The 57,671-nt window shown below is 56.0% G+C and carries 56 protein-coding genes and 2 pseudogenes; 56 read left to right on the plus strand and 2 right to left on the minus strand.

From position 1 onward, the window contains the following. Window positions 1-27: 27 nt before the first annotated feature. The 17 genes and pseudogenes from T260_RS129545 to T260_RS129470 all read left to right on the plus strand — a co-directional run. A pseudogene (locus tag T260_RS129545) lies at window positions 28-1,239 on the plus strand (class I tRNA ligase family protein); the annotation flags it as partial. Between the two features lie 85 nt (window positions 1,240-1,324). Further along, on the plus strand, window positions 1,325-1,816 hold the full coding sequence (lspA, locus tag T260_RS129540; protein WP_081712604.1) for a signal peptidase II: 492 nt from the start codon (window positions 1,325-1,327) through the stop codon (window positions 1,814-1,816). After that, complete coding sequence (locus tag T260_RS129535) at window positions 1,817-2,731, plus strand: RluA family pseudouridine synthase (protein ID WP_011230646.1); 915 nt, start codon at window positions 1,817-1,819, stop codon at window positions 2,729-2,731. Window positions 2,732-2,915: 184 nt separating this feature from the next. Then, complete coding sequence (gene pyrR / locus T260_RS129530) at window positions 2,916-3,455, plus strand: bifunctional pyr operon transcriptional regulator/uracil phosphoribosyltransferase PyrR (protein WP_011230647.1); 540 nt, start codon at window positions 2,916-2,918, stop codon at window positions 3,453-3,455. A gap of 158 nt (window positions 3,456-3,613) precedes the next feature. Beyond that, window positions 3,614-4,912, plus strand: a complete 1,299-nt coding sequence (locus T260_RS129525) for a solute carrier family 23 protein (protein WP_011230648.1) — start codon at window positions 3,614-3,616, stop codon at window positions 4,910-4,912. Between the two features lie 169 nt (window positions 4,913-5,081). Beyond that, window positions 5,082-6,008, plus strand: coding sequence for an aspartate carbamoyltransferase catalytic subunit (locus T260_RS129520; protein WP_011230649.1), 927 nt, complete (start codon window positions 5,082-5,084; stop codon window positions 6,006-6,008). Next, window positions 5,971-7,257 (plus strand): dihydroorotase, encoded by a 1,287-nt coding sequence (gene pyrC / locus T260_RS129515; RefSeq protein ID WP_011230650.1) that lies wholly within the window; start codon window positions 5,971-5,973, stop codon window positions 7,255-7,257. The genes T260_RS129520 and pyrC overlap by 38 nt, the downstream gene beginning before the upstream one ends. A gap of 2 nt (window positions 7,258-7,259) precedes the next feature. Then, on the plus strand, window positions 7,260-8,354 hold the full coding sequence (locus T260_RS129510; RefSeq protein WP_023633995.1) for a carbamoyl phosphate synthase small subunit: 1,095 nt from the start codon (window positions 7,260-7,262) through the stop codon (window positions 8,352-8,354). Then, window positions 8,347-11,544 (plus strand): carbamoyl-phosphate synthase large subunit, encoded by a 3,198-nt coding sequence (gene carB / locus T260_RS129505; protein ID WP_023633996.1) that lies wholly within the window; start codon window positions 8,347-8,349, stop codon window positions 11,542-11,544. The genes T260_RS129510 and carB overlap by 8 nt, the downstream gene beginning before the upstream one ends. Beyond that, on the plus strand, window positions 11,541-12,314 hold the full coding sequence (locus tag T260_RS129500; RefSeq protein ID WP_014195402.1) for a dihydroorotate dehydrogenase electron transfer subunit: 774 nt from the start codon (window positions 11,541-11,543) through the stop codon (window positions 12,312-12,314). Before carB ends, T260_RS129500 begins: the two co-directional genes overlap by 4 nt. Continuing rightward, a complete protein-coding gene (locus tag T260_RS129495) occupies window positions 12,311-13,252 on the plus strand; it encodes a dihydroorotate dehydrogenase (protein ID WP_023633997.1) in 942 nt (313 codons plus the stop codon). Before T260_RS129500 ends, T260_RS129495 begins: the two co-directional genes overlap by 4 nt. Continuing rightward, window positions 13,224-13,943, plus strand: a complete 720-nt coding sequence (gene pyrF, locus T260_RS129490; RefSeq protein ID WP_023633998.1) for an orotidine-5'-phosphate decarboxylase — start codon at window positions 13,224-13,226, stop codon at window positions 13,941-13,943. The genes T260_RS129495 and pyrF overlap by 29 nt, the downstream gene beginning before the upstream one ends. Further along, window positions 13,940-14,563, plus strand: coding sequence for an orotate phosphoribosyltransferase (gene pyrE / locus T260_RS129485; protein WP_020278157.1), 624 nt, complete (start codon window positions 13,940-13,942; stop codon window positions 14,561-14,563). The genes pyrF and pyrE overlap by 4 nt, the downstream gene beginning before the upstream one ends. A gap of 671 nt (window positions 14,564-15,234) precedes the next feature. Further along, window positions 15,235-15,387 (plus strand): RHS repeat domain-containing protein, encoded by a 153-nt coding sequence (locus T260_RS1000000140275; RefSeq protein ID WP_023634000.1) that lies wholly within the window; start codon window positions 15,235-15,237, stop codon window positions 15,385-15,387. Window positions 15,388-15,621: 234 nt separating this feature from the next. Further along, window positions 15,622-15,864 (plus strand): hypothetical protein, encoded by a 243-nt coding sequence (locus T260_RS0120240; RefSeq protein WP_011230660.1) that lies wholly within the window; start codon window positions 15,622-15,624, stop codon window positions 15,862-15,864. After that, entirely contained in the window at window positions 15,851-16,219 is a 369-nt protein-coding gene (locus tag T260_RS129475) for a type II toxin-antitoxin system VapC family toxin (RefSeq protein WP_033012322.1), read from the plus strand. The genes T260_RS0120240 and T260_RS129475 overlap by 14 nt, the downstream gene beginning before the upstream one ends. Before the next feature lie 65 nt (window positions 16,220-16,284). Next, complete coding sequence (locus tag T260_RS129470) at window positions 16,285-16,848, plus strand: Uma2 family endonuclease (RefSeq protein ID WP_014195408.1); 564 nt, start codon at window positions 16,285-16,287, stop codon at window positions 16,846-16,848. Window positions 16,849-17,053: 205 nt separating this feature from the next. Here T260_RS129470 and T260_RS129465 read toward each other — a convergent pair whose 3' ends face one another. Beyond that, window positions 17,054-18,793 carry an Rqc2 family fibronectin-binding protein gene (locus tag T260_RS129465; RefSeq protein ID WP_011230663.1) on the minus strand — a complete coding sequence of 580 codons (1,740 nt, stop codon included), beginning with the start codon at window positions 18,791-18,793 and terminating at the stop codon, window positions 17,054-17,056. A gap of 315 nt (window positions 18,794-19,108) precedes the next feature. On the opposite strand from T260_RS129465, the gene T260_RS129460 reads away from it, so the two are divergent. The 17 genes from T260_RS129460 to spoVM all read left to right on the plus strand — a co-directional run bounded on the left by T260_RS129460 (window position 19,109) and on the right by spoVM (window position 36,631). Continuing rightward, complete coding sequence (locus tag T260_RS129460; RefSeq protein ID WP_023634002.1) at window positions 19,109-21,781, plus strand: cation-translocating P-type ATPase; 2,673 nt, start codon at window positions 19,109-19,111, stop codon at window positions 21,779-21,781. Between the two features lie 88 nt (window positions 21,782-21,869). Beyond that, on the plus strand, window positions 21,870-22,745 hold the full coding sequence (locus T260_RS129455) for a YicC/YloC family endoribonuclease (RefSeq protein ID WP_020278162.1): 876 nt from the start codon (window positions 21,870-21,872) through the stop codon (window positions 22,743-22,745). Between the two features lie 56 nt (window positions 22,746-22,801). Further along, window positions 22,802-23,065 carry an extracellular matrix/biofilm regulator RemA gene (remA, locus tag T260_RS129450; RefSeq protein WP_011230666.1) on the plus strand — a complete coding sequence of 88 codons (264 nt, stop codon included), beginning with the start codon at window positions 22,802-22,804 and terminating at the stop codon, window positions 23,063-23,065. Between the two features lie 11 nt (window positions 23,066-23,076). Beyond that, a complete protein-coding gene (gmk, locus tag T260_RS129445) occupies window positions 23,077-23,694 on the plus strand; it encodes a guanylate kinase (RefSeq protein WP_011230667.1) in 618 nt (205 codons plus the stop codon). Between the two features lie 2 nt (window positions 23,695-23,696). Next, complete coding sequence (rpoZ, locus tag T260_RS129440; protein ID WP_011230668.1) at window positions 23,697-23,897, plus strand: DNA-directed RNA polymerase subunit omega; 201 nt, start codon at window positions 23,697-23,699, stop codon at window positions 23,895-23,897. Between the two features lie 49 nt (window positions 23,898-23,946). Further along, window positions 23,947-25,152 (plus strand): bifunctional phosphopantothenoylcysteine decarboxylase/phosphopantothenate--cysteine ligase CoaBC, encoded by a 1,206-nt coding sequence (gene coaBC / locus T260_RS129435; RefSeq protein WP_023634003.1) that lies wholly within the window; start codon window positions 23,947-23,949, stop codon window positions 25,150-25,152. Then, window positions 25,149-27,554: a primosomal protein N' gene (priA, locus tag T260_RS129430; protein WP_011230670.1), complete on the plus strand. Its 2,406-nt coding sequence runs from the start codon at window positions 25,149-25,151 to the stop codon at window positions 27,552-27,554. Before coaBC ends, priA begins: the two co-directional genes overlap by 4 nt. A 16-nt stretch (window positions 27,555-27,570) precedes the next feature. Continuing rightward, window positions 27,571-28,044: a peptide deformylase gene (def, locus tag T260_RS129425; protein WP_011230671.1), complete on the plus strand. Its 474-nt coding sequence runs from the start codon at window positions 27,571-27,573 to the stop codon at window positions 28,042-28,044. Between the two features lie 6 nt (window positions 28,045-28,050). After that, window positions 28,051-29,010, plus strand: coding sequence for a methionyl-tRNA formyltransferase (gene fmt, locus T260_RS129420; RefSeq protein ID WP_014195414.1), 960 nt, complete (start codon window positions 28,051-28,053; stop codon window positions 29,008-29,010). Then, window positions 28,997-30,331 (plus strand): 16S rRNA (cytosine(967)-C(5))-methyltransferase RsmB, encoded by a 1,335-nt coding sequence (gene rsmB, locus T260_RS129415; protein ID WP_011230673.1) that lies wholly within the window; start codon window positions 28,997-28,999, stop codon window positions 30,329-30,331. Before fmt ends, rsmB begins: the two co-directional genes overlap by 14 nt. 4 nt (window positions 30,332-30,335) lie before the next feature. After that, window positions 30,336-31,433: a dual-specificity RNA methyltransferase RlmN gene (gene rlmN, locus T260_RS129410; protein ID WP_020278167.1), complete on the plus strand. Its 1,098-nt coding sequence runs from the start codon at window positions 30,336-30,338 to the stop codon at window positions 31,431-31,433. Window positions 31,434-31,438: 5 nt separating this feature from the next. Next, window positions 31,439-32,188 carry a Stp1/IreP family PP2C-type Ser/Thr phosphatase gene (locus T260_RS129405; protein ID WP_011230675.1) on the plus strand — a complete coding sequence of 250 codons (750 nt, stop codon included), beginning with the start codon at window positions 31,439-31,441 and terminating at the stop codon, window positions 32,186-32,188. Window positions 32,189-32,193: 5 nt separating this feature from the next. Then, window positions 32,194-34,164, plus strand: coding sequence for a Stk1 family PASTA domain-containing Ser/Thr kinase (pknB, locus tag T260_RS129400; RefSeq protein ID WP_011230676.1), 1,971 nt, complete (start codon window positions 32,194-32,196; stop codon window positions 34,162-34,164). 4 nt (window positions 34,165-34,168) lie between these two features. Then, a complete protein-coding gene (gene rsgA, locus T260_RS129395; protein WP_014195416.1) occupies window positions 34,169-35,050 on the plus strand; it encodes a ribosome small subunit-dependent GTPase A in 882 nt (293 codons plus the stop codon). 2 nt (window positions 35,051-35,052) lie between these two features. Further along, window positions 35,053-35,709, plus strand: a complete 657-nt coding sequence (gene rpe, locus T260_RS129390) for a ribulose-phosphate 3-epimerase (protein WP_014195417.1) — start codon at window positions 35,053-35,055, stop codon at window positions 35,707-35,709. A gap of 109 nt (window positions 35,710-35,818) precedes the next feature. After that, window positions 35,819-36,469, plus strand: coding sequence for a thiamine diphosphokinase (locus tag T260_RS129385; RefSeq protein ID WP_011230679.1), 651 nt, complete (start codon window positions 35,819-35,821; stop codon window positions 36,467-36,469). Window positions 36,470-36,550: 81 nt separating this feature from the next. After that, window positions 36,551-36,631: a stage V sporulation protein SpoVM gene (gene spoVM, locus T260_RS08115; protein WP_011230680.1), complete on the plus strand. Its 81-nt coding sequence runs from the start codon at window positions 36,551-36,553 to the stop codon at window positions 36,629-36,631. A gap of 88 nt (window positions 36,632-36,719) precedes the next feature. Here spoVM and rpmB read toward each other — a convergent pair whose 3' ends face one another. Continuing rightward, entirely contained in the window at window positions 36,720-36,905 is a 186-nt protein-coding gene (gene rpmB, locus T260_RS129380) for a 50S ribosomal protein L28 (RefSeq protein ID WP_011230681.1), read from the minus strand. Between the two features lie 228 nt (window positions 36,906-37,133). Here rpmB and T260_RS129375 point away from each other — a divergent pair, with 228 nt between their 5' ends. From T260_RS129375 to rplS, 22 genes and pseudogenes are all read left to right on the plus strand, one after another. Then, window positions 37,134-37,496, plus strand: coding sequence for an Asp23/Gls24 family envelope stress response protein (locus tag T260_RS129375; RefSeq protein ID WP_011230682.1), 363 nt, complete (start codon window positions 37,134-37,136; stop codon window positions 37,494-37,496). Between the two features lie 17 nt (window positions 37,497-37,513). Beyond that, on the plus strand, window positions 37,514-39,412 hold the full coding sequence (locus tag T260_RS0120245; protein WP_023634004.1) for a DAK2 domain-containing protein: 1,899 nt from the start codon (window positions 37,514-37,516) through the stop codon (window positions 39,410-39,412). A gap of 73 nt (window positions 39,413-39,485) precedes the next feature. Beyond that, window positions 39,486-40,148, plus strand: coding sequence for an L-serine ammonia-lyase, iron-sulfur-dependent subunit beta (sdaAB, locus tag T260_RS129370; RefSeq protein ID WP_023634005.1), 663 nt, complete (start codon window positions 39,486-39,488; stop codon window positions 40,146-40,148). A gap of 73 nt (window positions 40,149-40,221) precedes the next feature. Further along, window positions 40,222-41,106, plus strand: a complete 885-nt coding sequence (gene sdaAA / locus T260_RS129365; protein WP_011230685.1) for an L-serine ammonia-lyase, iron-sulfur-dependent, subunit alpha — start codon at window positions 40,222-40,224, stop codon at window positions 41,104-41,106. Then, window positions 41,103-43,151, plus strand: coding sequence for an ATP-dependent DNA helicase RecG (gene recG, locus T260_RS129360; RefSeq protein ID WP_023634006.1), 2,049 nt, complete (start codon window positions 41,103-41,105; stop codon window positions 43,149-43,151). Before sdaAA ends, recG begins: the two co-directional genes overlap by 4 nt. A 299-nt stretch (window positions 43,152-43,450) precedes the next feature. Beyond that, window positions 43,451-44,047 (plus strand): transcription factor FapR, encoded by a 597-nt coding sequence (gene fapR / locus T260_RS129355; RefSeq protein ID WP_011230687.1) that lies wholly within the window; start codon window positions 43,451-43,453, stop codon window positions 44,045-44,047. Further along, complete coding sequence (gene plsX / locus T260_RS129350; protein WP_023634007.1) at window positions 44,031-45,014, plus strand: phosphate acyltransferase PlsX; 984 nt, start codon at window positions 44,031-44,033, stop codon at window positions 45,012-45,014. Before fapR ends, plsX begins: the two co-directional genes overlap by 17 nt. Before the next feature lie 21 nt (window positions 45,015-45,035). Beyond that, complete coding sequence (fabD, locus tag T260_RS129345) at window positions 45,036-45,977, plus strand: ACP S-malonyltransferase (RefSeq protein WP_011230689.1); 942 nt, start codon at window positions 45,036-45,038, stop codon at window positions 45,975-45,977. Between the two features lie 4 nt (window positions 45,978-45,981). Further along, entirely contained in the window at window positions 45,982-46,725 is a 744-nt protein-coding gene (gene fabG, locus T260_RS129340) for a 3-oxoacyl-[acyl-carrier-protein] reductase (RefSeq protein ID WP_011230690.1), read from the plus strand. Between the two features lie 61 nt (window positions 46,726-46,786). Further along, entirely contained in the window at window positions 46,787-47,020 is a 234-nt protein-coding gene (locus T260_RS129335) for an acyl carrier protein (RefSeq protein WP_011230691.1), read from the plus strand. Window positions 47,021-47,199: 179 nt separating this feature from the next. Further along, the gene (gene rnc / locus T260_RS129330; protein WP_011230692.1) at window positions 47,200-47,940 is read left to right on the plus strand and encodes a ribonuclease III; all 741 of its coding nucleotides are present in this window, start codon (window positions 47,200-47,202) and stop codon (window positions 47,938-47,940) included. A 228-nt stretch (window positions 47,941-48,168) separates the two neighbouring features. Continuing rightward, the gene (smc, locus tag T260_RS129325) at window positions 48,169-51,732 is read left to right on the plus strand and encodes a chromosome segregation protein SMC (RefSeq protein WP_023634009.1); all 3,564 of its coding nucleotides are present in this window, start codon (window positions 48,169-48,171) and stop codon (window positions 51,730-51,732) included. A gap of 19 nt (window positions 51,733-51,751) precedes the next feature. After that, window positions 51,752-52,609 carry a signal recognition particle-docking protein FtsY gene (ftsY, locus tag T260_RS0120255; protein WP_370736690.1) on the plus strand — a complete coding sequence of 286 codons (858 nt, stop codon included), beginning with the start codon at window positions 51,752-51,754 and terminating at the stop codon, window positions 52,607-52,609. Continuing rightward, window positions 52,509-52,868, plus strand: a pseudogene (locus tag T260_RS1000000139550) (P-loop NTPase family protein); the annotation flags it as partial. The gene ftsY and the pseudogene T260_RS1000000139550, both read left to right, overlap by 101 nt. A 172-nt stretch (window positions 52,869-53,040) precedes the next feature. After that, window positions 53,041-53,373 (plus strand): putative DNA-binding protein, encoded by a 333-nt coding sequence (locus tag T260_RS129320; RefSeq protein WP_013523384.1) that lies wholly within the window; start codon window positions 53,041-53,043, stop codon window positions 53,371-53,373. A gap of 17 nt (window positions 53,374-53,390) precedes the next feature. Beyond that, complete coding sequence (gene ffh, locus T260_RS129315) at window positions 53,391-54,731, plus strand: signal recognition particle protein (protein WP_011230696.1); 1,341 nt, start codon at window positions 53,391-53,393, stop codon at window positions 54,729-54,731. A gap of 94 nt (window positions 54,732-54,825) precedes the next feature. Beyond that, on the plus strand, window positions 54,826-55,098 hold the full coding sequence (gene rpsP / locus T260_RS129310) for a 30S ribosomal protein S16 (RefSeq protein WP_011230697.1): 273 nt from the start codon (window positions 54,826-54,828) through the stop codon (window positions 55,096-55,098). Between the two features lie 11 nt (window positions 55,099-55,109). Further along, the gene (locus T260_RS129305; RefSeq protein WP_011230698.1) at window positions 55,110-55,346 is read left to right on the plus strand and encodes a KH domain-containing protein; all 237 of its coding nucleotides are present in this window, start codon (window positions 55,110-55,112) and stop codon (window positions 55,344-55,346) included. 88 nt (window positions 55,347-55,434) lie between these two features. Then, on the plus strand, window positions 55,435-55,821 hold the full coding sequence (locus T260_RS129300; RefSeq protein WP_011230699.1) for a YlqD family protein: 387 nt from the start codon (window positions 55,435-55,437) through the stop codon (window positions 55,819-55,821). 15 nt (window positions 55,822-55,836) lie between these two features. Then, entirely contained in the window at window positions 55,837-56,355 is a 519-nt protein-coding gene (gene rimM, locus T260_RS129295; RefSeq protein WP_015374399.1) for a ribosome maturation factor RimM, read from the plus strand. Continuing rightward, a complete protein-coding gene (gene trmD / locus T260_RS129290) occupies window positions 56,355-57,089 on the plus strand; it encodes a tRNA (guanosine(37)-N1)-methyltransferase TrmD (protein ID WP_011230701.1) in 735 nt (244 codons plus the stop codon). The genes rimM and trmD overlap by 1 nt, the downstream gene beginning before the upstream one ends. A 136-nt stretch (window positions 57,090-57,225) precedes the next feature. Continuing rightward, on the plus strand, window positions 57,226-57,582 hold the full coding sequence (rplS, locus tag T260_RS129285; protein WP_013145772.1) for a 50S ribosomal protein L19: 357 nt from the start codon (window positions 57,226-57,228) through the stop codon (window positions 57,580-57,582). Window positions 57,583-57,671 lie beyond the last annotated feature (89 nt).

The raw sequence follows: 57,671 nt of genomic DNA on the forward strand, positions 1-57,671 counted from the left end.
AATATTTGCCCAAAATGAAGCCGAAAAATTATGGATGTCTGGTTTGACTCCGGTTCGTCGCACCAAGCCGTGTTGGTCGAACGCGACGATCTCGTGCGTCCGGCTGATTTGTACTTGGAAGGCTCCGACCAATACCGCGGCTGGTTCAACTCATCGCTGTCCACCGCCGTTGCCGTCACCGGCAAAGCGCCGTATAAAGGCGTGTTGAGCCATGGCTTTGTCTTGGACGGCGAAGGGCGGAAAATGAGCAAGTCGCTCGGCAACGTCGTCGTGCCGGCGAAAGTGATGGAACAGTTTGGCGCCGACATTTTGCGCCTTTGGGTCGCTTCGGTCGACTACCAAGCGGACGTGCGCATCTCCGACCATATTTTAAAACAAGTGTCGGAAGTGTACCGGAAAATCCGCAACACGTTCCGGTTTATGCTCGGCAACTTGTTCGATTTTGACCCGAACCAAAACGCCGTGCCGATTGGGGAGCTTGGCGAAGTCGACCGCTATATGCTGGCGAAGTTGAACAAGCTGATCGCCAAAGTGAAAAAGGCCTATGACAGCTACGATTTCGCCGCGGTTTACCATGAGATGAACCATTTCTGCACCGTCGAGCTGAGCGCGTTTTACTTGGATATGGCGAAAGACATTTTGTACATCGAAGCGGCCGACTCGCGCGCCCGCCGCGCCGTGCAGACGGTGCTGTATGAAACGGTCGTCGCGTTGGCGAAGCTCATCGCGCCGATTTTGCCGCATACAGCGGATGAAGTATGGGAGCACATTCCGAATCGGAGAGAAGACGTGGAAAGCGTCCAGCTCACCGATATGCCGGAGCCGATCGCGATCGACGGCGAAGAAGCGCTGCTGGCGAAATGGGATGCGTTTATGGACGTGCGCGATGATATTTTCAAAGCGCTCGAGAACGCACGCAATGAAAAAGTGATCGGCAAATCGCTGACGGCCAGCGTCATCGTCTACCCGAAAGACGAGGCGCGGAAGCTATTGGCGTCGCTTGATGCCGACTTGCGCCAGCTTCTCATCGTTTCCGCCTTTTCGATCGCCGATGAGCCGTATGACGCCGCGCCGGCCGAAGCCGAGCGGCTCGACCACGTGGCCGTCCTCGTCCGCCCGGCGGAAGGCGAGACGTGCGAGCGGTGCTGGACGGTGACTCCAGCTGTCGGACAAGATCCGTCCCACCCGACGCTTTGCCCGCGCTGCGCGCACATTGTGAACGAACATTATTCCGCATAACGAAAAGCGGCAAGGCTGCCCCAAGGTAGCCTTGCCGCTTCATTTGTTTGCCATGGCGAATTATGCTACAATGCAAAAAGGATGAATGAGAAGGACAGGGGGACTTGGCACGGTGGCATACTATTGGATTGCGGCGGCGGTCGTCATCCTCGATCAATGGACGAAATGGCTTGTCGTCCGCTATATGCGGCTTGGGGAAAGCATCCCGGTCATTGACAATGTACTCTATATTACGTCGCACCGCAATCGCGGCGCGGCGTGGGGCATGCTGGAAGGGCAGTTTTGGCTCTTTTATTTGATTACGGTTATTGTCGTGGCGGCGATCGTGATCTACATCCGCCGCCTGAAGCCTTCTGAACGCCTGGCGGGCGTAGGGCTTGGGCTGATGCTCGGCGGGGCGATTGGCAATTTTCTCGACCGCGTCTTTCGCAAGGAAGTGGTCGATTTCATCCACGCGTACATCGGCACGTACAGTTTTCCGGTGTTCAACGTGGCTGACTCGGCGCTGACGGTCGGCGTCATCTTGCTGTTTGTCCATATGTTTTTTTTCGCGACACCAGAGAAAGGGAATGAGTAGATGGACACGATCACATTTCACATTGAAGACGAATATGACGGCGAACGAATTGATAAAGTGATCGCGGCGTTAAATGAGGAATGGTCGCGTTCACAAGTGCAGCAATGGATCAAAAACGGGCTTGTGACCGTGAACGGCCAAACGGTGAAGGCGAACTACAAATGCGAGGCGGGCGACTCGGTCGCCGTCTCACCGCCGGAGCCGGAGCCGCTTCATGTCGAGCCGGAGCCGATTCCGCTGGACATTTATTATGAGGATGAGGATGTCCTTGTCGTCAACAAACCGCGCGGCATGGTCGTCCATCCGGCGCCCGGGCATATGCGCGGCACGCTTGTCAACGCGCTTCTCGCCCATTGCCGCGACCTGTCTGGGATCAACGGCGTGCTTCGCCCCGGCATCGTCCATCGGATTGACAAAGACACATCAGGACTATTGATGGTGGCGAAAAACGACGCCGCCCACCGCTCGCTCGTCGAGCAGCTTGTGAACAAAACGGTGACGCGCCGCTACAAGGCGATCGTCCACGGCGTCATTCCACACGATTACGGGACGATCGACGCGCCGATCGGCCGCGACAAGCGCGATCGAAAGAAAATGGCCGTCACCGAGGAAAACGGCAAGGAAGCCGTCACCCATTTCCGCGTGCTCGAGCGGTTTCGCCATTATACGTATGTGGAGTGCCAGCTGGAAACGGGGCGGACGCACCAAATTCGCGTCCATATGAAATACATCGGCTATCCGCTCGCTGGCGACCCGCAATACGGGCCGAAAAAAACGCTCGCCATCGACGGCCAGGCGCTTCACGCCGGGGTGCTCGGCTTCCGTCATCCGAGAAGCGGCGAGTATTTGGAATTCGAAGCGCCGTTGCCGCCGGAGTTTGCCGAGCTGCTTGACTGGCTGCGAAAAAACGATTGACAAACGAACACGCCCCCTTTACAATGAAAACAGGTGAACAGGAACCTTTAAGTTCAGTCCTGTGAGGCTGAAAAGGGGTCGGAATGACAAAGAAGGGCGATGTATGCCCATCTTGTTTGGTGATAAGCGCGCCATCCCCCGCTTCACAGGCGGGGGGTTTTTTGTGCAAACGGAGGTGGCTTGGATGCAAAAGGCGGTCGTGATGGACGAACAGGCGATTCGCCGCGCTTTGACGCGCATCGCCCACGAAATCATCGAACGAAACAAAGGCATTGACGGCTGCGTGCTTGTCGGAATTAAAACGCGCGGCATTTACTTGGCGCGCCGCTTGGCGGAGCGGATCGAGCAAATTGAAGGGGCGTCCGTTCCCGTCGGTGAGCTTGACATCACCTTGTACCGCGACGATTTGACCGTGAAGACGGACGACCATGAACCGCTTGTGAAAGGAACGAATGTGCCGTTTCCGGTGACCGAGCGGAATGTCATTTTAGTTGATGACGTGCTCTTCACCGGCCGGACGGTGCGGGCGGCGATGGATGCGGTCATGGATTTGGGCCGCCCGGCGCGCATCCAGCTCGCCGTGCTTGTTGACCGCGGCCACAGGGAACTCCCGATCCGCGCTGATTTCGTCGGCAAAAACGTGCCGACCTCTCGTTCGGAACTGATCGTCGTGGAGCTTTCGGAAGTGGACGGCATCGATCAAGTCTCCATTCATGAAAAATAGCGAAGCACCCTTTTAAGCGCAGTCCCGTGAGGCTGCAAAAGGGGCGGAATCGTTTCGGCTGTTTCTGCACCCTCTTTGCGTCTTCGCGGGCAAAGAGGGATTTTTTTGTGCACACTAGAAAGCAAGCCTCGCTCATTTGATCAAAGGAGTGACGAAAGATGAACAAACCGGTGTTGGACATTCAAGACCGCCCGACTGTTGGGCAATGGATCACCTTAAGCCTTCAGCATTTATTCGCCATGTTCGGGGCGACGATTTTAGTGCCGTACTTAGTCGGCTTAGATCCGTCGATCGCCTTGCTGACAAGCGGGCTTGGAACATTGGCGTTTTTGCTCATTACGAAATGGCAAGTGCCGGCGTATCTTGGCTCGTCGTTCGCCTACATTGCGCCGATCATCGCGGCGAAAACGGCTGGCGGCCCGGGAGCGGCCATGATCGGCAGCTTCCTCGCCGGATTGGTGTACGGGGTTGTCGCCCTCATCATTAAAAAAGCCGGCTACCGCTGGGTGATGAAACTGTTGCCGCCGGTTGTGGTCGGCCCGGTCATCATCGTCATCGGCCTCGGCTTGGCCGGGACGGCGGTCGGGATGGCGATGAACGGCCCGGACGGCAAATACAGCTTGCTCCATTTCTCGGTGGCGCTCGTGACGCTCGCGGCCACGATCGTCTGCTCCGTGCTCGCGCGCGGCATGTTGAGCTTGATTCCGGTGCTTGTCGGCATTGTCGTCGGCTATCTCTACGCGTTGGCGGTCGGGCTCGTCGATTTGTCGAAAGTGGCGGCGGCGAAATGGTTCGAATGGCCGGATTTCTTGATCCCGTTTGCCGATTATCCGGTGCGCGTCACATGGGAGATCGTGATGCTCATGGTGCCGGTGGCGATCGTCACCTTGTCCGAGCATATCGGCCACCAGCTCGTCTTAAGCAAAGTCGTCGGCCGCGACCTCATTCAAAAACCGGGGCTGCACCGCTCGATTTTAGGGGACGGAACGGCGACGATGATCTCCGCCTTGCTTGGCGGTCCGCCGAAAACGACGTACGGGGAAAACATCGGTGTGCTGGCGATCACCCGCGTCTACAGTGTCTACGTGCTGGCCGGCGCGGCGGTCATCGCGATCGCTTTCGGCTTCGTCGGCAAAATCACGGCGCTGATCAGCTCGATTCCGACGCCGGTCATGGGCGGTGTGTCGATCTTGCTGTTTGGCATCATCGCCTCGTCCGGACTGCGCATGTTGATCGACAGCCGCGTCGATTTCGGCCAGACGCGCAATTTAGTCATCGCCTCGGTCATCTTGGTCATCGGCATCGGCGGAGCGGTGCTGAAAATCAGCGACAGCTTCCAAATTACCGGGATGGCGCTCTCGGCCATTGTCGGCGTCCTCCTCAACTTGATTTTGCCGGGGCGTCCGCAAGCCGCGGAAAACCTATTTGAAGAAAACCAGAGCGACCATGTCGCCTAATAGGAGAAAGCACCTTTTAATTAAGTCCCGCGAGGCTTAAAAAGGTGTGAAAACAGGCGCATCCAGGGCCGGAGTGCACCTTCTTCGGCTCTGCCATGCGCCGATCGTCACACCTTGCCTGGCCGGCAAGGTGTTTTTTTTCGCGAAAAAACGAAAAGGAGCGAGACCGATGACCCATCTTTTCGCATTAAGTGAACTGCCGCTTGATGAAATCCACCGTTTGCTCGATGAAGCGGAAGCGTTCCGCAGCGGGCGCATCTGGCGCCCGGCGGCGCCGATGTACGTCGCCAACTTGTTTTTCGAACCGAGCACGCGCACGAAATGCAGCTTCGAGATGGCGGAACGGAAGCTTGGGCTTCATGTCATTCCATTTGACCCGGAACGCTCGAGCGTGCAAAAAGGGGAGACGCTGTACGATACCGTACGGACGCTTGAGGCGATCGGCGTCGATGCGGTTGTCATCCGCCATCACGAAGATGCGTATTTCGAAGCGCTCCGCCATGCGGTCGGCATTCCGATCATCAACGCCGGCGACGGCTGCGGGCACCATCCGACCCAGTCGCTCTTGGATTTATTGACGATCCGCCAAGAGTTTGGCGCCTTCACTGGCTTGACGGTGGCGATCATCGGCGACATCCGTCATAGCCGCGTCGCCCGCTCCAATGCGGAAGTGTTGACAAGGCTGGGGGCAAACGTCCTGTTTTCCGGACCGGCGGAGTGGAAAGATGAAACGAATCCGTACGGGACGTACGTCGAAGTCGACGAGGCCATCGCCCGCGCCGATGTCGTGATGCTTTTGCGCATCCAACATGAACGCCATGCGGAAACGATGGGGCTGACAAAAGAAGAGTACCATGCGCGGTACGGGCTGACGCTTGAGCGGGCGCGGCGGATGAAATCGGGCGCCATCATCTTGCACCCGGCGCCGGTCAACCGCGGGGTCGAAATCGCAAGCGAACTTGTCGAAGCGAAGGCATCGCGCATTTTTAAACAAATGGAAAACGGCGTCTACGTCCGGATGGCTGTCTTAAAACGGGCAATGGAAGGGAGAATGGAGCATGGGCGTATGGCTGAAAAATGGCATGTCGTTCAATAAAGATGGGGAATTGATGCGGACACATATCAAAATCGAACACGGAACCATTGCAGCGATCCTCTATGAACAGCCGCTGGAAGCGAATGAGGAGGACGTTATCGACGTTGGCGGCCGTCTCATCGTTCCTGGCCTGATCGACTTGCACGTTCATTTGCGCGAACCGGGCGGCGAAGCGAAAGAAACGATTGAAACGGGCACGCTCGCCGCGGCGAAAGGCGGATTTACGACGGTTGCTGCCATGCCGAACACGAACCCAGCGCCGGATCGGAAAGAGCAGATGGAATGGCTGCAAGCCCGCATCCGCGAAACGGCGCGCGTCAACGTGCTTCCGTACGCGGCGATCACGATTGGGCAAAAAGGGGAGGAGCTGACCGATTTTGCGGCGCTAAAAGAAGCAGGGGCGTTCGCCTTTACCGATGACGGCGTCGGCGTCCAGTCGGCCGGGATGATGTTTGAAGCGATGAAACAGGCGGCGGCGCTCGATATGGCGATCGTTGCCCATTGCGAGGACGACACGCTGACAAACGGCGGAGCGGTGCATGACGGCGAGTTCGCCCGGCGCTATGGACTTCGCGGCATTCCATCCGTCTGCGAGGCGGTGCACATCGCCCGCGACGTCTTGCTTGCCGAGGCAGCCGGATGCCATTATCACGTCTGCCATATCAGCACGAAAGAATCGGTGCGCGTCGTCCGCGACGCGAAGCGGGCCGGCATCCGCGTCACCGCCGAAGTGACGCCGCACCATCTGCTCTTGTGCGATGAAGACATTCCGGGGCTTGATGCGAACTACAAAATGAACCCGCCGCTGCGCAGCCGAGAGGACCGTGACGCATTAATTGAAGGACTGCTCGACGGCACGATCGACTTTATCGCCACGGACCACGCGCCGCATACGGCTGCGGAAAAAGCGAAAGGCATCGAGGCGGCGCCGTTTGGCATCGTTGGGCTCGAAACGGCGTTTCCGCTCTTATATACCCATTTCGTCAAAACAGGCGTGTTTACATTAAAGCAGCTTGTCGATTGGCTGACGATCAAGCCGGCGCAATGTTTCGGCCTCAAGGCCGGGCGGCTTGCCGTCGGGGCGCCGGCGGATATTGCGGTCATTGATTTGGAAACAGAAGAAGCGATTGATCCCGAGACGTTTGCGTCCAAAGGGAAAAATACGCCGTTTGCCGGCTGGGTGTGCCAAGGCTGGCCGGTGATGACGTTTGTCGGCGGTACACTCGTATGGGAGAAAGGAAGGGCGTAAAGATGAAACGGCAGCTGATTTTAGAAGATGGTTCGTTTTTTGTCGGCGAAGCGTTTGGCAGCTTGAAAGAGACGACCGGGGAAGTCGTCTTTAACACCGGCATGACCGGATACCAAGAAATTTTGACCGATCCATCGTATTGCGGGCAAATCGTGACGATGACATATCCATTGATCGGCAACTACGGCATCAACCGCGACGACTTTGAAGCGATCCGCCCGCATGTGCACGGGTTCATCGTCAAAGAAGCGTGCGTGAAGCCGTCCAACTGGCGCGGAGAACTGACGTTGGACGAGTATTTGAAAGAAAAAGGCATCCCTGGCCTTTCCGGCATCGACACGCGCAAACTGACGCGCCTTATCCGCCAATACGGAACGTTAAAAGGGATGATCTGTGGGCTAGATGTCGATCCGGTGGAAGCAGCAGCCAAGCTGCGGGCGATGGAGTGGCCGCGCGACCAAGTGCGGCGCGTCTCAACGAAAAGCGCCTACCCAAGCCCGGGGCGCGGTGAGCGCATCGTCTTGATTGATTTCGGGATGAAACACGGCATTTTGCGCGAACTGAACAAGCGAAATTGCGATGTGATCGTCTTGCCGTACAACGCCACCGCTGAAGAGGTGCTCGGCTGGCATCCGGATGGGGTCATGCTTTCCAATGGACCGGGCGACCCGAAAGACGTGCCGGAAGCGATCGAGATGATCCGCGGGATTCTCGGCAAAGTGCCGCTCTTTGGCATCTGCCTCGGCCATCAGCTGTTCGCGTTGGCGTGCGGCGGGAATACGGAGAAAATGAAATTCGGCCATCGCGGCTCGAACCATCCGGTCAAAGACTTGCGCACCGGCAAAGTCGCCATCACGTCGCAAAACCATGGCTATACCGTCACGCACGAGTCGCTTTCTGGCACCCGGCTTGAGGTGACGCATATCGCCTTAAATGACGGCACGGTCGAAGGGCTCCGTCATTTGGACGTTCCGGCGTTTACGGTGCAGTATCATCCGGAAGCGTCGCCGGGGCCAGAAGATGCCAATCCGCTGTTTGACGAGTTTTTGGCGCTCATCCGCGAGTTCAACAAGAAAGGAGAAGTCATCCATGCCTAAGCGCCGCGACATTGAAACGATTTTAGTCATCGGCTCGGGGCCGATCGTCATCGGCCAGGCGGCCGAGTTCGACTACGCAGGGACGCAAGCGTGCTTAGCCCTAAAAGAAGAAGGATACAAAGTCATTCTGGTGAACTCAAACCCGGCGACGATCATGACCGATACGGAAATCGCCGATAAAGTCTATATGGAGCCGCTGACGCTCGATTTTGTCGCCCGCATCATCCGCAAAGAGCGGCCGGACGCGATTTTGCCGACGCTTGGCGGCCAAACGGGCCTCAACTTGGCGGTTGAGCTCGCCAAGGCCGGCGTGCTTGAAGAGTGCGGCGTGGAAATTCTCGGCACGAAGCTCGAGGCGATCGAAAAGGCGGAAGACCGCGAACAGTTCCGCGCCCTCATGAACGAGCTTGGCGAGCCGGTGCCGGAAAGCGCGATTATTCACAGCCTGGAAGAGGCGTATGCGTTTGTCGAACAAATCGGCTATCCGGTCATCGTCCGCCCCGCGTTCACGCTCGGCGGCACGGGCGGCGGCATTTGCACGAACGAAGAAGAGCTTGTCGAGATTGTGTCAACCGGCTTGAAGATGAGCCCGGTGCACCAATGCTTGCTCGAGCGGAGCATCGCCGGCTACAAGGAGATTGAATACGAAGTGATGCGCGACGCCAACGACAACGCGATCGTCGTCTGCAACATGGAAAACATCGACCCGGTCGGCATTCATACGGGTGATTCGATCGTCGTCGCCCCGAGCCAGACGTTAAGCGACCGCGAATATCAGCTTTTGCGGAACGCGTCCTTGAAAATCATCCGCGCCCTTGGCATCGAAGGCGGCTGCAACGTCCAGCTCGCGCTCGACCCGGACAGCTTCCGCTATTACGTCATTGAAGTGAACCCGCGCGTCAGCCGCTCGTCGGCGCTGGCGTCAAAAGCGACGGGGTATCCGATCGCGAAACTGGCGGCGAAAATCGCCGTCGGGCTGACGCTTGACGAAATGATCAACCCGGTCACCGGGAAAACGTACGCCTGCTTCGAGCCGGCGCTCGACTATGTGGTGACGAAAATTCCGCGCTTTCCGTTTGACAAATTTGAATCGGCGAACCGCCGGTTGGGCACGCAAATGAAAGCGACCGGCGAAGTGATGGCGATCGGCCGGACGTTCGAAGAATCACTGTTAAAAGCCGTTCGTTCGCTCGAGATCGGGGTGCATCATCTGGAATTGAACGAGGCGAAAACGGCCGCCGACGACGTGATGGAAAAACGGATCCGCAAGGCGGGCGATGAACGGCTCTTTTACATCGCCGAGGCGCTCCGCCGCGGGGTGACGGTGGAGACGCTGCATGAATGGAGCCAAATCGACCGCTTTTTCCTGCATAAGATTCAAAACATTATTGAGATGGAAACGGTCTTGAAAAACCACCCGGGCGACCTTGACGTGTTAAAAAAAGCGAAGGGGCTCGGCTTCTCCGATGCGGCGATAGCGGCGTTATGGAACAAAACGGAGCGCGACATTTACGCGCTGCGCCGCCAACGAGGCATCATGCCGGTGTACAAAATGGTCGATACGTGCGCAGCCGAATTCACGTCGGAAACGCCGTACTACTACAGCACGTACGAGGAAGAAAACGAATCGATCGTGACGGAAAAACCGAGCGTCATCGTGCTTGGCTCCGGCCCGATCCGCATCGGCCAAGGGATCGAATTTGACTATGCGACCGTCCATTGCGTCTGGGCCATTAAGCAGGCCGGCTATGAGGCGATCATCATCAACAACAACCCGGAAACGGTCTCGACCGACTTCAGCACGTCGGACAAACTGTATTTCGAGCCGCTGACGGCCGAAGACGTGATGCATGTCATCGACCTCGAGCAGCCGATCGGCGTCATCGTCCAATTCGGCGGTCAGACGGCCATCAACTTGGCGGCGGAACTCGAGGCGCGCGGCGTCCGCTTGCTTGGGACAACGCTTGAGGATTTGGACCGCGCCGAAGACCGCGACAAATTTGAACAGGCGCTCTCGGAACTCGGCATTCCCAAACCGGCCGGCAAAACCGCCGTTTCGGTCGAAGAAGCGGTCGCCATCGCCGAAGAAATCGGCTACCCGGTGCTCGTCCGTCCTTCGTACGTGCTCGGCGGCCGGGCGATGGAAATCGTGTACAATCGCGGCGAGCTGCTTCATTACATGGAACACGCCGTGCGCGTCAATCCACAGCACCCAGTGCTTGTCGACCGCTACATCACTGGCAAGGAAGTCGAAGTCGATGCCATCGCCGACGGCGAGACGGTCGTCATCCCCGGGATCATGGAACATATCGAGCGGGCCGGCGTCCATTCCGGCGATTCGATTGCCGTCTACCCGCCCCAGACATTAAGCGCGGAAGTGATCGACAAGATCGCGGATTACACGATCCGACTGGCGCGCGGGCTGCATATTGTCGGGCTGTTGAACATTCAGTTTGTCGTCTCGGGAAGCGATGTCTACGTCTTGGAAGTGAACCCGCGCTCAAGCCGCACGGTGCCGTTTTTAAGCAAAATCACCGGCGTGCCGATGGCGAATCTCGCCACGAAAGCCATTTTAGGGACGAAGCTCGCCGAGATGGGCTATGAGACGGGCGTCTGCCCGGTGCGCCCTGGCGTGTACGTGAAAGTGCCGGTGTTCTCGTTTGCGAAATTGCGCAACGTCGACATTTCGCTCGGCCCGGAAATGAAATCGACCGGCGAAGTGATCGGCAAGGACGTGACGTTTGAAAAAGCGCTCTATAAGGGGCTTGTCGCCTCGGGCATCCATATCCAGCCGCATGGGGCGGTGCTGTTGACGGTGGCCGACAAAGACAAAGAAGAAGCGGTCGAGCTGGCGCGCCGCTTTGCCGACATCGGCTACCAGCTGTTGGCGACGAACGGCACGGCGGAAACGTTGAAAGCGGCCGGCATTCCGGTGACGGTCGTCAATAAAATCCACTCGGCGTCACCGAACATTTTGGATGTCATCCGCCAAGGGAGGGCGCAAGTCGTCATCAATACGCTGACGAAAGGAAAGCAGCCGGAAAGCGACGGCTTCCGCATCCGCCGCGAAGCGGTCGAAAACGGCATCCCGTGCTTGACGTCGCTCGATACGGCCCGGGCGATGCTGCAAGTGCTCGAATCGATGACGTTTTCAACGACGGCGATGACGGAAGGGCTGGTGCGGTCATGATCGGCCGCGAACGAATGACGGTCGCAAGCCAGCGGTTGATCGCCGAGCGGACGTATGAATTGACGCTTTCAGGCCGCCTCGTGCAAGAGATGCGCCAACCGGGCCAGTTCGTTCATGTGAAAGTGGCCGCATCCGCCGATCCGCTCCTGCGCCGCCCGCTCAGCCTTTGCCATATCGACCACAAGCAGGGGCAATGCACGATCATTTACCGCCAGGAAGGGAAAGGCACGGCGCTGTTGGCGCAAAAACAGCCGGGCGACACGGTCGATGTGCTCGGCCCGCTCGGCAACGGCTTTCCGCTCGAGGCCGCGCCGGCGGGCAGCCGGGCGCTGCTAGTCGGCGGCGGCATCGGCGTCCCGCCGCTCTATGAACTGGCGAAACAGCTCACAAAGCGCGGCGTCAAAGTGGTGAGCGTGCTCGGGTTTCAAACGAAAGCGGCGGTCTTTTACGAAGAGGAATTTGCCGCGTTCGGCGAGACGCATGTCGCGACCGATGACGGCTCGCACGGAACGGCCGGGCGCGTCACCGATGTGATCGAAGCGCGCTCGCTCGAGTTTGACGTCTTGTACGCCTGCGGTCCGAAGCCGATGCTTCGGGCGCTTGCGGAACGGTTTCCGAACCGGCCGGTGTACTTGTCGCTCGAGGAGCGGATGGGCTGCGGCGTCGGGGCGTGTTTCGCCTGCGTCTGCCATGTGCCAGGGAGCGAGACGGCGTATAAAAAAGTATGCAGCGACGGCCCGGTGTTTCGGGCCGGGGAGGTGGTGCTATGAACCGGCTTGCGGTCGAACTGCCGGGTCTTTCGCTCAAAAACCCGATCATGCCGGCGTCCGGCTGTTTTGGATTTGGCCGCGAGTACGCCCGGTTTTACGATTTAAGCGTGTTAGGCGCCATTATGATCAAGGCGACGACAAAAGAGCCGCGCTTTGGCAACCCGACACCAAGGGTGGCAGAAACGCCGGGCGGGATGTTAAACGCCATCGGCCTGCAAAACCCCGGCCTTGACAAAGTGCTCGAAGAAGAACTGCCGTGGCTTGAACAGTTTGACGTACCGATCATCGCCAACATCGCTGGCTCGACGGTGGAAGAGTACGTCGAGGTAGCCGAAGCGATTTCCAAAGCGCCCAATGTCCATGCGTTAGAGCTCAACATTTCCTGCCCAAACGTGAAAAAAGGCGGGATTGCGTTCGGCACCGTGCCGGACGTGGCCGCGGAACTGACGCGGCTTGTCAAAGAAGTGGCGGCTGTCCCCGTGTATGTGAAGCTGTCGCCTAACGTTACGGACATCGTCGCGATGGCGAAAGCCATTGAACAAGCGGGTGCTGACGGCCTGACGATGATCAACACGCTCGTTGGCATGCGCATCGACGTGAAAACAGGCCGGCCGATTTTGGCCAACGGCACCGGCGGCTTATCTGGCCCGGCGGTCAAGCCAATCGCCATTCGCATGATTTATGAAGTGAGCCAAGCGGTGTCGATTCCGATCATCGGCATGGGCGGCGTGCAAACGGCGGAAGACGTGCTCGAGTTTTTCTACGCCGGCGCGAGCGCGGTTGCGGTCGGCACGGCCAACTTCGTCGATCCGTTCGTCTGCCCGACGATCATCAACGACCTGCCGGCGCTGTTGGACGACCTCGGGATCGGCCACATTTCCGAATGCATAGGAAGGAGCTGGAAGACCGGTGCACACGCCGTTCATTGTCGCGCTTGATTTCCCATCAAAACAAGAGGTGGAGCGGTTTTTGCGGCCGTTTGCCGGAACGCCGCTGTTCGTCAAAGTCGGCATGGAGCTGTACTATCAGGAAGGTCCATCCATCGTCGCGTTTCTCAAAGAACAAGGACATGCCGTCTTTTTAGACTTAAAACTGCATGACATCCCAAATACGGTGAAACAGGCGATGAAAGGGCTCGCCCGTGTCGGCGCCGATTTGGTGAACGTCCACGCCGCCGGCGGCCGGCGCATGATGGAAGCGGCGATCGAGGGGCTTGACGCCGGCACGCCAAGCGGAAGAATGCGGCCGCGCTGCATCGCTGTCACCCAGCTGACAAGCACGGACGAGCGAATGCTTCATGAGGAGCTGTGGATTTCCCGCCCGCTTGCGGAAACAGTCGCCCATTACGCCGCCTTGGCGAAAGAGAGCGGGCTTGACGGCGTCGTCTGCTCAGCGAAAGAAGCGGCGTTCATCAAAGAACGGTGCGGCGCCTCGTTCCTTGCCGTCACCCCGGGCATCCGCTTTGCTGATGATGCGGCGCACGATCAAGTGCGCGTCGTCACGCCAAAGCGCGCCCGCGAGCTCGGCGCCGACTACATCGTCGTCGGCCGCAGCCTCACCCGCGCCGCCGATCCGCTCAGGACGTATGCCCGCCTGCAGCACGAATGGAACGGAGGAGAGAGAGAATGAAACACGACATCGCCGCCAAATTGCTTGAAATCGGGGCGGTCGCCCTGCAGCCGAATGAACCGTTTACCTGGTCCTCGGGCTTGAAATCGCCGATTTATTGCGACAACCGCCTGACGCTCGCTTACCCCGGCGTGCGCCGCCTGATCGCCGACGGCCTCGCCGAACTCATCCGCACCCATTTCCCTAAAGCGGACCTCATCGCCGGCACGGCGACCGCCGGCATCCCGCACGCCGCCTGGGTGAGCGAGCGGCTTGAGCTGCCGATGTGCTACGTCCGCAGCCAGGCAAAAGCACACGGCAAAGGAAAACAAATCGAAGGCCAAGCCGAACCGGGCCAGCGCGTCGTCGTCATCGAAGACTTGATCTCGACGGGCGGCAGCTCGCTTGCGGCCGTCCGCGCCTTGAAAGAGGCAGGCTGCGAGGTGCTGGGCGTCGCCGCCATTTTCACATACGGGCTCGAAAAAGCGAAACAGGCGTTTGCCGCAGAGAATTTGCCTGCCTACACGCTTACGGACTACAACACCCTCATCGAAACGGCCGTCCGCCTTGGCGCCGTCAGCGAACACGATCTGGCGACATTGCGGCAATGGCGGGAGAATCCGGAGGAGTGGGGGAGCTAAAAGAGGAAAAGAGGAGCGCGGACCAAAGGATGGTTCGCGCTTTTGTCATGGACGAAGCGGGGAGATGACTCACTCGCCATCGGCGTCATTCCATGGGGAAAAACGGAGTGCGACAGCGTCTAATGTCGTCAATATTTCGTGGGTTTTCTGAACATGAGCAAGTTTCGCTCACCACCAAGCATGAACATAACCATTCGTGGATGGTTATGTTCACAGAAAAAACGGGTGGCTTGGCATTCAAATAAAATGATCATTTACAGCATTTCGCTTAGTGGTCACGATCATCATCACAAGCAACCATTCGCATTCTCCATTTCACCTACAAATATTTTACTCACACCTGCGGATTTCCCTGCTGGCAATCAAGATTGGAACCGTGCCGCCGTTTCGATTCAACCTTCCAAGCCAATTGATAAAATCGACATATCCGCTGTCTTCCGCGGCAATTACACGGGAACGGTATGGTTTGACGCGATCCGGCTCATGGAAGGAAACGTGGTGACGAAAAACAANCTGCGGATTTCCCTGCTGGCAATCAAGATTGGAACCGTGCCGCCGTTTCGATTCAACCTTCCAAGCCAATTGATAAAATCGACATATCCGCTGTCTTCCGCGGCAATTACACGGGAACGGTATGGTTTGACGCGATCCGGCTCATGGAAGGAAACGTGGTGACGAAAAACAAATACGATGCCAGCGGAAATGATGTCACGGAAGAAGTGGATGAAGAAGGCTATGTGGCGAAAAAGAATTATGATGCCGTAGGAAACTTGTTAAGCGAGTACGATAAGAAAGGAAACAAGAAAGAGTACACGTATGATTGAAGAAGGGATATCTGACGTTAAAAAAGTTTTTCTATCCTGAAAATACCCGAACTTCAAAATGTGCAAGGTTTCAGAGTTCGACATAGCGGCATTTTCATCCCTTCGATGGTGACGAAATCTTTTTGTCATGGGAGTCTATATAGATCGTAAAGTGAATTTTCATCTCATGATGTACAATGAACGGGTATAATATGTTTAAAAGGATCCATCTTCCTTGAAAGGAGTGAAAACGTTATGGATTTTGTAAGAGTAATCAAAAACAGCAATGACTTAGAAAAGATCATCGATTTGCCTCAATCATTAAAAAATAGAAAAGTGGAAGTCATTATTCTTCCTTATGCGGATAAAGAAGATTTGGAACAGCCAAAAAAAAGGAATCTAAGAGGGGCTCTGTCCAAATATAAAAATGAGACTTTGCAAGCCCGAGAAAGCGATGCTTGGTCTAAAGCTGTGGTGGATCAATATGAAAATCATTGATGCGAATATTATTTTAAGATATCTGCTTAATGACCATGATGAGTTGTCGGGCAAAGCCGCAACGATTATTGAAGATAACAAAGTATTGTTGCTAAGAGAAGTAATCGTTGAAGTTGTTTATGTTCTTGAAAAAGTGTACAACGTAAAAAATGACGAGATCAGCGATATTCTTTTAGAATTGCTCAAATACGATAATATCGAGGTGGATGATATCGAGGTCGTAGAGGAGGCGCTTGCTCTGTTTGGCAAAAGGCGCTTGGACTTTGTCGATACCCTTTTATACGCCTATAACAAAGTGAAGGGATATCAAGTGTATACTTTTGATAAGAAGCTGGATAAGATGCTTGAGGAATAGCCGGCCATTACGGCTGTTGCGTTCTTCTTTTGGGGAAGATGTAAGCGACAAAGGAGAAGATGCCGATGTCCTTGCCTCGGTTTTCCAATGTGTCGTACGAGCAATATTGGGCGTTGCGGGAACAAAGCGATGAGTGGCTTGAATATATTGATGGCGCTGTGTATATGGCTCCGTCGCCAAGCATCAAGCATCAGCTTGTTTCGAGCAACCTTCATACCGAATTGGGCCTTTATTTTCGTGGGAAGCCGTGCAACGTGTTTGCGGCGCCGACCGATATCGAACTGGCTAGCGACAAGTTTCCCGATCGCAAAGTCGTCATTCCGGATTTAAGCGTTATTTGCGATTCAAAAGGGTTTACGGAAACGAAGTATGTCGGCGTGCCTACTCTTATCGTTGAGATCTTGAGCCCTTCCAACCAGGCGCACGATTTAGTGACCAAATTCAATTTGTATATGGCGTACGATGTGAAAGAGTATTGGATCGTCAATCCGATGAAAGAGGCGATTACCGTCTATACGCTGAACGAGGAAGGACTGTATGAGCAGGCGGATGTGAAAGCGGGAACGGGTGTGGTGCAGTCGGCATGCTTTCCTGGGCTTCAAGTGGCTCTTGAGGATATGTTTCGTTGAGACGGATGGCAGACGTGCATGGAGTTGCATTCGTGATGGCGGCTTGTGGTTGACTCGACAAGTTTGCAAAGCGGGCTGTCCGTAAGGCCAATGCAGCTGGTCTTACAGACAGCCCGCTGTCTTTTATGCGGCACTAGACCGTTTCGGTTTGCGGGAGTTCGCGCAAATCGCCCGATGCCGTGTTGGGCGGCCATTGGGGCGGGTTTTACGATGGTTTCGCCGCTTGTTCTTTTTGCCTCTGTTTCATGGCGCGGACGAGTTCTTCATCCGGCGTGACGTAGAGCGTTTGCTCGTTTTCGTAAATGACAAATCCCGGCTTGGCGCCGCTCGGTTTTTTTACATAGCGGATGCGCGTGTAGTCGACAGGCACGGAGCCGGAGTGGCGGGCCTTGCTGAAGTAGGCGGCAAGATTCGCCGCTTCCAAGAGCGTCTCGTCAGACGGCTGCTTGTTCCGGATGACGACGTGCGAGCCGGGAATGTTTTTCACATGCAGCCAAACATCGTCCTTATGGGCCAGCTTTGTTGTGAGATAATCGTTTTGTTTGTTGTTTTTGCCAACGAGTATTTCCGTGCCGTCGCTTGCGACGTAGCGGTCAAGCTCGGGCGCGGTTGGTTTGCGCTTTTTTGCTCCTTTCGCCGCGCGCGGGCGCAAATAGCCTTGTTCAATGAGCTCGTCGCGGATTTCCTCGACATCTTTCGGCGAGGCGGTTTCAAGCTGGCTTAAAATCGTGTCGCAATAGGCGATGTCTTCTTTCGTCCGCTCGATTTGTTCTTGAACGACGGCGAACGAGTTTTTCGCTTTTTGGTATTTTTGAAAGTACTGTTGCGCGTTCTCGGACGGCGATTTTTGCGGGTCGAGCGGAATGGTGATGGTGCCTCCGTTTTCGTCGTAGTAGTTTGCGACCTCGATTTCCGTCATGCCGCGCTTTATGGCGTACAAATGGGCGGTGAGCAGTTCGCCGTACAGTCGATAAACGTCGGCTTTCTTTGCTTCTTCAAGCGTCTGTTCGAGCTTTAGGAGCTTTTTCTCGTTTTTCGCCTTTTCGTTCGCCATGAGACGCTCGATGTCATGAGCTTGCTGCTTGACGCGGTCGCGCTCGGCCTTGCCGAAATAAAAGCGGTCCAATAGCTCGCTTGCACTCGCAAACGGTTGGCCTTCGATTTTTAAGTGCTTAAGCGGCAAAACGTAAAACCATTCTTTTTCCCCGTTCGTGTACATCATCGGGGCAAAGCGGCGGTGCCGAACGTCATCGATGAGCGCGAGGAAGCTTTTCGGCAGCGTCGTCCGGTTGGCGAGTCCAGCGCGGAACACCGCCTCATTGGCAAATAGCGGCGAAATGCCGCTGAAGGCGGAAACAAGCTGATGGGCGAGCTTGCCGGCGTGAAAGTCGATTTTTTTCAGCACCATTTCTTCCGTCGCCTCAAGCGGGTTCAGCTTGCCGTGCGTCGGTGGGGCGACGTACGGATGCCCGGGAAGCACCGTCCGGTAGCGGTTGACCGACGGCGGCAAATGTTTCAAGCTGTCGATGATCGTGTCGGTCGATGCATCAACGAGGATGATGTTGCTATGGCGGCCCATCACTTCAATGATGAGCCGCTTTGTCTGCACGTCGCCGAGTTCGTCGCGGCCTTTTGTGTCCATGACGATGATGCGGTCAAAATCGACTTGGCGGACCGCTTCGATGACGCTTCCTTCCAACTGTTTGCGCAGCCGCATGCAAAACATCGGCGGCTCGGATGGGTTGTTGTACGTTTCGTTTGTCAAATGGACGCGGGCGTACGTCGGATGCGCCGACAGCATCACTTTATGGTTATGGCCCCGGGCGCGCACAAGCAGCACGATCTCATACGCCGACGGCTGGTGGATTTTCGTGATCCGCCCGCCCGCAAGCGCCTCTTCGAGTTCACCGACAATGGCGTACGTAAACACTCCGTCAAAGGACATGGAAAACACCTTTCTATTTCGTTTGTTTGCTATTTCGATCTTACCATACGACCCGCCGTTTTGAACATTTCTTTGAATATTACCTGAAGACGGACGAAGATGCCCGACGAACATGTTGCATAAAATGGGGAGGCCCGCTTTTTTGACACGATTTTTTCCCTTATGGGGGAGATGGCGTGGCAAAGGGCCCCACGACTCCTTATGTTTGTGTCGCTAAACATCATGGCGGGGACTATCATTTTTTGGGACATGTATGAATAAGCATAGAGAAGCGGGAACGGCGTGCGAAAAAAATGGAAGGACGGAGGGAGACAGATGCAATGGCATACGCTCGCGGCAAGCGATGTCGCGCACGAGACGAAGACGAATGTCAAGACCGGGCTTACTGCGGCGGAGGCGGAAAAACGGCTGCGGCAGTTCGGGTACAACGAGCTGGCGGAAGGGAAGAAGGAGTCGGCCATCGTTGTCTTTTTTCGCCAGTTTCAAGATTTTATGGTGCTTGTGTTGCTTTTGGCGACGGTGATTTCCGCGTTTTTAGGCGAGTATGTGGATGCGGTGGCGATTGTCGTCATCGTGATCATGAACGCCATCCTGGGGTTTATCCAGGAGCGGCGGGCGGAAAAGTCGCTTGCCGCCTTAAAACGGTTGTCCGCTCCGCAAGCGGTTGTGTTGCGCGGCGGGGAGTGGGTGAAAGTCCCCACGCGCGAGCTTGTTGTCGGCGATGTGGTGAGACTTGCAAGCGGCGACCGGGTCGGGGCCGACATCCGCTTGATTGAGGCGGCCGGCCTGGAAATCGAGGAGTCGGCGCTGACGGGCGAATCAGTGCCGGTGGCCAAATCCGCCGCCCCGCTTCATACAGCACAGGCGTCGTTGGGCGATTTGTACAATATGGCGTTTATGGGGACGCTCGTGACAAGAGGGAATGGGGTCGGGATTGTCATCGCCACTGGGATGAAAACAGCGATGGGACAAATCGCAACGATGCTCGAAGAGGCGGATGCGGGGGCAACCCCGCTCCAGCGCCGGCTCGAGCAGCTTGGGAAAATTTTGCTTGTCGTCGCATTGGCGCTGACGGCAGCGGTCGTGGCCGTAGGTGTCATTCAAGGGCACGACCTGTATGAAATGTTTTTGGCTGGTGTGTCGCTCGCGGTCGCCGCCATTCCGGAGGGGTTGCCGGCCATTGTGACGGTCGTCTTGGCGCTTGGCGTGCAGCGGATGATCAAACGAAACGCCATCGTCCGCAAGCTTCCGGCGGTGGAAACGCTCGGCTGCGCTTCGGTCATTTGTTCCGACAAAACGGGGACGATGACGGAAAACATGATGACCGTCACGCAAGTATGGGCAGGCGGGCGGACATTTGCGGTAAGCGGCGTTGGTCTTGAAACGGATGGCGAGTTTTCTGAACGCGGCCGGACGGTTGATCCGAACCGCGTTCCCCAGCTCGCTCGCCTGTTGACAATGGGGGTGCTTTGCAATAGTTCGGAGTTGAAAGAGGAAAACGGCCGGCGTTACGTCGACGGCGATCCGACGGAAGGAGCGCTGCTGGTCGCGGCGGCCAAAGCTGGATTGGCGAAAGGAATGCTTTTGCGTGAGTACACGATCGAACAGGAGTTTCCGTTTGATTCCGAGCGGAAAATGATGACGGTGATCGTCCGCGACCGAAACGGCCGTCGGTTTGTCGTGACGAAAGGGGCGCCCGATGTGCTGCTTGAGCGGGCGGACCGCCTTGAATGGAACGGCCGCGAGCAGATGCTGACCCCGGCGTGGAAAGAAACGATCGAGAAGGCGATTCGCCAGATGGCGTCTTCCGCCTTGCGCACGATCGCCGTCGCGTATCGGCTGCTTGCGGAAACGGAACGGATCGAGTCGGAGAAGGATGCGGAGACAAAGCTTCGGTTCCTCGGCGTCGCCGGCATGATCGATCCGCCGCGCCCTGAGGTGAAGCAAGCAGTGGCGCGATGCAAAGAGGCAGGCATGAAAACGGTGATGATCACCGGCGATCATGTGTTGACAGCCACCGCCATCGCCAAACAGCTTGGCGTGCTGCCGCCTGGCGGAAAAGTGATGGATGGTGCGGCGTTGTCGAAGCTGTCGGTCGATGAGCTCGAACGCGTAGTTGATGAGATTTACGTGTTTGCCCGCGTCGCTCCGGAGCATAAGTTAAAAATTGTCAACGCCCTCAAGCGTCGCGGCCATATTGTTGCCATGACCGGCGACGGGGTGAACGATGCGCCCGCTCTGAAAGCAGCCGATATTGGCGTCGCCATGGGCCGGTCGGGGACAGAGGTGGCGAAAGAGGCGGCGTCGCTCGTTTTGTTGGATGACAACTTTGCGACGATTGAGGCCGCGATCGAAGAGGGGCGCAACATTTACGAAAACATTCGCAAGTTTATCCGCTACTTGCTTGCCTCGAACGTCGGGGAAATTCTCGTCATGTTGTTTGCGATGCTGCTTGCCTTGCCGCTGCCGCTCGTGCCGATTCAAATTTTATGGGTCAATCTTGTCACCGATGGTTTGCCAGCCATGGCGCTCGGGCTCGACCAACCAGAAGAAAACGTGATGAAGCGGCCGCCGCGCCGTCCCGATGAAGGGGTGTTCGCCCGCGGGCTCGGCTGGAAAATCGTAAGCCGCGGCTTTTTGATCGGCGTTGTTACGCTGGCTGCGTTTCTGACCGCCTATGAACGGAGCGGCGAGGATCTCGTTTACGCCCAGACGGCGGCGTTTGCGACGCTTGTGTTGGCCCAATTGATCCATGTGTTCGACTGCCGTTGCGACCATTCGGTTTTTGACCGCAGTCCGTTCGGGAACATATACCTTGTCGCGGCGGTGATCGTGTCGCTGCTTTTGCTCATTGTCGTCATCTATTACCCACCGCTTGCCGCAGTGTTCCATACGAAGCCGCTCGCAACAGTCGATTGGCTGCTCATCATTGGCTTGTCCGCCTTGCCGACATTTTTGTTTGCTGGCTCGCTTTTTACGAGAAAATAAAAGGATGGATATGTTATAATAAAAAGGGTGATAGAGGAACGCTCTATGACCTTTTCTTTTTCATCAAGGCAACGACGGATGTGATGATATGGTTTACAGCATGACCGGCTTCGGCGCAAGCACAAAAAAAACGGATCGTTTGATGGTGGCGGTGGAAATGAAATCGGTCAACCACCGGTTTTGCGAAATTTCCATTCGCCTCCCTAGACAATGGCTCGTGTTTGAGGATAAAATAAAGAAAGCAATTTTGCCGTACGTGCGGCGCGGAAAAGTGGAAGTGTTCGTCACGATCGCCGGCGAAGGACTTGTAAAGCGGAACGTACATATTGATTGGGATTTGCTCGGCCAATATTGGGCCGGGTTGCAGGAGGCTGCAAAGCGATTTGCTGTTGACGGCAGCGTGACGGCGGCCGAGCTGCTTCGGCTTGATGGGGCGGTCGAAGTTGTGGAAGAGGAAGGAGCGAACGAGGAGGTCGAGCCGCTGCTTTTGACCGCTGTCGATGAAGCGGCAAAGGCACTTGTTGCCATGCGCCGGCGCGAAGGGGAGGCGCTTGCCGCGGATTTGCGCGCCCGTCTTCATGAAGTCGAAGCCGGGGTGGAAGCCATTGAACAGCGGGCGCCGCTTGTTATTGAACAATACCGCGAGCGGCTTGCGCGCCGCCTGCGCGAATGGGCGCCCGCTCCGGTCGATGAGGCGCGCCTGCTCACAGAAGTGGCGGTGTTTGCCGAAAAGGCGGACATTCATGAGGAATTGAAACGCATCCGCAGCCATTTGGCGCAAATGGCAGACGCCTTAGAAATGGACGAACCGATCGGGAGGAAGCTGGACTTTTTGGTGCAAGAGTTGAACCGGGAAGTCAACACGATCGGCGCCAAGGCAAACGACAGCCTGATTGCCGCGCAAGTCGTTGAGATGAAAAGCGTACTTGAGAAAATGCGCGAGCAAGTGCAAAACGTGGAATAACTGTTTAAAACGACTTATTGGCGGCAACAATATCGGATATGGCAGGTGGGCGTGTCATGATGATGAAATTTATCAATATCGGGTACGGAAACATGGTGTCAGCCGCCCGCATCATTACGATTGTCAGCCCTGATTCGGCGCCGATCAAACGAATCATTCAAGATGCGCGCGAAAGCGGCAAGCTTGTTGACGCGACGCACGGGCGGAGGACGCGCGCCGTCATCATTATGGACAGCGATCACGTCATTTTGTCGTCCGTGCAGCCGGAAACGGTGGCGAACCGCTTATATGGAAGCGACGATTTCTCCGAGGAAGGGTAGGGTTTTGGGCGTTGAAGAACGAACGTGGGTTGTTGATCGTCATGTCGGGTCCGTCTGGCGTTGGCAAAGGAACGGTGCGCAAGGCGCTGTTTTCGCAGCCGGACATCAATCTTCATTATTCGGTGTCGGTCACGACGCGCAAGCCGCGCGAAGGCGAAGTGGAAGGCGTCGACTACTTCTTCCGCACGCGCGAGCAGTTTGAACAAATGATTCGGGAAAACAAGCTGCTCGAGTGGGCGGAATACGTCGGCAACTACTATGGCACGCCGATCGACTACGTGGAGAAGACGCTTGCCGAAGGGAAAGATGTGTTTTTAGAGATCGAAGTGCAGGGAGCGATGAAAGTACGGCGGGCGTTTCCAGAGGCGCTCTTCATTTTCCTTGCTCCGCCAAGCCTCACGGAGCTTGAAAAGCGGATCATGGGACGCGGCACCGAGTCGAAAGAGCTGATTGAAAATCGGCTGCGGGCGGCGAAAGAGGAGCTTGAAATGATGGACGAGTACGACTATGTCGTGGAAAATGATGAAGTGGAGCTCGCCTGCGAGCGGATCAAGGCGATCGTCATCGCCGAACATTGCCGGCGCGAACGCGTCGCCGAGCGATATAAACGGATGTTGGGGGTGGAATGACGATGCTGTATCCTTCCATCGATTTGCTGATGCAAAAAGTCGATTCGAAATACAAGCTCGTCACGGTGGTGGCCAAACGGGCGCGCGAGCTGCAGGACGGTGCGGAGTTGATGGTGAAAAAGCCGGTGTCGAAAAAATTTGTCGGCCAGGCGCTCGAGGAAATCGCTGGTGACAAGGTCGAATTAGTGGAGGAGGAAAAATAACAACCTAGCTTTAGGTTGTTATTTTTTTCAATGTCGGGGGGTGGCCAACATGATCAAGGGAAAACATATTTTGCTTTGTGTGACCGGGGGGGTGGCGGCGTACAAGGCGGCGGCGCTCACCAGCCAGTTGACCCAGCGCGGCGCTGAAGTAAAAGTGATCATGACAGAAGGGGCGTGCCGGTTCATTACACCGCTCACGTTTCAAGCTTTGTCGCGCCAGGAAGTGTATGTCGATACGTTTGCCGAAAACAACCCGGCCGTCATCGCCCATATCGATTTGGCGGACTGGGCTGATCTCGTTTTGGTCGCACCGGCGACGGCCAATACGATGGCGAAGCTGGCCGCCGGCATCGCCGACAATATGGTGACGACGACGATTTTGGCGACGAAAGCGCCCGTCTGGATTGCTCCGGCGATGAACGTCCATATGTACGAGCATCCGGCCGTCCAGGCGAACATTGAGCGGCTCTGCCAATTCGGCTACCGGTTCATCGAGCCGTCGGAAGGCTATTTGGCGTGCGGCTACATCGGCAAAGGGCGGCTGGAGGAGCCGGAGAACATCATCGCCCATATCGAGCGCTTTTTTGCCGGTGATCCGCCGCTGTTTCGCGGGAAGCGTGTGCTTGTCACCGCTGGGCCGACGCGGGAGAGGCTTGATCCAGTCCGCTATTTCTCCAACTATTCGAGCGGCAAAATGGGCTACGCCATCGCCGAAGCGGCGGCCCGCTTCGGCGCTTCGGTGACGCTTGTCTCCGGACCGACGGCGCTTTCTTCGCCCGATGGCGTCGAGACGGTGGCGGTTGAATCGGCGGAAGAGATGTATGAAGCGGTGATGGCTCGGTTTGCGGAAACGGACATCGTGATCAAGGCGGCGGCGGTCGCCGATTATCGGCCGAAATATGTGGCGGCGTCCAAAATCAAAAAGCAACCGGGTGATTATGTGGTGGAGATGGAGCGGACGGTGGACATCTTGAAAGCGCTTGGTGAGCGGAAAACGGGACAGATTTTAGTTGGATTTGCCGCTGAGACGGACAACCTTGAACAGTATGCGTTAAAAAAGCTTGAAGAAAAGCGGCTTGATATGGTCGTCGCCAACAATGTCACCGAAGAAGGGGCAGGGTTTGCCGGCGATACGAACATCGTCACCATCTTCCGCCGCGACGGCGTCGTTCGGCCGCTGCCGCTCATGACGAAACGCGAGGCGGCCGAGGAAATTTTAAAAGAAATTCACGCGTATATCGAGGCGATTCGATGAAAGTAGCATCCGTGATTGTCGATGTCCCGTCCCGGCAGACGGACCGCCCGTTTGATTATTTGATTCCGGAACGCTGGCAAGGCATCATCCAGCCGGGCATGCGGGTGACGGTGCCGTTTGGGGCGCGGCGTTTGCAAGGGTTTGTCGTTGATGTGAAAGACCATTCCGACATCAAACAACTGAAACCGATTGAGCATGTGCTTGATGTCGTGCCGGTGTTAAACGAAGAGCTGCTTGATCTTGGCCGCTATTTAACGGAAACGACGCTTTGTTTTGCCATTTCGGCGTACCAGGCGATGCTGCCGGCAGCGATGCGGGCGAAATATGAAAAAACGCTCCGTTTGACAGATGAAGAGAAGAGAGAGAGGTTGCCGGATGAGGTAAAGCCGCTGTTTGCCGGGCGGACGGAAGCCGCTTGGAAAGAGGTTGAGGCGGCCGGTTTATGGCGGGCGGCGCAAAAAGCGGTGCAGCAGGGCGTGCTCGAGGCGGTCTACAAGGTGAAAGAAAAAGCGGGCAAGAAAACGGTGAAGCACGCCGCTCTTGCCATTCCATCGGAACAGGCGAAACAGGAGCTCGGGTCGCTGCCGGCAAGACAAAAAGAGGTGCTTTCATTTTTGCTTGAAAAAGGGAAGGCGGCGTCGGTTGCCGAACTGCAAGCGGTGCTTGGCGTCTCCTCAGCGCCGCTGAAAGCGCTCGTCGACAAAGGATTTGTGGTGCTGAACGATGTCGAGGTGTACCGCGACCCGTACGAGCATCGCACGTTTCAGCCGAGCGAGCCGCCGGCGCTCACCCAGGCGCAAGAGGCGGCGTTGGCGAAGATCGCCGCTTCGGTGCGCGCTGGGGAGCATCGCACGTTTTTGCTGTATGGCGTCACCGGCAGCGGGAAGACGGAAGTGTATATGCAGGCGATTGATGAAGCGTTGCGCCAAGGAAAGGAAGCGATCGTTCTCGTGCCGGAAATTTCGCTGACGCCGCAAATGGTCGAGCGCTTCAAAAGCCGGTTCGGCTCGAAAGTAGCGGTGCTTCACAGCGGGCTGTCGGTCGGCGAAAAATATGACGAATGGCGGAAAATTCACCGGAAAGAAGTGCAGCTTGTCGTCGGTGCGCGTTCGGCGGTGTTTGCCCCATTTGAAAACTTAGGGATGATCATCATCGATGAGGAGCATGAGACGAGCTACAAGCAAGAAGAAATGCCGCGCTATCATGCGCGCGATGTCGCCATTTACCGCGCTCGCCGCCACAGCTGCCCGGTCGTGCTTGGCAGCGCCACCCCCTCGCTTGAGACGTTCGCCCGCGCCGCCAAAGGGGTGTACGAGCTGCTCGAGCTGCCGGAGCGCATCAGCGACCGCGGCCTGCCGGACGTTCATGTCGTCGATATGCGCGAGGAGCTGCGAAGCGGCAACCGTTCGATGTTTTCACGCCGGTTGCTTGACGAATTGCGCCGCCGGCTTGAGCGCGGCGAGCAGGCAGTGTTGCTGTTGAATCGACGCGGTTATTCGACGTTTGTCATGTGCCGCAGCTGCGGCTATGTCATCCGCTGTCCGCACTGCGACATTTCGTTGACGTACCATCGCGCCGGCGAGCGGATGAAATGCCATTATTGCGGGCATGAAGAGCCGCTTGTCCCTCGCTGTCCATCGTGCGGAAGCGAACACATCCGCTTTTTCGGGACCGGCACGCAAAAAGTGGAAGAAGAACTGACGAGGTTGCTGCCGAAAGCGCGCGTCATCCGCATGGATGTCGACACGACCGGCCGCAAAGGGGCGCATGAAGAGCTGCTTTCCCGTTTTGCCGCCAAGGAAGCCGATATTTTGCTCGGCACGCAAATGATCGCCAAAGGACTTGATTTTCCGAACGTCACGCTTGTTGGTGTGCTGGCGGCCGACACGATGCTTCATTTGCCCGATTTCCGCGCCGCGGAAAAAACGTTCCAGCTGTTGACGCAAGTGAGCGGGCGCGCCGGGCGGCACGAGCTGCCCGGCGAAGTCATCATTCAGACGTATACGCCTGACCACTACAGCATTGAACTGGCCGCCCGCCACGACTACCGCGCCTTTTACCAGCGGGAGATGGCGCTGCGCAAAGCGCACGGCTATCCGCCGTACTATTATTTGACGCTCATTACCGCCGCCCACGAAGAGGCGCCGGCTGCGGCCAAAGCGGCGGAAAAGATCGCCGCCTATTTGCGCAAGCATCTGTCGCACGAAGCGGTCGTTCTCGGCCCGGTTGCCTCGCCAATCGCCCGTCTTCACGATAGATATCGCTACCAATGCATGATAAAATACAAACGGGAGCCGAATTTGACCGCGGCGCTCAAGGCGGTCATCGACCGCTACCAAGCCGATGCCGCCCATGGCGGAGTGACGATTACGGTCGACACGAATCCGTATATGATGATGTGAAGATGGAGGAATGACATTGGCCGTTTTGTCGATTGTGATGCATCCAAATCCAATTTTGGAACAGCCGTGCGCGCCGGTGACGATATTTGACCGTCGGCTCGGGCGGCTGCTTGACGATATGTATGAAACGATGCTTGCCGCTGACGGGGTGGGCCTAGCTGCCCCGCAAATCGGCGTCGCGGAACAGGTTGCGGTCGTTGATGTCGGAGATGAGCACGGACGCATTGAGCTCATCAACCCGGTCGTGATCGAGGCGCGCGGCGAACAAGTGGATGTTGAAGGCTGTTTGAGCTTTCCTGGTTTGTTTGGCGAAGTGCCGCGCGCGAAATTTGTGAAAGTGCGGGCGCAAAACCGGCGCGGCCGCCCGTTTACGCTTTCCGCGACCGGTTTTTTGGCGCGCGCCCTGCAGCATGAAATCGACCATTTGCACGGCGTGCTGTTTACGTCGAAAGTGATTCGATATTGCGATCTTGAAGAATTGGAAGGATAGATGCCAATGACGAACATTGTGTTTATGGGAACACCTGACTTTGCCGTGCCGATTTTGCGCCAGCTGCTTGATGACGGTTATCATGTTGCAGCGGTCGTCACCCAGCCGGATAAGCCAAAAGGGCGGAAGCGCGAGCCCGTTCCGCCCCCGGTGAAAGTGGAAGCGGAGCGCCGCGGCATCCCGGTGCTGCAGCCGACAAAAATTCGCGAGCCGGAGCAATACGAACAAGTGCTGGCGTTTGCGCCCGATTTGATTGTCACGGCTGCGTTCGGGCAAATTTTGCCGAAAGCGCTGCTTGATGCACCAAAATACGGCTGCATCAACGTCCATGCCTCGCTTCTGCCCGAGCTGCGCGGCGGGGCGCCGATCCATTACGCCATTTGGCAAGGGAAAACGAAAACGGGCGTCACGATCATGTATATGGTGGAGCGGTTGGACGCCGGCGACATGTTAGCGCAAGTCGAAGTGCCGATTGCCGAAACGGATACGGTCGGCACGCTCCATGATAAATTGAGCGCCGCCGGGGCTAAACTACTATCAGAAACGCTTCCACTTTTATTGGAAGGAAACATTGCGCCCGTTCCGCAAGATGAGGAGAAAGCGACGTATGCGCCGAACATTCGCCGCGAGCAGGAGCGGATCGATTGGACGCAGCCCGGCGAAGCCATTTACAACCATATTCGCGCCTTCCATCCGTGGCCGGTCACGTATACAACGCAGGATGGGCACATTTGGAAGGTTTGGTGGGGTGAAAAAGTGCCGGCGCCCCGTTCGGCGCCGCCGGGCACGATTTTGGCGCTCGAGGAAAACGGCATTGTCGTGGCCACCGGCAATGAGACAGCCATTCGCATCACCGAATTGCAGCCGGCCGGAAAAAAACGGATGGCGGCGGGCGAGTTTTTGCGCGGCGCCGGCAGCCGGCTGGCGGTCGGCATGAAGCTAGGAGAGGATCATGAACGTACGTGAACTTGCTTTAGATACGCTGTTAGCCATTGAACAAAAAGGAGCGTACAGTCATTTGCAATTAAACGAAGCCATTCAAAAAGGACGCCTTGACGGGCGCGATGCGGCGCTGTTGACCGAGATTGTCTACGGCACGGTGCAACGGCGCGACACGCTCGATTATTATTTGGCGCCGTTTTTGCGCAAGGCGCGCCGGCTTGAGCCGTGGGTGCGCGTGCTTCTTCGGTTGACGCTGTATCAAATGGTGTATTTGGATCGTGTTCCCGACCGCGCCGCCGTCTTTGAAGCGGTTGAAATCGCCAAACGGCGCGGCCATCGCGGCATTGCTTCACTTGTCAACGGCGTATTGCGGGCCATCGGCCGCGAGGGGCTGCCGTCGATCGAGGCGGTTGATGACGCGGGCAAGCGGCTCGCCCTTGCCACCAGCCATCCCGAGTGGCTCGTTCGGCGCTGGATCCAGCAATATGGTTATGAAGAAGCGGCGCGCATGTGCGAGACGAATTTGCGCCCGCCGCAATCAACGGCCCGCGTCAACCGGCTGCGTGCGACTGTCGAAGAAGCGCTTGAGCGGCTGCGCGCTGAAGGGATGCAGGCAATCCCTGGCCATGTCGCTCCGGAGGCCATCCGGGCGGAAAAAGGGAATTTGGCTCATACGGAGACGTTTCGCGCCGGTTGGCTGACGATTCAAGATGAAAGCTCAATGCTTGTCGCTCGAGCGCTCGACCCAGCCCCCGGCGAGCGGGTGCTTGACTGCTGCGCGGCGCCGGGCGGGAAAACGACCCATATCGCCGAGCGGATGGACGGGCGCGGCGAGGTCGTTGCTGTTGATATCCACGAACGTAAGGTAATGATGATCGAACAGCAGGCCAAGCGGCTCGGGCTTGACAACGTTGCGACGCTCGCCCTTGACAGCCGCCGGCTCGGCGAGCGGTTTGCCCCGGAATCGTTTGACCGCGTTTTGGTCGATGCGCCGTGCACTGGATTCGGCGTCATTCGCCGCAAACCGGAGATCAAATATACGAAAGGGAAAGACGCCATCGCCGCGCTTGTCGAGATTCAGCAAGCCATTTTGCGGGCGGCCGCCCCGCTTTTGAAAAAAGGCGGTACGCTTGTCTACAGCACATGCACGGTGGAGCGCGAGGAAAATGAAGAAGCCATCGCCCGCTTTTTAGCGGATCATCCGGACTTTTTCCTCGACGCCAGCCTTGCCGAACGGATGCCGGAACCGGTGCGGCCGCATGTGAAAGGCGGCATGTTGCAGCTTTTGCCGCATCATTTTGACTCTGACGGGTTTTTTATCGCCCGACTGCGAAAGAAGGTGTAAAAGCATGGAAATGGTTCGTCCGGCTGCCCGCCGCTCTGTCGGCGAAACGCAGCCTCCGTTGCCATCGATTTATTCGCTCACGCTAGACGAATTGAAGGAATGGCTTGTCGCTCAAGGCGAAAAGCCGTTTCGGGCCACGCAAATTTACGAGTGGCTGTATCAAAACCGTGTCACCGATTTTGCCGACATGACGAATTTGCCGAAGCGGCTGCGCGAACAGCTAGCGTCATCGTTTTCGATCACGACGTTGAAAACCGTGGTCAAACAAACGTCTAAAGACGGAACGATCAAATTTTTGTTTGAGCTCCATGACGGCTATTCGATCGAGACGGTGCTCATGCGTCATAACTACGGCAATTCGGTGTGCGTCACGACGCAAGTCGGCTGCCGCATCGGCTGCACGTTTTGCGCTTCGACGCTCGGCGGACTGAAGCGTCATTTAGAGGCGGGCGAGATCGTCGCCCAAGTCGTGCAAGTGCAAAAGGCGCTCGATGACACGAATGAACGCGTCAGCAGCATCGTCGTCATGGGCATCGGCGAGCCGTTCGACAACTACGATGCGCTCATCAAGTTTTTGCGCATCGTCAATCACCCAAAAGGGTTGAACATTGGCGCCCGCCATATCACCGTTTCCACCAGCGGCATCATCCCAAAAATTTACCAATTTGCCGATGAAGGAATGCAAGTCAACTTCGCCATTTCGTTGCATGCACCGACGAATGAGCTGCGGACGAAACTCATGCCGATCAATAAAGCGTACCCGCTGCCCAAGTTGATGGAGGCGGTTCGGTATTACATTGAAAAAACCGGCCGGCGCGTGACGTTTGAATACGGATTGTTCGGCGGGGTGAACGACCAGCTTGAGCACGCCGAGCAGTTGGCCGAGCTGATTAAAGGGCTGAAATGCCATGTGAATTTGATTCCGGTTAACTACGTGCCGGAGCGCAACTATGTGCGCACGCCGCGCAGCCAAATTTTCGCCTTTGAACGGGCGTTGAAAAAACATGGAATCAATGTCACCATTCGCCGCGAACATGGACACGACATCGATGCCGCCTGCGGACAGCTTCGCGCGAAGGAGCGAAAAGAGGAGACGAGGTGAATCGGATGCGAGCCGTTTTCCGAACTGACATCGGCCAAATTCGCGAACATAACGAAGACAGCGGCGGCGTATTTGTCAATCAAAGCGGCCAATATTTAGCGGTCGTCGCTGACGGGATGGGCGGCCATCGCGCCGGTGATGTGGCCAGTTCCATGGCGGTGGCGTATTTGCAGGAGCGATGGGAGAAAGAGAGTAGCCTTGCTTCGCCGGCTGAGGCGGAGCAATGGCTCAAGACGCAAATTGCGGCGGCGAACGAACAACTGTTTCGCCATGCCTGTTCCCACCCGGAATGTCAAGGAATGGGGACGACGGTCGTCGCCGCCGTTTGCGCTAATTCGTTTGCGACGGTTGCCCATATCGGCGACAGCCGCTGCTACGTGCTCAACAAAAGCGGAATTCAGCAGCTGACCGACGACCATTCGTTGGTCAATGAGCTCGTCAAAAGCGGGCAACTTTCGAAAGAAGCGGCTGAGCATCATCCGCGCAAAAACGTGCTGTTGCGGGCGCTTGGCACGGAACCGGCGGTGAAAATCGACGTGAAAACAGTGGCGCTCGACGAGGGCGACATGTTGTTGTTATGTTCGGACGGGTTGTCCAATAAAGTGCCGGAAGCGGACATGATACATATTTTGACGGGTGCCGGCACGCTGGAAGAGAAGGCGGAGGCGCTTATCCAGCTCGCCAACGGGCGGGGCGGAGAAGACAACATTTCGCTGGCGGTCATCGATGTTTCAGCGGAACGTGAAGGTGGGTGATCGGCGTGCTCATTGGAAAGCGATTGAATGACCGCTATAAAATCATCAGCCTCATCGGCGGCGGCGGCATGGCCAACGTGTATTTGGCCCGCGATATGATTTTGGAACGCGATGTTGCTGTCAAAGTGCTCCGCCTTGATTTTGCCAATGATGATCAGTTCATCAAACGGTTCCGCCGCGAGGCGCAAGCGGCGACGAGCTTAAACCATGAACATATCGTCTCCATTTATGACGTCGGCGAAGAGGAAGGCGTCTATTACATCGTCATGGAATATGTGCGCGGCGCGACGCTGAAGCAATACATCCAGCAGCACGCTCCGCTTCCGGTCGAACGGGCGCTTGGCATCATGGACCAGCTGACATCAGCGATCGCCCATGCCCATGAGAACGGCATCATCCATCGCGACATTAAACCGCAAAACATTTTGCTTGATGAGCACGGCAATGTGAAAGTGACCGACTTCGGCATCGCTGTGGCGATGAGCGGCACGACGATCACGCAGACCAACTCTGTGCTCGGTTCGGTTCATTATTTGTCGCCGGAGCAGGCGCGCGGGGGCATCGCTACTGAAAAATCGGACATTTATTCACTCGGCATTGTCATGTTTGAACTCGTCACCGGTCGGCTGCCGTTTTCCGGCGAATCAGCCGTTTCGATCGTGTTGAAGCACTTGCAGGCGGAAACGCCGTCGCCGAAGGCGTGGAATCCGGACATCCCGCAAAGTGTGGAAAACATTATTTTAAAAGCGACGGCGAAAGACCCGTTTTACCGCTACCAATCCGCGCGCGAAATGAACGAGGACATTCGGACAGCGCTGGATCCAAGGCGGCGCAATGAGCCGAAATTTACCATACCCGATGACGATGAGGAAGCGACGAAAGCCATTCCGATGATCAAACATGCGGAAAGCGCGGCGTTGGAGCAAGAGACGCTTGTGTACGAGGAAAAAACGAGCGAACCGGTTCATACGACGGGCGAACCGAAACCGAAGCGGAAACGGGTATGGATTGCCTGGCTTGTGGCTGCCTTGCTGTTCATTGGAGCTGCCGGCATCAGCGCGGTCACATGGATTCCGGACCTCATTTTTCCAAAAGAAGTGACGATGCCGAACGTGGTCAACAAAAACTATGATGACGCTGTTGAACAGCTTTCGTCGCTCGGTTTGGAAATCAAAGATACGATCGATGTAGAAGATGATCAAATCGAAGAAGGAAAAGTCGTGCGCACCGATCCAGAAGCCGGCATGACGGTGAAGAAAGGTGCCGGCGTCATTATTTATAAAAGCATTGGAAAAAAGAAAATCGAATTTCCAAGCTTCATTGGCGATGATATTGCTGCGGCGGAGGAGGAGCTGCGCGCCGAAGGATTTACCCGCATCACACGCAGCGGCCGCTACAGCGACAAGCCGGAAGGGACGATTTTGGATCAATACCCGTACGCCGGTGATGAAGTCGTGCCTGATGAAACGGAAGTGATGTTCACCGTCAGCCTCGGGCCGGAGAAGGTCACCGTTAAAGATTTGACTGGCTATACGGAAAAAAGCGTGCGCGACTACGGCGCGGATCAAGGGCTGCGCATTGACGTGAAGTACGAGTATTCGGACGAGGTGCCAGAAGGGCTTGTCATTTCGCAAACTCCAGCGGCGAACGAGCGGGTAAAAAAAGGGGAAACCATCACAGTCGTCATTTCCCGCGGGCCGGAGCCGAAGCCGTCCAAAACGGTAGTGAAAGAGATTATGATCCCATATGAACCGGCGATGCCGGGGCAAATGGTTGAAGCCCAGCTTTACATCCAAGATGCCACCCACAATATGTCAACGCCATACAAAACATACCGGCTGACGGCGCCAGCGACCGAGATGGTCGAGTTTGAAATTCCATATGGGGAGACCGCTTATTACCGCGTCATTGTCAACAATGTCGTCAAAGAGGAAGGATCGATCCCGTACCCAGAAAATAACGGAAAAAAGGGGTGAGGCTATGGCGGAAGGGCAAATCATTAAGGCGTTAAGCGGATTTTATTACGTCCTGTCCGAAGGCCGCGTGTTCCAATGCCGCGGGCGCGGTGTGTTCCGCAAGAAAAAAGTGACGCCGCTCGTCGGCGACCGCGTCGTTTTTCAGGCGACGAGCGAAACGGAAGGCTATATTTTGGAGATTGGCGAGCGGCAAAATGAGCTTGTGCGGCCGCCGATTGCCAACGTCGAACAGGCGATTTTAGTCTTTTCGGCTGTAAGCCCGGACTTCAGCGCCAAGCTGCTCGACCGCTTTCTTGTCTTGGTTGAATCGAAACGCATCACGCCGATCATTGTCATCAGCAAAATCGATTTGTTGGATGGCGAATCAAAAGAAGAGATTGCCCGCTACGTGCATGATTACCGGCGCATCGGCTACGACGTGATTGAAACGTCAGCAGTGACCAAGGGCGGCCTCGATGAACTGGCGTTGCGCCTTCGCGGCCGCGTCTCAGTCGTCGCCGGGCAGTCCGGCGTCGGCAAATCGTCCCTATTAAACGCGCTCCGTCCGGATTTGCGGTTGAAAACGGGCGACATTTCCACCCATTTAGGGCGCGGCAAGCATACGACCCGCCATGTCGAACTGCTTGAGGTCGCCGGTGGGCTTGTCGCCGACACCCCAGGGTTTAGTGCACTTGAGTTCGACCAGATCGAGCTTGACGAATTGCCGCATTATTTTCCTGAATTCCGAACGTACGGGGAAGGGTGCAAGTTCCGCGGCTGCCTTCATATCGCCGAGCCGAAATGCGCTGTGCGTGAGGCGGTCGAGGCCGGGGAGATTCCGTCGTACCGCTATGACCACTACGTTAGTTTTGTTGCCGAAATGAAAGAACGAAAGCCGAGGTATTGAACATGATTCGAATTGCGCCATCGATTTTATCAGCCGATTTCGCCCGCCTGGCTGAGGAGATTCGTTCGGTCGAGGAAGGCGGGGCGGATTGGATTCACGTCGATATCATGGACGGGCATTTCGTGCCGAATTTGACGTTCGGTCCGCCGGTCGTGGCCGCCATTCGACCGGTGACGAAGCTGCCGCTTGACGTCCATTTGATGATCGCCGACCCGGACCGATACATTCCGGCGTTTGCGAAAGCGGGCGCGGATGTGATTTCCGTCCATGTTGAGGCGTGCGTGCATTTGCATCGGACGATTCATTTTATCAAAGAACAAGGCGTCAAAGCCGGGGTGGTGCTCAATCCGCATACACCGGTCGAGATGATCCGCCATGTGATCGGTGATGTCGATCTCGTCTTGTTGATGACGGTCAATCCAGGGTTTGGCGGACAGGCGTTCATTCCGGCGGTCGTGCCAAAAATCCGTGAGGTCGCCCGGATGGCCAGCGAACAAAATAAAGAGGTCGATATTGAGGTCGACGGCGGCATCAATGCGGAAACGGCGCCGCTTTGCGTGGAAGCCGGGGCGAACGTGCTTGTCGCCGGCTCGGCCATCTACAATGAACGGGATCGAGCCGCCGCCATTCGCACGCTTCGCGAAGTGTGCGCCAACTAGCCAAAAAGGCAGCGCCGCTTTTGCCATCTTATCGAGCCGCAGGGTGATGAGAGCAAAGAAAAGGACGGAAGATGGCCGCCTCGGCCCTTGCTGAAAGGGGGAAACGCATGTGTTGATCCATATTGTCGGCGGCGGTCCGCGCCACCTTCTTCCCGATTTGCGCTCGTATGATGGGAACGATGTGCAGTGGGTCGGCGTCGACCGCGGTACGAAAGCGCTGCTGGATTTCGGACTCCGTCCGGTGCGGGCGTTTGGCGATTTTGATTCGCTGCCGGCAGAGGAGGTCAAGCGGCTAAGGGAGATGCTGCCGGAGCTTGACATTTGGCCGGCGGAAAAAGATAAAACGGATATGGAGATCGCTCTTGACTGGGCGGTTAGGCAGACAGATGGGGCCATCCGTCTGTTTGGGGCGACCGGCGGGCGGCTTGACCATTTGTTTGGCAACGTTGAGCTGCTGTTAAAGTACGCCGGGCGGCCCATTGAACTCATCGACCGGCAAAACGTGCTCACCGTCCATCTGCCCGGCGTGCATACGGTTGCGCGCGACGATCGATACCGCTATGTGTCATACATCCCGATTTCCGAAACGGTGGCGGAGCTTACGCTTACCGGATTTAAATATCCGCTAACAAACTGTCATATTTCCCGCGGTTCGACATTATGTATTAGTAACGAACTTATCCAATCTTCCGGTACTTTTTCGTTTTCAGAAGGCATATTAATGATGATAAGGAGCAGCGATTTTGCCGGCTGCCCGTAGTCGCGCTTGGCTTATGACGGAATATAATGGATAAGGAAATGGCGGGAAGCTCGTTATGATCGGTGTGAGGAGGGAATCGGGATGAAGTTTTATACGATCAAGCTGCCGAGATTTTTAGGCGGAATCGTGCGGGCGGTGTTGAACGCATTTAAAAAAGGATAAGAAAAAAGCACCATTTTTGGTGCTTTTTTGTTGCCGCCGAACAAAAGGAGGGTTGCAACCTTTTGGGCGGCTTCTTTTCGTTAGGACGTTAGACGCGTTTCACTTTTCCAGATTTCAGCGCGCGCGCCGAAACCCAAACGCGTTTCGGTTTGCCGTCAACTAAAATGCGCACTTTCTGCAAGTTGGCTTTCCATGTGCGGCGGCTGGCGTTCATGGCATGCGAACGCGAATTGCCGAACGATTTCTTCTTGCCGGTAATGAAGCACTTCGCCATCGTTTTTCCCTCCTTGCTTTCACATCCCTCTAAAAACACTATTATAATTTACCATACAACTGTAGGGATTGCAATAGACGTGCGGTTTTCTTTCAAGAAACTGTCCTTGACATATATTTCAGTTTTCGGCTAAATAATACTAGTGGGCGGACGGGAAGCGCTTTGAAAACAGAAAGCGTTATAGTACAATAGGGGTAGCTGTGCGAGATACGCAAAGGGGGAACGAGCATGTCGATCGAATGGCAAACGAAATACGGGCGCATCGAAGTCGCCAATGAAGTCATTGCGATGATCGCGGGGGGAGCTGCCGTCGATTGCTACGGCATTGTCGGAATGGCGTCGAAAAACCAAATTCGCGATGGGCTGTCGGAAATTTTGCGCCGGGAGAATTTTTCCAAAGGGGTTATTGTCCGCGAAGAAAACGGCGAGGTACATATCGATATGTACATCATCGTCAGCTACGGAACGAAAATTTCCGAAGTCGCTCATAACGTGCAGTCGAAAGTGAAGTACACGCTCGATCAGACGCTCGGGCTGGCGGTTCAGTCGATCAATATTTACGTTCAAGGGGTTCGGGTGTCAAACCCGTAGTAAGGAGGAGTTAGCCGGTGACAATGAGGACGCTTGACGGAAGACGATTTGCCGATATGGTGCAGCAAGGGGCCGCACATTTGGCGAACAACGCCAAGACGGTCGATGCGCTGAACGTCTTTCCGGTTCCAGATGGCGATACAGGAACAAACATGAACTTGTCGATGACGTCCGGGGCGAAAGAAGTGAAGGCGAATGCCTCCGACCATATCGGCAACGTCGCCGCGGCGCTGGCAAAAGGGCTGTTGATGGGGGCGCGCGGCAATTCCGGCGTCATTTTGTCGCAGCTGTTCCGCGGATTTGCCAAGGCAGTCGAAGGCAAACAAGCGGTGAACAGCTTCGAATTCGCCGCCGCTTTGCAGGCGGGGGTGGACACAGCCTATAAGGCGGTGATGAANTCCGGGGCGAAAGAAGTGAAGGCGAATGCCTCCGACCATATCGGCAACGTCGCCGCGGCGCTGGCAAAAGGGCTGTTGATGGGGGCGCGCGGCAATTCCGGCGTCATTTTGTCGCAGCTGTTCCGCGGATTTGCCAAGGCAGTCGAAGGCAAACAAGCGGTGAACAGCTTCGAATTCGCCGCCGCTTTGCAGGCGGGGGTGGACACAGCCTATAAGGCGGTGATGAAGCCGGTTGAGGGGACGATCCTCACCGTTGCCAAAGAAGCGGCGCGCAAGGCGGTGGAGGTGGCAAAAAAAGAACGCGACGTGATCGCCGTGATGGAAGCGGCGCTCGCCGAGGCGAAAGCGGCGCTGCAGCGCACACCCGAATTGCTCCCGATCTTAAAGGAAGTCGGTGTCGTCGACAGCGGCGGTCAAGGGCTCGTATACATCTATGAAGGGTTTCTTGCTGCTTTGAAAGGAGAAATCGTGAGCGCCGCACGCGCTGAGGCGCGGATGGACGATCTAGTGAAAATGGTGCACCATCAAAGCGCGCAAAGCCATATTCATGCCGATGAGATCGAGTTTGGCTACTGTACGGAATTTATGGTCCGTTTTGAGCCGGAAAAGCTGGCCGAGCACCCGTTTTCCGAAGAAACGTTCCGCCGCGAGTTAAGCCAGTTCGGCGACTCCTTGCTCGTTGTCGCGGATGAAGAGCTTGTTAAGGTGCACATCCATTCGGAAACGCCGGGTGAGGTGCTGACATACGGTCAACGCTACGGCAGCTTGATCAATATTAAAATTGAAAACATGCGCGAACAACATGCCAACATCGTCGGCAAGGAGGCAAAAACGCTTCCTGGCGTTGCCAAAGAGGAAGCAAAGCCGTACGGCATCGTCGCCGTCGCCATGGGCGCTGGCGTGGCTGAACTGTTTCGGAGCATCGGTGCACACGCCATCATTGAAGGTGGGCAAACGATGAACCCGAGCACGGAAGAAATCGCTGACGCCATCCGCCTCGCCAACGCGGAAACGGTGTTTGTGCTGCCAAACAACAAAAACATTGTGATGGCGGCAAAACAAGCGGCGGAGCTTTCCGAACAGCGGGTGATCGTCATCCCGTCGAAAACGGTTCCGCAAGGTCTGGCGGCGCTCTTGGCGTTCAATCCGGCGCAATCGGCCGAGCAAAATGAGCGGGCGATGACGGCGGCGCTGTCGCGAGTGAAAACGGGGCAAGTGACATTTTCCGTGCGCGATACGACGATTGACGGCATCGAGATTCAAAAGGGCGATTACATGGGGTTATGGGATGACCGCATTATTGCCGCTGACAAAGACAAACTCGCCGTAACGAAGCGGCTGCTTGATGCGCTCATTGATGAAGAAAGCGAAATCGTGACCATTTTGTACGGCGAAGACGCAACGGAGATCGATGTGGAAACAGTCGTTGCCTATTTGGAAACAAAACATGACGGGGTCGAAGTGGAAGTGCATAACGGAAAGCAGCCGCTGTATCCATTTATCATTTCCGTCGAATAATATGTTAGAATAATAGAAGGGAGCATTCCCTTCTATTTTTCTTATTTTTCTGTTTTGTGGAGGAATAGCGGAGATGAAATACAAAAGCGTCTTTGATATCATTGGCCCGGTGATGGTCGGGCCGTCAAGTTCACATACGGCCGGGGCGGTGCGCATCGGTTTGGTTGCGCGCAAGTTGTTTGGCCGAAAGCCGACGTGGGCGCGCATTTCGTTTTACGGCTCATTTGCCGAAACGTATCGGGGGCATGGCACCGACGTTGCCATTGTCGCCGGGCTGCTTGGGTTTGACACGTTCGATGAACGTCTTCCGAATGCGCTTGAGATCGCCCGAGCGGAAGGTGTAGATGTGTCGTTTTTCGCCGAGGAGGCGATTCCGCATCATCCGAATACGGCGCGCCTGCGGATTGGCGATGATGAAGGCGAGCTTGAGCTCGTCGGCATTTCGATCGGCGGCGGCAAAATCGAAATCGTCGAATTGAATGGGTTTGCCTTGAAGCTGTCTGGCCACCATCCGGCGCTGCTCATTATGCATAATGACCGGTATGGGACGATTGGGGCGGTGGCTTCGGTGTTGGCGAAACAGAAAATCAACATCGGCCATATGGAAGTGTCGCGCAAGGAGAAAGGGAAAGAGGCGCTCATGGCGATCGAAGTTGACCAGCCGTTGACCGATGATCTGATTCAAGAATTGGAGCAGCTGCCGAACATCATTCAAGTGGCGAAGCTTGCGGATTGAAAAGAAATCGGTTTCATGTTGATGTGCATCAAAGAAGATAAGCCATGATGGAGAGAGGACAGGTGGGAATCAAATGTTTCGCAATGTGGCTGAACTTGTGGCGTTGGCCGAAAAGGACAGCATCAAAATCGCTGAAGTGATGATTCGTCAGGAAGTGGAAGTGAGCGGGCGAAGCCGGGAAGAGGTGATCGCGCAAATGGATCACCATCTAGCCGTCATGGAGCGCGCCGTCGAGAGGGGACTCGAAGGGGTTGTGTCCCGCTCCGGATTGACGGGCGGAGATGCGGTGCGGATGCAGCGTTATATTGAGGGCGGCCGTTTTTTGTCCGGAGAGACGATTTTAGACGCCGTCAGCAAAGCCATGGCGACCAACGAAGTGAACGCAGCGATGGGCGTCATTTGCGCCACGCCGACGGCTGGGGCGGCCGGCGTCGTCCCGGGGACGCTGTTTGCCGTGAAAGAGAAGCTGCGGCCGACAAGAATGGAAATGATTGAGTTTTTGTTTACAGCCGGGGCGTTTGGCTACATTGTCGCCAACAACGCCTCGATTTCCGGCGCCGCCGGCGGCTGTCAAGCCGAAGTTGGGTCGGCGGCCGGCATGGCCGCCGCGGCGCTGGTTGAGCTGGCCGGTGGGACGCCTGCTCAAGCGGCCGAAGCGATGGCCATCGCCTTAAAAAATATGTTGGGATTAGTATGCGACCCGGTTGCTGGCCTGGTCGAAGTGCCGTGCGTCAAGCGGAACGCGATGGGGGCGGCGAACGCCATGATCGCTGCGGATATGGCGCTAGCCGGCATTAAAAGCCGCATCCCGTGCGATGAAGTGATTGAAGCGATGTATCGCATCGGTGCAGCCATGCCGGTGGCGCTCAAAGAAACGGCGCAAGGGGGGTTGGCCGCGACGCCGACTGGCCGCGCCATTGCGGCCCGCATTTTCGGCGCTTCTGCGGCATCGAAGTGAACGAAGCGATGCAGCAGCCGGTGACGGCGGTCAAAGGCATCGGTGAAGAGACGGCGGCGGCGCTTGCCGACATCGGCATCGCGACGGTCGGTGAGCTGCTTGCGTACGCCCCGTACCGCTATGATGATTACGAACAAAAAGATTTGGCCGCCGTCCGCCATGAAGAAAAAGTGACAGTGGAAGGAAAAGTATACAGCGCCCCGCTGTTGACGTATTACGGAAAGAAAAAATCGCGCCTTTCCTTCCGCATGCTGGCCGATCGCTACTTGATCACCGTCGTTTGTTTCAACCGTCCCTATTTGAAGGAAAAAATCGCCCTGAACGAGACGGTGACGGTGATCGGCAAATGGGACCGGCATCGGCAAACGATCAACGCCTACGAGCTTCGGTTCGGACCGGCTCCGGAGACCACCGGCATCGAGCCGGTTTACTCCGTGCGCAGCCCACTGACGGTGAAAACGATGCGCCGGTTGATGAAAGCGGCGTTCGAACAGTTTGGCGAGCACATCCCCGACCCGCTGCCGCCCGCTTTGCGCCGCGCTTATCGCCTTGTCGACAAACAAGAAGCGCTCCGCGCCCTTCATTTTCCGCGCACGCGCGAAGAATTGCATCAGGCGCGGCGCCGGCTCATCTATGAGGAGTTTTTGTTGTACCAGCTGAAAATGCAGGCGCTCCGTCGATTGATGCGCGATGAGCGGCGCGGCGTCGTTCATTCGTTTTCTGAAGAGCGGCTTTCGTCCTTTCTTTCCGGATTGCCGTTTGTCTTGACGAACGCCCAGCGCCGTGTCATCGGCGAAATTTTGGCGGACATGCGCTCGCCGCGGCAAATGAACCGGCTTTTGCAAGGCGACGTCGGTTCTGGCAAGACGGTCGTTGCCGCTGTCGCTCTTTACGCCGCCGCTTTGTCCGGATTTCAAGGAGCGCTGATGGTGCCGACGGAAATTCTGGCTGAACAGCACGCCCGCTCGCTCGCCGAACTGTTTGCCGATACGGATGTGACGATCGCGCTCTTGACAAGCTCAGTGAAGGGAAAGCAGCGCAAAGCAGTGCTTGCCGAACTGGAAGAAGGAACAATTGATATCGTCGTAGGCACGCACGCCTTGATTCAAGAAGGAGTGCAGTTTCGCCGGCTCGGCCTCGTTATTACGGACGAGCAGCACCGGTTTGGTGTCGAACAGCGCCGCGTTTTGCGTGAGAAAGGGCATGCACCGGATGTATTGATGATGACGGCGACGCCGATTCCGCGCACACTCGCCATTACGGCGTTCGGCGACATGGACGTATCGGTGCTCGATGAAATGCCGGCCGGACGAAAAAAAGTCGAGACGTATTGGGTGAAGCATCATCAGTTCTCCCGCGTGCTCGATTTTATCGAAAAGGAATTGCGCCGTGGTCATCAGGCGTATGTCATCTGTCCGCTCATTGAGGAGTCGGACAAATTGGATGTGCAAAACGCCATCGATGTCCATAGCCAGCTTGTCCATTATTATCGCGGGAAATATGAGATCGGCTTGATGCACGGCCGGCTGTCGGCCGACGAAAAAGAACGCGTCATGAGGGCGTTCAGCGAAAACCGCATCCATGTGCTCGTCTCGACGACGGTCGTTGAAGTCGGCGTGAATGTACCGAATGCGACGGTGATGGTCATTTACGACGCCGAACGGTTTGGCCTCGCCCAGCTCCATCAGCTGCGCGGGCGGGTCGGGCGCGGCGACGCCCAGTCGTACTGCATTTTGATCGCCGACCCGAAATCGGAAGTCGGCAAAGAACGAATGCGCATCATGACGGAAACGGCCGATGGGTTTGTGTTGGCCGAAAAAGATTTGGAGCTGCGCGGTCCGGGCGATTTTTTCGGTACAAAACAAAGCGGGCTCCCGGAATTCCGCTACGGCGATCCAGTGCATGATTACCGCATTTTGGAAGTCGCCCGCCGCGATGCCGCCAAGCTCGTTTCCTCGGCCGCGTTTTGGCGCGATGAGGCGTACGCCGGGCTGCGCGCCGAGCTGGAAACGTCCGGCATACTCGATGGGGAAAAGCTAGATTAATAGACAGGGGAGGAGGCGCCGGCGCATTCGCGCCCCGCTGTTTTTTATGGTAATTGATTTTTTGGCCAGTGAAAGCCTATATTTTTATTGTTCGGACGGAGGAGGCAGGAGATGCCTGTCCCACTATTTCGTTTGTGAGCCTCGAGGATGGAGCAGAAAGCCGTTTGGCGAGGGGGGCGTCGGATCCACAGCGGCCGACAGCATGTGGCGCTGTTCATTTTTTGTGCTTGCATTTCGTTTTTTGATATTATATATTACTTTTAGTACCTAGTCATAAAATCGGACGGTGTCACGAATCGATGAGAAAAAGCAAACGCGAACGGCAACGGTTGTTGCAGGAGACGATCCGGGAAAACCCGTTTATCACCGATGAAGAGCTCGCCGAAAAATTTTCGGTCAGCGTGCAGACGATCCGCCTTGATCGGCTTGAGCTGTCGATTCCCGAACTGCGTGAGCGCATCAAGAATGTCGCCCGCCAGTCGTTCGCTGATAAAGTGCGGGCGTTGCCGCTTGAAGAAGTGATCGGCGACATTATTGACATCGAGCCGGATGCGAGCGCCATTTCGATTTTCGATGTGAAAGAGGAGCACGTCTTTCGGCGCACCCGCATCGCCCGCGGCCATCATTTGTTCGCTCAGGCCAACTCGCTTGCCGTCGCTGTCATCCATGATGAACTGGCGCTGACAGCGAAAGCGACCATTCGTTTTGTGCGCCAAGTGAAAGAAGGGGAGCGGGTCGTAGCCAAAGCGAAAGTGACCGGAAAAACGGCGCACGGGCGCACAATCGTCGAGGTGAACAGCTACGTCGGCCAGGAGCTCGTCTTTTCTGGTACGTTTGAAATGTATCGTTCAAACATAGAGAAAAAGGATGGGGACAGCAATGAATATCGCGGTTGATGCCATGGGTGGAGACCATGCCCCGGGCGAAATCGTGCGCGGGGCGCTTATGGCCGCCGCCCATTTCCCTGACATCGAGATTACGCTGATTGGCGATGAAGAGAAAATTCGCCCGCATGTGACGGGTGAAGAGCGCATTTCGGTCATCCACACCGACGAAGTGATCGAAGCAGATGATGAGCCGGTGCGGGCAGTGCGGCGCAAAAAGAACTCGTCGATGGTGCGCATGGCGGAAGAAGTGAAAGAAGGGCGCGCCGCTGCCTGCATTTCCGCCGGCAATACCGGGGCGCTCATGGCAGCCGGACTGTTTGTCGTCGGGCGGGCAGCCGGCATCGACCGCCCGGCGCTCGCCCCGACGCTGCCGACGTTGGATGGGCGCGGCTTTGTCTTTCTGGATGTCGGCGCCAACGTCGATGCAAAGCCGGAACATTTGCAGCAATACGCTTTGATGGGACATGTGTACGCAAAGAACGTGCGCGGCGTCGAAAAACCGCGCATCGGCTTGCTGAACGTCGGAACGGAAGACCAAAAAGGAAACGAAACAACGAAACGGGCGTTTGCCTTGCTCAAGGAAACGAACCTTCATTTCATCGGCAATGTCGAAGCGCGCGATCTGCTGCAAGGAGTGGCTGATGTTGTCGTCGCCGACGGCTTTGCCGGCAATGTTGCGTTAAAAACGATTGAAGGGACGGCGCTGGCGCTCTTTTCCTTGCTCAAGCAGACGCTGACAAGCGGCGTCGCGGCGAAGCTGGCCGCCGCCGTCCTCAAGCCAAAGCTCGCCGGGCTGAAAAAAATGATGGACTACTCGGAGTATGGCGGCGCGGCGCTGTTTGGCTTAAATGCTCCGGTCATTAAAGCGCACGGGTCGTCCGATGCGAACGCCATCTTCCACGCCATCCGCCAGGCGCGAGAGATGGTGGTTCATGATGTCATCGGCACGATCAGAGCGGAGCTGGAACGGGCATAATCGGTAAAGGAGGAATCAAAAATGGGGAAAATCGCCTTTTTATTTCCTGGCCAAGGATCGCAGACGGTCGGCATGGCGAAAGACGCTGCCGAGCATGACGACCGCGCCCGTGCCGTCATCGCGGAGGCTGACGAGCGGCTTGGATTCGCGCTTTCCAAGCTCATGTTCAACGGACCGCAAGAAGAGCTGACGTTGACATATAACGCCCAGCCGGCGCTCTTGACCGCCAGCATCGCCTTGCTCCAGCTTGTCGACGGCGCTGGGCTGAAAGCGGACTATGTTGCCGGCCACAGCTTAGGCGAATATACGGCGCTTGTCGCCGCCGGCGCCATGTCGTTTGCCGATGCCGTCTACGCGGTGCGCCGCCGCGGTGAGCTGATGGATGAAGCGGTGCCGGCCGGTGAAGGGACGATGGCGGCGGTGCTTGGGATGGACGCTGATGCGCTTGAAGCAGTGACAAATGAAATCGCCGCCCAAGGCGATCCGGTCGAGCCGGCCAACTTCAACTGCCCGGGGCAAATTGTCATCTCCGGCTCGAAAGCCGGAGTGGAAAAAGCGGCTCAGCTTTTGAAAGAACGCGGCGCCAAACGCGTCATTCCGCTTGAGGTGAGCGGTCCGTTCCACTCCGCTCTCATGAAGCCGGCGGCAGAAAAACTGAAAGCGGTTCTTGACAGTTTGGTGATTCGTGACGCCGTCATTCCGGTCGTCGCCAATGTGACTGCTGAGCCGGTGACGAAAAAAGAGGACATCGCCCGCCTTCTCATTGAACAACTGTATTCGCCGGTGCGTTGGGAGCAGTCGGTGCGCACGCTTCTTTCGCTTGGCGTCGACACGTTTGTCGAAATCGGTCCGGGAAAAGTGTTGTCCGGCCTTGTGAAAAAAATCGACCGCAACGCCCGCGTTTATGCGGTGAACGATCTTGCTTCCTTCGAAGCGACCGTTGCGGCGCTGAAAGGGGAATAAAGCGATGCTCGAAGGAAAAATTGCTCTTGTGACCGGGGCGTCGCGCGGCATTGGCCGGGCGGTCGCTCTGGAGCTTGCCCGCCAAGGGGCGAACGTTGCCGTCAATTACGCCGGCAGCGAGGCGAAAGCGAATGAAGTTGTCGAGGCCATCCGCTCGCTCGGCCGCGAAGCGATCGCCGTGCAGGCGGACGTCGCCCGCGCTGAAGATGTTGAGCGCATGGTGAAAACGACGATTGACCATTTTGGCCGCCTCGATATTTTGGTCAACAACGCCGGCATTACACGCGACAATTTATTGATGCGGATGAAAGAAGAAGAATGGGATGCCGTGATTAACACGAACTTAAAAGGAGTATTTCTTTGTACGAAGGCGGCAACGCGCCCGATGATGAAGCAGCGCTATGGGCGGATCGTCAACATTGCTTCGGTCGTCGGCGTGATCGGCAATCCGGGGCAGGCGAACTATGTCGCCGCCAAGGCCGGCGTCATCGGGCTGACGAAGACGGCGGCGCGCGAATTCGCCAGCCGCAACATCACCGTTAACGCCGTCGCACCAGGATTCATTACGACCGATATGACCGAAGCGCTCAGCCCGGAGCTGAAGGCGGAAATGTTAAAGCAAATTCCGCTCGCCCGCTTTGGCGAGCCGGATGATGTCGCCCGCGTCGTCGCTTTCCTCGCTTCCGACGCCGCGAGCTACATGACTGGACAGACGCTTCATGTTGACGGCGGCATGGTGATGCCGTAAGAAAAACAGCGCTAGTATTTTTTCTGCCAATCGACTATAATCATGAAGGGAGGTGAACGCAATGGCCGATGTATTGGAACGTGTAACGAAAATCATCGTTGACCGGCTGGGGGTTGACGAATCGCAAGTGACGCTCGAAGCGTCGTTTAAGGACGACCTGGGCGCTGACTCGCTCGACATCGTCGAACTCGTCATGGAACTTGAAGATGAATTCAACATGGAAATTTCCGATGAAGAGGCGGAAAAAATCGTCACAGTCGGAGACGCTGTGAACTACATAAAAAGTCGTCTGTAATGCTGCTTTTTTGCAAAGTCCCGTTGCTTCGAACGGGGCTTTCTCTGCTTTTTCAGGGATGCTCGGCGGGCCTTGCGGAAAAAAGCGCACGATTCCCGCTCGCGTAGCGGACCGGAGAACGGATATAATAGAAGAAGACACGGCCATTTTGTTCTGGAACGAAGTCGGAGGGCATTTTTATGTCAAAACAAAAAGATAAAGAGCGCATCCATGAAAAGAGGCGGGCGAAGTTTCAAGAGCTGCAAAACAAAATCGGCATCACCTTTCGAAACGAAAAGCTGTTGATTCAAGCGTTCACCCATTCATCGTATGTGAATGAGCATCGGCGGCGGCTTCACGAAGACAATGAACGGCTTGAGTTTTTAGGCGATGCCGTGCTGGAGCTGACCGTTTCTCAATATTTATTTCAAAAGTTCCCGCATATGAGCGAGGGGCAATTGACGAAGCTGAGGGCGGCCATCGTCTGCGAGCCGTCGCTTGTGAAATTTGCCAACGCCCTGTCGTTCGGCGAGCTCGTCTTGCTCGGCAAAGGCGAGGAGCTGACCGGCGGGCGGACGCGTCCGGCGCTCTTGGCAGACGTCTTTGAGGCGTTCATCGGCGCTTTGTATTTGGATCAAGGAATGGACGCGGTCATCCGCTTTTTGGAGAAAACGATGTTTCCGAAAATTGATGAAGGTGCTTTTTCTCATGTGATGGATTTTAAAAGCCAGCTGCAGGAATTGGTGCAGCGGGACGGCAGCGGAACGCTTGAATACGCCATTTTGGAGGAAAAAGGTCCGGCCCACAACAAGGAGTTTGTCGCCCGCGTAGCGTTAAACGGCCAAGAGCTTGGCATCGGCGTCGGCCGCTCGAAAAAGGAAGCCGAACAACATGCGGCGCAAATGGCGCTCGAAACGTTGCGGGCTGCCGATCAGCAGTGAAGGCTGGCGCTGTTACGTCAGTCTTTTTTCTGTGAACGTGCGAAGGGATGGAGAGCAAACGCTGCTCATGGGTGTTTCGATGAACATGCGCGCCTTGAGCGGGGGAAGAAAGGCGTTTTTTTCGATAGCTCATATGGTAGGATGAAAAGATCGAACGTCTCGGTTTCCAAAAAGGGCTCCGGGGTGTTTGTGGTGGATCACAGTGGAAAGATGGTGAGGCGTCATACCATGTTCCTGAAACGATTGGATGTGATCGGCTTTAAATCGTTCGCCGACCGTGTATCGATCGAGTTTGTCCCTGGTGTGACGGCGGTCGTCGGTCCGAACGGGAGCGGCAAAAGCAACATTACCGATGCGATCCGTTGGGTGCTCGGTGAGCAATCAGCAAAATCGTTGCGCGGGGCGAAAATGGAAGACGTCATCTTCGCCGGCAGCGAATCGCGCAAGCCGCTCAATGTGGCTGAAGTGACGATCACACTCGACAATGAAGACGGCTTTTTGCCGCTTGAGTACCAGGAAGTGAGCGTGACCCGGCGCGTCTATCGCTCGGGGGAGAGCGAGTTTTTCATCAACCGCCAGCCGTGCCGTTTGAAAGACATCGTCGATTTGTTTCTCGATTCCGGGCTCGGCAAGGAGGCGTTTTCCATCATCGGCCAAGGCCGGGTCGAAGAGATTTTAAGCAGCAAACCGGAAGAGCGGCGCACGATTTTTGAAGAAGCGGCCGGCGTGTTGAAGTACAAGCTGCGGAAAAAAAAGGCGGAGGCGAAGCTAGCGGAGACGCAAGACAACTTGCACCGCGTCAACGATATTTTGCACGAGCTCGAACAGCAGCTTGAGCCGCTCCGCATGCAGGCGTCGCTCGCCAAAGAGTTTTTGGAAAAACGCGAAGAGCTCGAGCGATTTGAAGTGGCGCTGATGGTTCACGACATCGAGCAGCTGCGCGGGCAATGGAATGAGTTGAAGGAAGCGCTTGATGGGCACCAGCGGGACGAAGTGGCGCTGGCGGCGGCGTTGCAGAAAATGGAAGCCCAAATCGAACAGCTCCGCGATCAAATGACCGCCATTGACGAATCGATCGACGGTTTGCAGCAAGTGCTTCTTTTAGCCAGCGAAGAGCTTGAGAAGCTCGAAGGGCGGAAAGAAGTATTGAAAGAGAGAAAAAAGCATGCCGCGAGGCGAAAAGCGCAGCTGGACGACATAACGGCTGCACTGGCTGCGAAACGGCGCCGCTTGACGGAGCAGCTGCATGCCGAGCGGGAGGAACTCGCCCGGCTTGAGGCGGGCGCCGCAGCGCTCGAGCGGGAGCTGAAAGAAAAACAGGCTTTGTTTTCGGCGCATGAAGCCGACATTGAAGAAGAAATCGAGCGGCGAAAAGGTGATTACATCGACCTTGTTCATGAACAGGCGGCGTTGAAAAACGAACGCGCACATGTGGAGCAGGCGCTTGGCAAGCTGCATGCCAAACGGACGGCGCTCGATGAAGCGAACCGCCGCCATCTCGCCGAACGTGAACAGCTCGAGCAGAAGCGGGCGGCTTTATGGGCCGAGCAGACCCGCCTCGAACAGGCGCTGACGGAAGCGCATAACAGACAAGCCGCTCTCGCCGCGGCGCTCGCAGCGCAAAAAACGGAGCTCGAGCAGCATGAAGCGTTGCTGCATCAGGCGCGCCAATACCGGCAGCAAACCAAAGCGCGCCAGCAATGGTTGGAAGAGATGCAACATGATTATTCCGGTTTTGTCCAAGGAGTAAAAGAAGTATTAAAGGCGCGCGACCTTCTGCCCGGCATTCATGGCGCCATTGTTGAGCTCATTCGCGTGCCGGACCGCTATGAGACGGCGATTGAAACGGCGCTCGGCGGGGCGATGCAGCATATCGTCGTTGACAGCGAACAGGCGGCGCGGCAAGCGATTCACTATTTGAAAACGAACGGCTACGGGCGCGCGACGTTTTTGCCGCTTGACGTCATCCAAGCGCGCGCGCTTTCCGAACGGGAGCGGGCGGCGATTGACCGCCATCCGGCGTTTGTCGGCATCGCAAGCGAGCTCGTCGAATACGACCGCGCCTATAGGGCGGCGATCGCCCATTTGCTCGGCCATGTCATCGTGACAGCCGATTTAAAAGGCGCGAATGAGCTGGCCAAGCTTCTTCACTATCGCTATCGCCTCGTGACATTGGACGGTGATGTCGTCAGCCCTGGCGGGGCGATGACCGGCGGCGGGGCGGCGAAAAAGACCGCGTCGTTGCTAAGTCGAAACCGCGAGCTTGAGACGCTTTCGGCCAAACTGCAGGAAATGGATGAAACGATCGCTCGGCTTGAGCGGGCTGTTGCCGCAAAACGACACGAGCTGGCGGAGCAGGAAGCGCAGGCGGACGCGCTGCAAGAAGAGGTTGCGGCGCTTCGGGAGGCCCTGCAAAGACAAAAGGACGAGCAACGCGAGCTCGAATGGCAGAAAAAACGGATCGACGAGCGGCTTGCACTGTATGATGAAGAAAAGGCGAACGACGAGCGCGAAATGGCAGAGCTCAACCGCCGCCTCGGCGCCATTGACAGGCAGCTTGAGCAGCTTGCCGAGAAACTGCAGGCGATCGATGACGACATCAGCCGGCTGCAGGCGCAAAAACAGACGGAGCAAACGACGAAAGAGGCGCTCCAGGCAGCGATCACGGAGCAAAAAATCGCCTTGGCGGAAACGAAAGAGCGCGTGAAACATGCACGCCGGAAAGTGGAAGAATGGGAAGCGGAGCTTGCCGAAACGATCCGTGGGCTCAAAGAAGCAGAGCGCGAACGAGCCGCTTTGGATGCGGAAATGGAGGCGCCGGAATGGAACGAGGAAGAGATTGAGCAGCTGCGAAAGCAAAAGCTTGAGGACAAGCAAAAGACATTGGAGCTGATCGCGAGCCGTCGCGAACAGCGGCTCGATTTCCAACGCCGTCTTGAACATTTGGAACAGGAATGGAAAGAGACGAAGCGGCAGCATAAACAGCTCGCCGATGTCGTGAAAGACGAAGAAGTAAAGTTGAACCGGCTTGATGTGGAGCTTGAGAATTTGCTTGTCCGTCTGCGCGAAGAGTATGGGCTGTCGTTTGAAGCGGCTCGCTCCGCGTACCCGCTTGAGATCGGCGCCGATGAGGCGCGCAAGCGGGTGAAGCTGATCAAGCGCGCCATGGAGGAGCTCGGCACCGTCAACTTGGGGGCGATCGATGAATACGAACGAGTTTCCGAACGGCACCGCTTTTTAAGCGAGCAAAAAACCGATTTGGAAGAGGCGAAGGCGACGCTCCACCAAGTCATTGATGAAATGGACGATGAAATGAAAAAACGATTTTTCGCGACGTTTGAACAAATCCGCGCCCATTTTGGCGAGGTATTTGGCGAGCTGTTCGGCGGCGGGCGCGCCGATTTGCGGCTGACCGATCCGAACGACTTGCTTGAGACTGGGATCGACATCGTCGCTCAGCCTCCGGGGAAAAAGCTGCAACATTTAAGCTTGCTTTCCGGCGGCGAACGGGCGCTGACGGCGATCGCCCTCTTGTTTTCGATTTTAAAGGTGCGTCCGGTGCCGTTTTGCGTCCTTGATGAAGTCGAAGCGGCGCTTGATGAAGCGAACGTGCAGCGGTATGCCCAATATTTAAAACGGTTCAGCCGCGACACGCAGTTTATCGTCATCACCCATCGAAAAGGGACGATGGAAGAAGCGGACGTGCTGTACGGCGTCACGATGCAAGAATCGGGCGTCTCAAAGCTTGTTTCTGTCCGTTTGGAAGATTCGAAGGAGCTCGTGCGGTCATAATGGAAAGGAGGCGCTTTGGATGGGTTTTTTTCAAAAATGGAAAGAAAAATGGACAAAGCAAGCGGATGCCGTAACCGAAAAGTTTAAAGAAGGGCTGTCAAAAACGCGAAATTCGCTCGCCGGGAAAGTGAACGACCTCATCGCCCGTTATCGGAAAGTGGATGAAGAGTTTTTTGAAGAGCTTGAGGAAATTTTGATCGCCGCGGATGTGGGCGTCACGACCGTCATGGAACTTGTCGATGAGCTGAAAATGGAAGTGAAGCGCCGCAACATTCAAGACCCGGCGCAAATGCGCGACGTCATCGCCGAAAAGCTCGTTGACATTTACCGCGCCGGCGCCGATGACAAAGAACTTTCCGCTTTGAATATACAAGAAGGCGGGCTGACGGTCATTTTGTTCGTCGGTGTCAACGGCGTCGGCAAAACGACAACGATCGGCAAGCTCGCCCATAAGCTGAAATCGGAAGGGAAATCCGTCTTGTTGGCAGCTGGCGACACGTTCCGCGCCGGGGCGATCGAGCAGCTCGAAGCGTGGGGCGAGCGCGTTGGGGTCGACGTCATTAAGCAGGCGGCCGGCTCCGATCCAGCGGCGGTCATGTATGATGCGATTCAAGCGGCGAAAGCGCGCGGCGTTGACGTATTGTTATGCGACACGGCCGGGCGGCTGCAAAACAAAGTGAATTTAATGAAAGAGCTCGAAAAAGTGAAACGCGTCATCAGCCGCGAAATTCCGGGCGCTCCGCATGAAGTACTGCTTGTNTTTTCGGCTATTTTTTTGCGACACGGCCGGGCGGCTGCAAAACAAAGTGAATTTAATGAAAGAGCTCGAAAAAGTGAAACGCGTCATCAGCCGCGAAATTCCGGGCGCTCCGCATGAAGTACTGCTTGTGTTGGATGCGACGACCGGGCAAAACGCGATGAGCCAAGCCAAGCTGTTTAAAGAAGCGACCGATGTGACCGGCATCGTGTTGACGAAGCTTGACGGCACGGCGAAAGGCGGCATCGTGCTTGCCATTCGCAACGAGATGGCCATCCCGGTGAAACTCGTCGGCCTCGGCGAGAAGATGGACGATTTGCAAGTGTTCGATCCAGAACAGTACGTCTACGGATTGTTTGCTGATTTGCTGGAATCATAAACAAGCCAACAGAGGGTGCTCCCAAAACAATGGAGCGCCCTTTGTTGTTACGTCCACGGGAGTGTAACCGATAAGCCCTTTGTTCGTTCCATCCCTTGACACCTTGCCGAAAAGACGGTACACTACATTTTTGTAAAGGTATTTTACTTAACAATGAGGGAGGGAGAGTCCGGTGCTGGAAAAAACGATGCGCATGAACTATTTATACGATTTTTACCAAGCGCTGTTGACGCCGAAACAGCGCAACTATATGGCGCTTTACTACTTGGACGACTACTCCCTCGGGGAAATTGCCGAACAATATGAGGTGAGCCGCCAGGCGGTGTACGATAACATCCGGCGTACAGAAGCGATGCTGGAGCAGTATGAAGAGAAGCTCGGGCTGCTGCGAAAATATGAACGGCGGCGGCAGATCATCGAGCGGCTGAAAGACTACATCAGCCGGCACTACGGTGCTGACGCCGAATTGGCGGCGCTAGTCCGCGAGCTTGACGAACTTGATTAAAAAAGGGGGTGGCCGCCATGGCGTTTGAAGGACTGTCTGAACGTTTGCAGCAGGTGATGAACCGCATCCGCGGCAAAGGGAAAGTCACCGAAGCGGATGTCAAAGAGATGATGCGCGAAGTGCGCCTTGCGCTTTTGGAAGCTGACGTCAACTTTAAAGTCGTCAAAGATTTCATCAGACAGGTGAGCGAGCGGGCTGTCGGGCAGGAAGTGATGAAAAGCTTAACGCCGGGCCAGCAAGTGATCAAAATCGTCAAGGAAGAGCTGACGGCGTTAATGGGCGGTGAGCAAAGCCAAATCGCTGTCGCGAAGAAACCGCCGACCGTTGTGATGATGGTCGGGTTGCAAGGGGCCGGGAAAACGACGACCACCGGGAAGCTGGCCAACTTGCTGCGCAAACGGCATAACCGGAAGCCGCTTCTGGTGGCTGCCGACGTTTACCGCCCGGCGGCGATCAAACAGCTTGAGACGCTTGGCAAGCAGCTCGACATGCCTGTCTTTTCGTTAGGCGAGCACGCCAATCCGGTTGAAATCGCGAAACAGGCGCTCGAGCGGGCGAAAGAAGAGCATTATGATTACGTGCTCATCGACACAGCCGGCCGCCTCCACATTGATGAAGCGCTCATGGATGAACTGAAGCAAATGAAAGAAGCGGTCAAGCCGGATGAAATTTTCCTCGTCGTTGACGCCATGACCGGGCAAGATGCCGTCAATGTCGCACAAAGCTTCCATGAGCAGCTCGGCATCACCGGGGTGATTTTGACGAAGCTGGACGGCGACACGCGCGGCGGGGCGGCGCTGTCGATTCGCGCCGTCACCGGAGCGCCGATCAAGTTTGCTGGGATGGGCGAAAAACTTGACGCTTTGGAGCCGTTCCATCCGGAGCGAATGGCGTCGCGCATTTTAGGCATGGGCGATGTCCTGACGCTCATCGAAAAAGCGCAGGCGGCCGTCGACGAAGAGAAGGCGAAGGAGCTCGAACAAAAAATGCGCACGGCCACCTTCACGCTTGACGACTTTTTGGAGCAGCTCGGCCAAGTGCGCAAGCTCGGACCGCTTGACGAACTGATTAAAATGCTGCCGGGCGCCAACAAAATCAAAGGGCTCGCCAACATCCAAGTCGATGAAAAGCAAATCGCCCGCGTTGAGGCGATCATCCGCTCGATGACGAAAGAAGAGAAAACGCATCCGGAAATCATCAACGCTAGCCGCAAAAAGCGGATCGCCAAAGGAAGCGGCACGACGGTGCAGGAAGTAAACCGGCTTTTGAAGCAATTTGACGAGATGAAAAAAATGATGAAAATGATGACGAATATGCCAAAAGGGAAAAAGAAAGGATTCCGTTTTCCATTTATGTAAATGAAGATCTGTTAAGCGAAAAACCTTTACAAACGGAAAAAGAATTGTTAATATACTATCTTGTGTGAACTCTATACGGAGGTGCGTACTGACTATGGCAGTAAAAATTCGTTTAAAACGCATGGGGACAAAGAAAAAACCATTCTATCGCATCGTGGTAGCTGATTCGCGCTCGCCGCGCGACGGTCGTTTTATCGAAACGATCGGCACGTACGATCCGGTCGCTGAGCCGGCGCAAGTGAAAATCGATGAGGAATTGGCGCTCAAATGGCTGCAAAACGGCGCCAAACCATCGGATACGGTGCGCAGCTTGCTGTCGAAGCAAGGCATTTTAGAGAAGTTCCATAACTTGAAATACGGCAAATAAGCGAGATGCACATGAAGCCGCTCATTGAAACGATCGTCAAGGCGCTTGTCGATCATCCGGAGGCGGTGGCGGTTGAACGCCGCGAAGAAGAGACGGCCGTCATCTATGAGCTGTCCGTGCATGAAGACGACACTGGCAAAGTGATCGGCAAACAAGGGCGGACGATCCAGGCGATTCGCACGGTCGTTGCCGCCGCCGCGGCCGGATCGCCAAAGCGGGTTGTTGTGCAAGTGAAAGACAAAGGGTGAGGATGTTCCTCTCCCTTTTTTGATATGATGCCAAAGGGCGCAAAAATGGCCCGGGTGCCGTTCATTCCGTGTCAAAAGGGGGAAGAGGATGAAGCTCATTCAAACGGTTGAGGTGCGGCAAATCGTCACCGAACGGAGCAAACAAGAGCTTGCCGCCGCGTTTTTGGCGCGCAAGCAGCAGCTCGAGCGCGAGTGCGACCAGCTTCGTTTTGAACAGAAACGAATGGAGAAAAGCGGAAACTATCCGCCCGCTTTAGTGAAACAATATTTTGCCAAAGAGATCGACGAGCGGATGGAGAAAATGAAACTGCTTGAGTTTCAGCTCGAACAATTACATATGCTACCGTTAGGGAGCGAATTGAAAGAGCGGGAAGTCGAGGCGCTCGTTGAGGTGAACGTCGGCGACCGTTGGGAAGAGGTGACAAAAACGCGCGCCATCATCATTGAAGACGGCGTCGTCAAAGAGATTCGCTAAGAAGGGATGAAAGCGATGGAACGATGGTTTAATGTCGGAAAAATTGTCAATACGCACGGCATTCGCGGCGAAGTGCGCGTCATTTCGCGCACCGACTTTCCTGAAGAACGGTATAAAAAAGGAAACAAGCTGTACATTTTCCGCGAACGGGACACGGAACCGATTGAAGTCACGGTGAAAAGCCACCGCGTCCATAAATCGTTTGACTTGTTGTCGTTTGAAGGCTATGACAGCATCAACGATGTGGAACGGTTTAAGGGAGCGATGCTGAAGGTGCCGGAAAGCCAGCTCGGCGAACTCGCGGAAGGGGAATATTATTTCCATGAGATCATCGGCTGCACTGTCGTGACAGAAGGCGGGGAGACCATCGGCGCGGTAAAGGAAATTTTGACTCCAGGGGCGAACGACGTCTGGGTCGTCCGGCGCGAAGACGGATCGGAAGCGCTCATTCCGTACATTGACGAGGTCGTTTTGCACGTCGATCCGGATCGGAAAACGATCATCATCCGGCCGATGGAAGGGCTGCTCGAGTGATGCGGATCGATATTTTAACGTTGTTTCCCGGCATGTTTTCCGGGGTGTTGAGCGAGTCGATTTTAAAGAAGGCGCAAGAAAAAGGGGCCGTCGACATCCGCCTTATTGATTTTCGCGAGTTTGCCGACAACAAGCATAAAACGGTCGACGATTATCCGTATGGCGGCGGCGCCGGCATGGTGCTCAAGCCGCAGCCGATTTTTGACGCGGTGGAACACGTGACGGCTGGATCGCCTGGCGCCCGCATCATTTTGCTTTGCCCGCAAGGCGAGCGCTACACGCAAAAAAAGGCGGAAGAGCTGGCGAAAGAAACGCATTTGGTGCTCATTTGCGGCCATTACGAAGGGTATGACGAACGCATCCGCCAATATTTAGCAACCGATGAAATTTCGATCGGCGACTATATTTTAACAGGCGGGGAACTCGGCGCCATGGTCATTGTCGACAGCGTCGTCCGTCTTCTCCCCGGGGTGCTCGGCAATGAGGCGTCGCCGGTCGATGACTCGTTCAGCTCCGGGCTGCTTGAGTATCCGCAATACACAAGACCGGCCGATTTCCGCGGCATGAAAGTGCCGGATATTCTGCTTTCTGGCAACCATCAGCTCATCGCCGAGTGGCGCGAGAAGGAATCGCTCCGGCGCACGTTTTTGCGCCGTCCGGACTTGCTCGATGAATATCCGCTTACAGACAAGCAAAAGCAATGGCTGAAAGAGTGGGAAAAGGAGCGCGAATAGCTATTGCCTGAGTCAACAGTTTATGCTATCATGTCTTTTGTGTGACCTTAAGCGATTGGCTTGAGGATGGAAAACGATGTTCCGCTGCAATGAAGAGATCATTGGCATGAACATCTGTGGAAGGAGTGGATCAATGATGCATCATTTAATCCAAGAGATTACGAAAGAACAACTGCGGACGGATTTGCCGGATTTCCGCCCGGGCGACACGGTGCGCGTTCATGTGAAAGTCGTCGAAGGCAACCGCGAACGCATCCAAGTGTTTGAAGGTGTCGTCATTAAACGGCGCGGAGCGGGCATCAGCGAAACGTTCACGGTCCGCAAAGTGTCCTATGGCGTCGGCGTTGAGCGCACATTCCCGGTGCATACGCCGAAAATCGCCAAGCTGGAAGTCATCCGCCGCGGGAAAGTCCGCCGCGCGAAATTGTACTACTTGCGCGAACTTCGCGGCAAAGCGGCGCGCATCAAGGAAAATACGAACGCAGCGCAATAATGGACAACGGTGGATCACAGCGGAAAAGGAGCTTGCTTTCAAGCTCCTTTTTTCACTACCGCCAATGATGATTACGGTAGTGATCCACG

The organism is Geobacillus thermopakistaniensis (assembly GCF_000498995.1).
GTDB classification, from domain to species: domain Bacteria; phylum Bacillota; class Bacilli; order Bacillales; family Anoxybacillaceae; genus Geobacillus; species Geobacillus thermoleovorans.

Bases quoted from the DNA above. Each gene is read 5' to 3' on its own strand.
- rimM (WP_015374399.1), top strand. From the start codon at position 55,837: ATGGAACGATGGTTTAATGTCGGAAAAATTGTCAATACGCACGGCATT.
- T260_RS0120240 (WP_011230660.1), top strand. From the start codon at position 15,622: ATGGATTTTGTAAGAGTAATCAAAAACAGCAATGACTTAGAAAAGATC.
- T260_RS129500 (WP_014195402.1), top strand. From the start codon at position 11,541: ATGATCGGCCGCGAACGAATGACGGTCGCAAGCCAGCGGTTGATCGCC.
- rnc (WP_011230692.1), top strand. From the start codon at position 47,200: ATGTCAAAACAAAAAGATAAAGAGCGCATCCATGAAAAGAGGCGGGCG.
- sdaAA (WP_011230685.1), top strand. From the start codon at position 40,222: ATGTTTCGCAATGTGGCTGAACTTGTGGCGTTGGCCGAAAAGGACAGC.
- T260_RS129525 (WP_011230648.1), top strand. From the start codon at position 3,614: ATGAACAAACCGGTGTTGGACATTCAAGACCGCCCGACTGTTGGGCAA.
- rpmB (WP_011230681.1), bottom strand. From the start codon at position 36,905: ATGGCGAAGTGCTTCATTACCGGCAAGAAGAAATCGTTCGGCAATTCG.
- T260_RS129510 (WP_023633995.1), top strand. From the start codon at position 7,260: ATGAAACGGCAGCTGATTTTAGAAGATGGTTCGTTTTTTGTCGGCGAA.
- T260_RS129300 (WP_011230699.1), top strand. From the start codon at position 55,435: ATGAAGCTCATTCAAACGGTTGAGGTGCGGCAAATCGTCACCGAACGG.
- lspA (WP_081712604.1), top strand. From the start codon at position 1,325: ATGAGAAGGACAGGGGGACTTGGCACGGTGGCATACTATTGGATTGCG.
- sdaAB (WP_023634005.1), top strand. From the start codon at position 39,486: ATGAAATACAAAAGCGTCTTTGATATCATTGGCCCGGTGATGGTCGGG.
- T260_RS129460 (WP_023634002.1), top strand. From the start codon at position 19,109: ATGCAATGGCATACGCTCGCGGCAAGCGATGTCGCGCACGAGACGAAG.
- rpe (WP_014195417.1), top strand. From the start codon at position 35,053: ATGATTCGAATTGCGCCATCGATTTTATCAGCCGATTTCGCCCGCCTG.
- T260_RS129305 (WP_011230698.1), top strand. From the start codon at position 55,110: ATGAAGCCGCTCATTGAAACGATCGTCAAGGCGCTTGTCGATCATCCG.
- rplS (WP_013145772.1), top strand. From the start codon at position 57,226: ATGCATCATTTAATCCAAGAGATTACGAAAGAACAACTGCGGACGGAT.
- spoVM (WP_011230680.1), top strand. From the start codon at position 36,551: ATGAAGTTTTATACGATCAAGCTGCCGAGATTTTTAGGCGGAATCGTG.
- ffh (WP_011230696.1), top strand. From the start codon at position 53,391: ATGGCGTTTGAAGGACTGTCTGAACGTTTGCAGCAGGTGATGAACCGC.
- rpsP (WP_011230697.1), top strand. From the start codon at position 54,826: ATGGCAGTAAAAATTCGTTTAAAACGCATGGGGACAAAGAAAAAACCA.
- fmt (WP_014195414.1), top strand. From the start codon at position 28,051: ATGACGAACATTGTGTTTATGGGAACACCTGACTTTGCCGTGCCGATT.
- priA (WP_011230670.1), top strand. From the start codon at position 25,149: ATGAAAGTAGCATCCGTGATTGTCGATGTCCCGTCCCGGCAGACGGAC.
- T260_RS129495 (WP_023633997.1), top strand. From the start codon at position 12,311: ATGAACCGGCTTGCGGTCGAACTGCCGGGTCTTTCGCTCAAAAACCCG.
- smc (WP_023634009.1), top strand. From the start codon at position 48,169: ATGTTCCTGAAACGATTGGATGTGATCGGCTTTAAATCGTTCGCCGAC.
- rsgA (WP_014195416.1), top strand. From the start codon at position 34,169: ATGGCGGAAGGGCAAATCATTAAGGCGTTAAGCGGATTTTATTACGTC.
- T260_RS129470 (WP_014195408.1), top strand. From the start codon at position 16,285: ATGTCCTTGCCTCGGTTTTCCAATGTGTCGTACGAGCAATATTGGGCG.
- T260_RS129335 (WP_011230691.1), top strand. From the start codon at position 46,787: ATGGCCGATGTATTGGAACGTGTAACGAAAATCATCGTTGACCGGCTG.
- fabG (WP_011230690.1), top strand. From the start codon at position 45,982: ATGCTCGAAGGAAAAATTGCTCTTGTGACCGGGGCGTCGCGCGGCATT.
- coaBC (WP_023634003.1), top strand. From the start codon at position 23,947: ATGATCAAGGGAAAACATATTTTGCTTTGTGTGACCGGGGGGGTGGCG.
- carB (WP_023633996.1), top strand. From the start codon at position 8,347: ATGCCTAAGCGCCGCGACATTGAAACGATTTTAGTCATCGGCTCGGGG.
- remA (WP_011230666.1), top strand. From the start codon at position 22,802: ATGATGATGAAATTTATCAATATCGGGTACGGAAACATGGTGTCAGCC.
- plsX (WP_023634007.1), top strand. From the start codon at position 44,031: ATGAATATCGCGGTTGATGCCATGGGTGGAGACCATGCCCCGGGCGAA.
- T260_RS129520 (WP_011230649.1), top strand. From the start codon at position 5,082: ATGACCCATCTTTTCGCATTAAGTGAACTGCCGCTTGATGAAATCCAC.
- trmD (WP_011230701.1), top strand. From the start codon at position 56,355: ATGCGGATCGATATTTTAACGTTGTTTCCCGGCATGTTTTCCGGGGTG.
- rsmB (WP_011230673.1), top strand. From the start codon at position 28,997: ATGAACGTACGTGAACTTGCTTTAGATACGCTGTTAGCCATTGAACAA.
- rlmN (WP_020278167.1), top strand. From the start codon at position 30,336: ATGGAAATGGTTCGTCCGGCTGCCCGCCGCTCTGTCGGCGAAACGCAG.
- T260_RS129535 (WP_011230646.1), top strand. From the start codon at position 1,817: ATGGACACGATCACATTTCACATTGAAGACGAATATGACGGCGAACGA.
- T260_RS129405 (WP_011230675.1), top strand. From the start codon at position 31,439: ATGCGAGCCGTTTTCCGAACTGACATCGGCCAAATTCGCGAACATAAC.
- pyrC (WP_011230650.1), top strand. From the start codon at position 5,971: ATGGGCGTATGGCTGAAAAATGGCATGTCGTTCAATAAAGATGGGGAA.
- fapR (WP_011230687.1), top strand. From the start codon at position 43,451: ATGAGAAAAAGCAAACGCGAACGGCAACGGTTGTTGCAGGAGACGATC.
- T260_RS129455 (WP_020278162.1), top strand. From the start codon at position 21,870: ATGGTTTACAGCATGACCGGCTTCGGCGCAAGCACAAAAAAAACGGAT.
- T260_RS129475 (WP_033012322.1), top strand. From the start codon at position 15,851: ATGAAAATCATTGATGCGAATATTATTTTAAGATATCTGCTTAATGAC.
- fabD (WP_011230689.1), top strand. From the start codon at position 45,036: ATGGGGAAAATCGCCTTTTTATTTCCTGGCCAAGGATCGCAGACGGTC.
- T260_RS129465 (WP_011230663.1), bottom strand. From the start codon at position 18,793: ATGTCCTTTGACGGAGTGTTTACGTACGCCATTGTCGGTGAACTCGAA.
- pyrR (WP_011230647.1), top strand. From the start codon at position 2,916: ATGCAAAAGGCGGTCGTGATGGACGAACAGGCGATTCGCCGCGCTTTG.
- rpoZ (WP_011230668.1), top strand. From the start codon at position 23,697: ATGCTGTATCCTTCCATCGATTTGCTGATGCAAAAAGTCGATTCGAAA.
- pyrE (WP_020278157.1), top strand. From the start codon at position 13,940: ATGAAACACGACATCGCCGCCAAATTGCTTGAAATCGGGGCGGTCGCC.
- T260_RS129375 (WP_011230682.1), top strand. From the start codon at position 37,134: ATGTCGATCGAATGGCAAACGAAATACGGGCGCATCGAAGTCGCCAAT.